The sequence below is a fragment of the Streptomyces sp. WMMB303 genome (assembly GCF_029351045.1).
In the GTDB taxonomy this organism is placed as follows: Bacteria; Actinomycetota; Actinomycetes; order Streptomycetales; family Streptomycetaceae; genus Streptomyces.
Genome location: NZ_JARKIN010000001.1, coordinates 2840172 through 2895877 on the forward strand (window position 1 = coordinate 2840172; position 55706 = coordinate 2895877).

At 70.9% G+C, this 55706-nt stretch carries 55 protein-coding genes, 1 tRNA gene and 2 pseudogenes (2 of these 58 cut by a window edge); 26 read left to right on the forward strand and 32 right to left on the reverse strand.

Annotation, left to right across the window (positions count from 1 at the left end; genetic code table 11):
- The 3 genes from moaC to galU all read right to left on the reverse strand — a co-directional run.
- Positions 1-69, reverse strand: the 5' end (the start) of a protein-coding gene (gene moaC, locus P2424_RS12605; protein WP_276475848.1) for a cyclic pyranopterin monophosphate synthase MoaC. The gene continues 447 nt to the left of window position 1, outside the view; 69 of the gene's 516 nt are visible here — the first part of the coding sequence; its start codon is at positions 67-69; the stop codon falls past the left edge of the window.
- A gap of 77 nt (positions 70-146) precedes the next feature.
- Positions 147-1490: a gephyrin-like molybdotransferase Glp gene (gene glp / locus P2424_RS12610; protein ID WP_276475849.1), complete on the reverse strand. Its 1344-nt coding sequence runs from the start codon at positions 1488-1490 to the stop codon at positions 147-149.
- Positions 1491-1492: 2 nt separating this feature from the next.
- Positions 1493-2395, reverse strand: a complete 903-nt coding sequence (gene galU / locus P2424_RS12615; protein ID WP_276475850.1) for a UTP--glucose-1-phosphate uridylyltransferase GalU — start codon at positions 2393-2395, stop codon at positions 1493-1495.
- A 106-nt stretch (positions 2396-2501) separates the two neighbouring features.
- Between galU and P2424_RS12620 the strand changes: the two genes are divergently transcribed.
- Positions 2502-3116: a 5-formyltetrahydrofolate cyclo-ligase gene (locus P2424_RS12620; RefSeq protein WP_276475851.1), complete on the forward strand. Its 615-nt coding sequence runs from the start codon at positions 2502-2504 to the stop codon at positions 3114-3116.
- Positions 3117-3276: 160 nt separating this feature from the next.
- On the opposite strand, the gene P2424_RS12625 is transcribed toward P2424_RS12620, so the two are convergent.
- The gene (locus P2424_RS12625; RefSeq protein ID WP_276475852.1) at positions 3277-6105 is read right to left on the reverse strand and encodes a penicillin acylase family protein; all 2829 of its coding nucleotides are present in this window, start codon (positions 6103-6105) and stop codon (positions 3277-3279) included.
- A 337-nt stretch (positions 6106-6442) separates the two neighbouring features.
- Between P2424_RS12625 and P2424_RS12630 the strand changes: the two genes are divergently transcribed.
- The 6 genes from P2424_RS12630 to mscL all read left to right on the forward strand — a co-directional run bounded on the left by P2424_RS12630 (position 6443) and on the right by mscL (position 12750).
- Positions 6443-7993, forward strand: coding sequence for a potassium/proton antiporter (locus P2424_RS12630; RefSeq protein ID WP_276475853.1), 1551 nt, complete (start codon positions 6443-6445; stop codon positions 7991-7993).
- 581 nt (positions 7994-8574) lie between these two features.
- Entirely contained in the window at positions 8575-9846 is a 1272-nt protein-coding gene (locus P2424_RS12635; RefSeq protein ID WP_276478948.1) for an MFS transporter, read from the forward strand.
- A gap of 67 nt (positions 9847-9913) precedes the next feature.
- Positions 9914-10279, forward strand: a complete 366-nt coding sequence (locus P2424_RS12640; RefSeq protein ID WP_276475854.1) for an FmdB family zinc ribbon protein — start codon at positions 9914-9916, stop codon at positions 10277-10279.
- Positions 10280-10436: 157 nt separating this feature from the next.
- On the forward strand, positions 10437-11273 hold the full coding sequence (locus P2424_RS12645) for an S-methyl-5'-thioadenosine phosphorylase (RefSeq protein WP_276475855.1): 837 nt from the start codon (positions 10437-10439) through the stop codon (positions 11271-11273).
- A 589-nt stretch (positions 11274-11862) separates the two neighbouring features.
- Entirely contained in the window at positions 11863-12006 is a 144-nt protein-coding gene (locus tag P2424_RS12650) for a hypothetical protein (protein WP_276475856.1), read from the forward strand.
- A 171-nt stretch (positions 12007-12177) separates the two neighbouring features.
- Positions 12178-12750 (forward strand): large conductance mechanosensitive channel protein MscL, encoded by a 573-nt coding sequence (gene mscL / locus P2424_RS12655; protein WP_276475857.1) that lies wholly within the window; start codon positions 12178-12180, stop codon positions 12748-12750.
- Positions 12751-12916: 166 nt separating this feature from the next.
- Here mscL and P2424_RS12660 read toward each other — a convergent pair whose 3' ends face one another.
- Positions 12917-13111 (reverse strand): hypothetical protein, encoded by a 195-nt coding sequence (locus tag P2424_RS12660; RefSeq protein WP_276475858.1) that lies wholly within the window; start codon positions 13109-13111, stop codon positions 12917-12919.
- Between the two features lie 47 nt (positions 13112-13158).
- Between P2424_RS12660 and P2424_RS12665 the strand changes: the two genes are divergently transcribed.
- Positions 13159-14310 carry a P1 family peptidase gene (locus tag P2424_RS12665; protein ID WP_276475859.1) on the forward strand — a complete coding sequence of 384 codons (1152 nt, stop codon included), beginning with the start codon at positions 13159-13161 and terminating at the stop codon, positions 14308-14310.
- Positions 14311-14471: 161 nt separating this feature from the next.
- On the opposite strand, the gene P2424_RS12670 is transcribed toward P2424_RS12665, so the two are convergent.
- The 6 genes from P2424_RS12670 to P2424_RS12695 form a co-directional block, all read right to left on the reverse strand.
- A complete protein-coding gene (locus P2424_RS12670) occupies positions 14472-16616 on the reverse strand; it encodes a fructose-specific PTS transporter subunit EIIC (protein ID WP_276475860.1) in 2145 nt (714 codons plus the stop codon).
- Positions 16613-17581: a 1-phosphofructokinase gene (gene pfkB / locus P2424_RS12675; RefSeq protein ID WP_276475861.1), complete on the reverse strand. Its 969-nt coding sequence runs from the start codon at positions 17579-17581 to the stop codon at positions 16613-16615. The genes P2424_RS12670 and pfkB overlap by 4 nt, the downstream gene beginning before the upstream one ends.
- 45 nt (positions 17582-17626) lie before the next feature.
- Positions 17627-18388, reverse strand: a complete 762-nt coding sequence (locus P2424_RS12680) for a DeoR/GlpR family DNA-binding transcription regulator (protein WP_276475862.1) — start codon at positions 18386-18388, stop codon at positions 17627-17629.
- A 290-nt stretch (positions 18389-18678) separates the two neighbouring features.
- The gene (locus P2424_RS12685; protein ID WP_019359557.1) at positions 18679-19695 is read right to left on the reverse strand and encodes a sigma-70 family RNA polymerase sigma factor; all 1017 of its coding nucleotides are present in this window, start codon (positions 19693-19695) and stop codon (positions 18679-18681) included.
- 563 nt (positions 19696-20258) lie between these two features.
- Complete coding sequence (locus P2424_RS12690) at positions 20259-21815, reverse strand: MFS transporter (protein ID WP_276475863.1); 1557 nt, start codon at positions 21813-21815, stop codon at positions 20259-20261.
- A gap of 236 nt (positions 21816-22051) precedes the next feature.
- On the reverse strand, positions 22052-22717 hold the full coding sequence (locus tag P2424_RS12695; RefSeq protein ID WP_276475864.1) for a TetR/AcrR family transcriptional regulator: 666 nt from the start codon (positions 22715-22717) through the stop codon (positions 22052-22054).
- Between the two features lie 534 nt (positions 22718-23251).
- Between P2424_RS12695 and wrbA the strand changes: the two genes are divergently transcribed.
- From wrbA to P2424_RS12710, 3 genes are all read left to right on the forward strand, one after another.
- Positions 23252-23878: an NAD(P)H:quinone oxidoreductase gene (wrbA, locus tag P2424_RS12700; RefSeq protein ID WP_276475865.1), complete on the forward strand. Its 627-nt coding sequence runs from the start codon at positions 23252-23254 to the stop codon at positions 23876-23878.
- 171 nt (positions 23879-24049) lie between these two features.
- The gene (locus P2424_RS12705) at positions 24050-25921 is read left to right on the forward strand and encodes a glycoside hydrolase family 3 protein (RefSeq protein ID WP_276475866.1); all 1872 of its coding nucleotides are present in this window, start codon (positions 24050-24052) and stop codon (positions 25919-25921) included.
- Positions 25922-26004: 83 nt separating this feature from the next.
- Positions 26005-26077: transfer RNA gene (locus P2424_RS12710), tRNA-Arg, on the forward strand.
- Between the two features lie 670 nt (positions 26078-26747).
- Here the strand turns inward: P2424_RS12710 and P2424_RS12715 are convergent.
- Positions 26748-27365 carry a hypothetical protein gene (locus P2424_RS12715; protein WP_276475867.1) on the reverse strand — a complete coding sequence of 206 codons (618 nt, stop codon included), beginning with the start codon at positions 27363-27365 and terminating at the stop codon, positions 26748-26750.
- A 362-nt stretch (positions 27366-27727) separates the two neighbouring features.
- Between P2424_RS12715 and P2424_RS12720 the strand changes: the two genes are divergently transcribed.
- Positions 27728-27949: a hypothetical protein gene (locus P2424_RS12720; RefSeq protein WP_276475868.1), complete on the forward strand. Its 222-nt coding sequence runs from the start codon at positions 27728-27730 to the stop codon at positions 27947-27949.
- 314 nt (positions 27950-28263) lie between these two features.
- A complete protein-coding gene (locus P2424_RS30985; RefSeq protein ID WP_346660126.1) occupies positions 28264-28638 on the forward strand; it encodes a restriction endonuclease in 375 nt (124 codons plus the stop codon).
- A gap of 661 nt (positions 28639-29299) precedes the next feature.
- Here the strand turns inward: P2424_RS30985 and P2424_RS12730 are convergent.
- The 3 genes from P2424_RS12730 to P2424_RS12740 all read right to left on the reverse strand — a co-directional run bounded on the left by P2424_RS12730 (position 29300) and on the right by P2424_RS12740 (position 30814).
- On the reverse strand, positions 29300-29443 hold the full coding sequence (locus tag P2424_RS12730) for a hypothetical protein (RefSeq protein WP_276475870.1): 144 nt from the start codon (positions 29441-29443) through the stop codon (positions 29300-29302).
- Between the two features lie 224 nt (positions 29444-29667).
- A complete protein-coding gene (locus P2424_RS12735) occupies positions 29668-30099 on the reverse strand; it encodes an arsenate reductase ArsC (RefSeq protein WP_276475871.1) in 432 nt (143 codons plus the stop codon).
- A gap of 79 nt (positions 30100-30178) precedes the next feature.
- Entirely contained in the window at positions 30179-30814 is a 636-nt protein-coding gene (locus P2424_RS12740) for an arsenate reductase ArsC (RefSeq protein WP_276475872.1), read from the reverse strand.
- A gap of 107 nt (positions 30815-30921) precedes the next feature.
- On the opposite strand from P2424_RS12740, the gene P2424_RS12745 reads away from it, so the two are divergent.
- The 3 genes from P2424_RS12745 to P2424_RS12755 are packed head-to-tail and all read left to right on the forward strand — an operon-like array spanning position 30922 to position 33391.
- Complete coding sequence (locus P2424_RS12745) at positions 30922-31236, forward strand: metalloregulator ArsR/SmtB family transcription factor (RefSeq protein ID WP_276475873.1); 315 nt, start codon at positions 30922-30924, stop codon at positions 31234-31236.
- Positions 31233-32333: an ACR3 family arsenite efflux transporter gene (arsB, locus tag P2424_RS12750; RefSeq protein WP_276475874.1), complete on the forward strand. Its 1101-nt coding sequence runs from the start codon at positions 31233-31235 to the stop codon at positions 32331-32333. Before P2424_RS12745 ends, arsB begins: the two co-directional genes overlap by 4 nt.
- The gene (locus tag P2424_RS12755) at positions 32330-33391 is read left to right on the forward strand and encodes an ArsO family NAD(P)H-dependent flavin-containing monooxygenase (protein ID WP_276475875.1); all 1062 of its coding nucleotides are present in this window, start codon (positions 32330-32332) and stop codon (positions 33389-33391) included. Before arsB ends, P2424_RS12755 begins: the two co-directional genes overlap by 4 nt.
- 12 nt (positions 33392-33403) lie before the next feature.
- On the opposite strand, the gene P2424_RS12760 is transcribed toward P2424_RS12755, so the two are convergent.
- The 4 genes from P2424_RS12760 to P2424_RS12775 form a co-directional block, all read right to left on the reverse strand.
- The gene (locus tag P2424_RS12760; RefSeq protein WP_276475876.1) at positions 33404-34144 is read right to left on the reverse strand and encodes a TIGR02391 family protein; all 741 of its coding nucleotides are present in this window, start codon (positions 34142-34144) and stop codon (positions 33404-33406) included.
- A 54-nt stretch (positions 34145-34198) separates the two neighbouring features.
- Positions 34199-34711 (reverse strand): GNAT family N-acetyltransferase, encoded by a 513-nt coding sequence (locus P2424_RS12765; protein WP_276475877.1) that lies wholly within the window; start codon positions 34709-34711, stop codon positions 34199-34201.
- Positions 34712-34713: 2 nt separating this feature from the next.
- Positions 34714-35070: a metalloregulator ArsR/SmtB family transcription factor gene (locus P2424_RS12770; protein ID WP_099883163.1), complete on the reverse strand. Its 357-nt coding sequence runs from the start codon at positions 35068-35070 to the stop codon at positions 34714-34716.
- Between the two features lie 99 nt (positions 35071-35169).
- The gene (locus P2424_RS12775) at positions 35170-36246 is read right to left on the reverse strand and encodes an NAD(P)/FAD-dependent oxidoreductase (protein ID WP_276475878.1); all 1077 of its coding nucleotides are present in this window, start codon (positions 36244-36246) and stop codon (positions 35170-35172) included.
- A 103-nt stretch (positions 36247-36349) separates the two neighbouring features.
- Here P2424_RS12775 and P2424_RS12780 point away from each other — a divergent pair, with 103 nt between their 5' ends.
- From P2424_RS12780 to P2424_RS12790, 3 genes and pseudogenes are all read left to right on the forward strand, one after another.
- The gene (locus tag P2424_RS12780; RefSeq protein WP_276475879.1) at positions 36350-36526 is read left to right on the forward strand and encodes a hypothetical protein; all 177 of its coding nucleotides are present in this window, start codon (positions 36350-36352) and stop codon (positions 36524-36526) included.
- A 59-nt stretch (positions 36527-36585) separates the two neighbouring features.
- Positions 36586-37980: an NAD(P)-binding domain-containing protein gene (locus P2424_RS12785; protein WP_276475880.1), complete on the forward strand. Its 1395-nt coding sequence runs from the start codon at positions 36586-36588 to the stop codon at positions 37978-37980.
- Positions 37977-38220: pseudogene (locus P2424_RS12790) on the forward strand (MFS transporter); the annotation flags it as partial. The gene P2424_RS12785 and the pseudogene P2424_RS12790, both read left to right, overlap by 4 nt.
- Before the next feature lie 345 nt (positions 38221-38565).
- On the opposite strand, the pseudogene P2424_RS12795 reads toward P2424_RS12790, so the two are convergent.
- From P2424_RS12795 to P2424_RS12815, 5 genes and pseudogenes are all read right to left on the reverse strand, one after another.
- Positions 38566-38900: pseudogene (locus tag P2424_RS12795) on the reverse strand (tyrosine-type recombinase/integrase); the annotation flags it as partial.
- Positions 38901-39611: 711 nt separating this feature from the next.
- Positions 39612-40727: a MerR family transcriptional regulator gene (locus P2424_RS12800; RefSeq protein WP_276475881.1), complete on the reverse strand. Its 1116-nt coding sequence runs from the start codon at positions 40725-40727 to the stop codon at positions 39612-39614.
- Between the two features lie 291 nt (positions 40728-41018).
- Positions 41019-41279, reverse strand: a complete 261-nt coding sequence (locus tag P2424_RS12805) for a hypothetical protein (protein ID WP_276475882.1) — start codon at positions 41277-41279, stop codon at positions 41019-41021.
- The gene (locus P2424_RS12810) at positions 41264-41521 is read right to left on the reverse strand and encodes a hypothetical protein (RefSeq protein WP_276475883.1); all 258 of its coding nucleotides are present in this window, start codon (positions 41519-41521) and stop codon (positions 41264-41266) included. Before P2424_RS12810 ends, P2424_RS12805 begins: the two co-directional genes overlap by 16 nt.
- A gap of 71 nt (positions 41522-41592) precedes the next feature.
- Positions 41593-42039: a DUF1772 domain-containing protein gene (locus P2424_RS12815; RefSeq protein ID WP_276475884.1), complete on the reverse strand. Its 447-nt coding sequence runs from the start codon at positions 42037-42039 to the stop codon at positions 41593-41595.
- A gap of 89 nt (positions 42040-42128) precedes the next feature.
- Between P2424_RS12815 and P2424_RS12820 the strand changes: the two genes are divergently transcribed.
- A complete protein-coding gene (locus P2424_RS12820) occupies positions 42129-42707 on the forward strand; it encodes a TetR/AcrR family transcriptional regulator (protein WP_276475885.1) in 579 nt (192 codons plus the stop codon).
- 131 nt (positions 42708-42838) lie between these two features.
- Here the strand turns inward: P2424_RS12820 and P2424_RS12825 are convergent, their stop codons facing one another.
- Entirely contained in the window at positions 42839-43474 is a 636-nt protein-coding gene (locus P2424_RS12825) for a type III effector protein (protein ID WP_276475886.1), read from the reverse strand.
- A gap of 127 nt (positions 43475-43601) precedes the next feature.
- Between P2424_RS12825 and P2424_RS12830 the strand changes: the two genes are divergently transcribed.
- Positions 43602-44033, forward strand: coding sequence for an Hsp20/alpha crystallin family protein (locus P2424_RS12830; RefSeq protein ID WP_276475887.1), 432 nt, complete (start codon positions 43602-43604; stop codon positions 44031-44033).
- 417 nt (positions 44034-44450) lie between these two features.
- Here P2424_RS12830 and P2424_RS12835 read toward each other — a convergent pair whose 3' ends face one another.
- From P2424_RS12835 to P2424_RS12845, 3 genes are read right to left on the reverse strand one after another with little or no spacing between them, the layout of a single operon-like run.
- Positions 44451-45137 carry a response regulator transcription factor gene (locus P2424_RS12835; protein ID WP_276475888.1) on the reverse strand — a complete coding sequence of 229 codons (687 nt, stop codon included), beginning with the start codon at positions 45135-45137 and terminating at the stop codon, positions 44451-44453.
- Positions 45134-46294, reverse strand: a complete 1161-nt coding sequence (locus P2424_RS12840; RefSeq protein ID WP_276475889.1) for a sensor histidine kinase — start codon at positions 46292-46294, stop codon at positions 45134-45136. The genes P2424_RS12835 and P2424_RS12840 overlap by 4 nt, the downstream gene beginning before the upstream one ends.
- Before the next feature lie 27 nt (positions 46295-46321).
- On the reverse strand, positions 46322-47098 hold the full coding sequence (locus P2424_RS12845; RefSeq protein ID WP_276475890.1) for a hypothetical protein: 777 nt from the start codon (positions 47096-47098) through the stop codon (positions 46322-46324).
- A 292-nt stretch (positions 47099-47390) separates the two neighbouring features.
- On the opposite strand from P2424_RS12845, the gene P2424_RS12850 reads away from it, so the two are divergent.
- Complete coding sequence (locus P2424_RS12850; RefSeq protein WP_276475891.1) at positions 47391-48188, forward strand: hypothetical protein; 798 nt, start codon at positions 47391-47393, stop codon at positions 48186-48188.
- A 133-nt stretch (positions 48189-48321) separates the two neighbouring features.
- Here the strand turns inward: P2424_RS12850 and P2424_RS12855 are convergent, their stop codons facing one another.
- Both P2424_RS12855 and P2424_RS12860 read right to left on the reverse strand, forming a co-directional pair.
- Complete coding sequence (locus P2424_RS12855; RefSeq protein ID WP_276475892.1) at positions 48322-48762, reverse strand: hypothetical protein; 441 nt, start codon at positions 48760-48762, stop codon at positions 48322-48324.
- 228 nt (positions 48763-48990) lie between these two features.
- Positions 48991-50244: a helix-turn-helix transcriptional regulator gene (locus tag P2424_RS12860; protein WP_276475893.1), complete on the reverse strand. Its 1254-nt coding sequence runs from the start codon at positions 50242-50244 to the stop codon at positions 48991-48993.
- 221 nt (positions 50245-50465) lie between these two features.
- Here P2424_RS12860 and P2424_RS12865 point away from each other — a divergent pair, with 221 nt between their 5' ends.
- Both P2424_RS12865 and P2424_RS12870 read left to right on the forward strand, forming a co-directional pair.
- Entirely contained in the window at positions 50466-51092 is a 627-nt protein-coding gene (locus P2424_RS12865) for a flavoprotein (protein ID WP_276475894.1), read from the forward strand.
- A 219-nt stretch (positions 51093-51311) separates the two neighbouring features.
- Complete coding sequence (locus P2424_RS12870) at positions 51312-51716, forward strand: VOC family protein (protein WP_276475895.1); 405 nt, start codon at positions 51312-51314, stop codon at positions 51714-51716.
- A gap of 132 nt (positions 51717-51848) precedes the next feature.
- Here P2424_RS12870 and P2424_RS12875 read toward each other — a convergent pair whose 3' ends face one another.
- Positions 51849-52700, reverse strand: coding sequence for an NAD(P)H-binding protein (locus tag P2424_RS12875; RefSeq protein WP_276475896.1), 852 nt, complete (start codon positions 52698-52700; stop codon positions 51849-51851).
- A gap of 192 nt (positions 52701-52892) precedes the next feature.
- Between P2424_RS12875 and P2424_RS12880 the strand changes: the two genes are divergently transcribed.
- Complete coding sequence (locus P2424_RS12880) at positions 52893-53585, forward strand: TetR family transcriptional regulator (protein ID WP_276475897.1); 693 nt, start codon at positions 52893-52895, stop codon at positions 53583-53585.
- Positions 53586-53721: 136 nt separating this feature from the next.
- A complete protein-coding gene (locus P2424_RS12885; RefSeq protein ID WP_276475898.1) occupies positions 53722-54105 on the forward strand; it encodes a VOC family protein in 384 nt (127 codons plus the stop codon).
- 75 nt (positions 54106-54180) lie between these two features.
- Here the strand turns inward: P2424_RS12885 and P2424_RS12890 are convergent, their stop codons facing one another.
- Positions 54181-55706: the 3' portion of an MFS transporter gene (locus tag P2424_RS12890; RefSeq protein ID WP_276475899.1), read on the reverse strand. Its footprint extends 562 nt past the window's final position; only the last 1526 of its 2088 coding nucleotides appear in the window; the start codon falls outside the window, past its right edge; it ends in the stop codon at positions 54181-54183.

Sequence of the window (55706 nt, forward strand, 5' to 3'; positions counted from 1 at the left end):
GGACACGTCGACCATCCGCGCGGCCCCGGACGCGTCGACGTGGGTGAGGTGCTGCTGAGGGCTGGTCATGGTTCTCCCGGTCCTGTGCTGTGCCCGGACACGGTACCGGCAGCGGCCGGTGCGCGGTCTGCCGCGTCATGCCGTGGTCAGTCCAGGGGAACGACGGTCACTTCGTCACCGGGGGCGACCCGGGAGGTCTGCTCCGGGATGTCGATCAACGCGTTGGCGTGTGCGAGGGCGGCGATCAGGTGGGAGCCGGACCCTCCGACCGCGCGGACCGTGCCCGCCCCGTCCTGGTCGGCGGGCGGGGTGAGGTCGCCGCGGAGGAACTGCCGCTTCCCCTCCGGTGAGGTCAGCGCGGTGTCCCCGGCCAGCCGGGCGCGCGTGGTGCGGCGCCGGACGGGCTTCTGGCCCATCAGGTGTCGCAGCGCCGGACGGACGAACAACTCGAAGGAGACATAGGCGCTCACCGGGTTGCCGGGCAGGGTGAGGATGGGCGTGCGGTCGGGCCCGATCAGACCGAACCCCTGGGGCTTGCCCGGTTGCATCGCCAGCCTGCGGAACTCCACCGTGTCGCGGGCCGGATCGTCGGCGCCGTCCTCTTCCGCGCCGCCGCGGAAGGCGTCCACCCTGGAGAGCGCCTCCTTGACGACGTCGTACGCGCCGACGCTCACCCCGCCGCTGGTGACGACGAGGTCGGCCCGGATGAGCTGGTCCTCGATGGTGGCGCGCAGCGTCTCGGCGTCGTCGGCCACCGCACCGACCCGGTAGGGGATGGCGCCGGCCGCGCGTGCGGCGGCGGTCAGCACGAAGCTGTTGGCGTCGTGGATCTGCCCGGGGCCCAACGGTTCACCCGGTGCGACGAGTTCGCTGCCGGTGGAGAGGACGACCACCCGGGGGCGCGGGCGCACCACCACCGAGCCGCGCCCGACGGCCGCCAGCAGACCCACCTGCGCGGGCCCGAGGACGGTGCCGGCCCTGAGTGCGACCGTACCCGCCTCGACATCGCTGCCCTTGGCCCGTACATGCTGACGAGCGGCGACCGGACGGTGCACGCGTACCTGGCCCGAGGCGCCCTCCGGCGCGGCGCTGTGCGCGGTCATGGCGTCCGCGGGGCCGCCGCCCGTGCCGCCGTCGGTCCACTCGACCGGGACGACGGCCTCCGCGCCGGGCGGCAGCGGCGCACCGGTCATGATGCGGGCCGCCTCCCCGGAGACGACGACGGGCAGTCCGGAGCTCCCGGCGGCGATGTCGCCGACCACGCTGAGCACTGCGGGGAACTCCTCGCTGGCGCCCCGGACATCGGCGGTCCGTACGGCGTAGCCGTCCATGGAGCTGTTGTCGAACGGCGGAAGCGCGGCGGGGACGACGACGTCGTCGACCAGGACGCAGCCCTGCGCGTCGAGCAGGTTCAGCTCGATGGGGTCCAGCGGGCGGACGCTGCGGAGGATGTCCTCCAGGTGCTCCTCGACCGACCAGGTCTTGCTCACGACTACATCTCCTCGGTGACGTATCCACGCAACCACTCCCGGAACTCCGGGCCCAGGTCCTCACGTTCGCACGCAAGCCTGACAATGGCACGCAGGTAGTCCGCCCTGTCCCCGGTGTCGTAGCGGCGCCCGCCGAAGACGACGCCGTGCACCGGGCCACCCACGGACTCGTCGCTGGAGAGGGTCTGCAGCGCGTCGGTGAGTTGGATCTCGCCGCCTCTGCCCGGCTCGGTCTTGCCGAGCACCTCGAAGACGGCCGGGTCCAGCACATAGCGGCCGATGATGGCCAGGTTGCTGGGCGCCTCCTGCACCGCGGGCTTCTCCACCAGGTCCGAGACCCGCACCACGTCCGGATCGGAGGTGGCGGCGGCCGCCGCGGCACCGTACAGGTGGATGCTGCCGGGGTCGACCTCCATGAGCGCCACGACGCTGCCGCCGCGCTCCTCCTGCACCTCGATCATGCGGGCGAGCAGGGGGTCGCGCGGGTCGATCAGGTCGTCGCCGAGCAGGACGGCGAAGGGCTGGTCCCCCACGTGCGGGGCGGCGCACAGAATGGCGTGTCCCAGACCGCGCGGGTCACCCTGGCGGACGTAGTGCATGGTGGCCAGGTCGCTGGACTCCTGCACCCGGGCGAGCTTCCCGTCGTCGCCCTTGTCCCGCAGGACCTGTTCCAGTTCGTAATTCCGGTCGAAGTGGTCCTCCAGGGGGCGCTTGTTGCGCCCGGTGACCATGAGCACGTCCGAGAGACCGGCCGTGACGGCCTCCTCGACCACATACTGGATCGCGGGCTTGTCGACGACCGGCAGCATCTCCTTGGGTGTGGCCTTTGTCGCAGGCAGGAAGCGCGTGCCCAGGCCGGCGGCGGGGATGACTGCCTTGGTGATCCGGGAGCGGGGATGAGTCATGTCCCGCACCATAACCGGTCACTTGATGGGAAAGATAAGCGTCCACGGCGTTTATCGCGTTTGTTGGGTTTATTGCGTTTCACGCACGGAAGGGAAAGGACGCTCCATGGGCGAGCCGGAGACTGTCGGCGACGGTAGTAAGCACGCGTTGCGCCGGGCTGTCCTGCGGGTGAGGAGGACCTTGCCCCCCGGTGACCTGGATGCGGCCGCGCATGCACTGGCCCGGCACGTTCTGGAGCTGCCCGGCCTCTCCACTGCCGCGACCGTCGCCGCGTACGTGTCGGTGGGCAGCGAGCCGGGGACCGGTCCGCTGCTGGAGGCACTGCGCGAGCGCGGTGTGCGCGTACTGCTGCCGGTGCTGCGGGAGGACGACGACCTCGACTGGGCGGTCCACGAGGGACCCGGGACGCTCGTTGCGGCCGGGCGCGGCCTGCGGGAGCCCTCCGGACCGCGGCTCGGCCCCGAAGCGGTCGCCCAGGCCGACGCGGTCCTGCTGCCGGGGCTGGCCGTGGACCGGGGCGGTCTGCGGCTGGGACGGGGTGCGGGATGCTACGACAGGGTGCTTGCCCGCCTGGCGGCCCGCGGCGCGCAGCCGGTGTGTGCGGTACTGCTCTACGACGGCGAGGTGGTCGACCGTATCGACGGCGAGGAGCACGACCGGCGGGTGACGACAGCAGTGACCCCGAGCGGCGTGCACCGCTTCGGGACTGCGGAAGACTGAACCGGGCGGCCGCGCGGTCAGCGACCGCTCCGGGTGGGCCGGGCGGGTCGAGCGGACCCCGCGCCGTCGGACCACGGCGCAGCGCCGTGCGCTCTGAACCGACTTGCCGCGCCGACCGTGCTGCGGTGGCCCGGCGCGCCGGGCCACCGCTGCGCGCACGTCAGGGCGTGAGCGCCATCTGGTCCTCGGTCGCCTTGTCGACCGCCTTCTCGCTGGAGGGCCAGTTGAGGAACTCGCCCTTGGCCCACTTGTCGGTCTGGTCTGTGTAGTGCGCGTTGTAGGCGTGCCCGGACGCGCCGGTGAGGTTGATCCACCGCGAGTTGTCCAGGTCGCCCATGTCGACGACCATCCGCATCGACGGCACCCAGATCACGTCGTACCCGCCGGCCGCGTTCCAGCCGGTGGCGTTGACGGCCGCCTCACCGCCGCCCAGGTCCCAGGGGCCGCGGTTGAGAAGCCACTGCATGAATCCGGGGCCGCTGGTGCCGATCGTCTGGTTCTTGAGCATCAGCCGGTGCAGCCTGCCCCAGCTCCAGGTGTCGATGTCCTTGCCGAGCTTGGAGGTGAGCTCCCATCGCGCGTCCTTCATGGCATGCGCCAGCAGGTCGTCGCGGTCCTTGTCGCCCTTGCGCGTGGAGGTGTCGCGGGTCTTCCACCACTCGCTGTCCGGCTGCTTGAGCAGTTTGCGCACGACCTCGAACCAGCGGTCCCCGCCGTCGGGCTGCGCGGAGTCCGCGGAGCGCTGCCCGCACTCGCGCACCAGCCGCTGGTTGCCGCTCAGGTCGTCGACCGGGCCGGAGTCGTCGGAGGGCGCGACGTACAGGCAGTCGCCCTTGACGCGCAGCGCCTTGGGGAGCTTGTCGCCGAAGGCCAGCTTGAGGAGGTTGCGCCACACCGCGTTGAAGTAGGCGGCGGGCGCCGAATCGGAGTCCTGGGTGTAGTCCCAGCCCTCCAGCAGCTTCTGCGCGTTCCGCACGTACTTGTCCCGGACCTCGATCTTCAGCAGGTAGGGCACCAGCAGCTTGGCGATTTCGCTGCTGTTGTCCATCTGCATCGTCTCCATGTCGTCCATGGAGATCTTCCCGCCGTCCTTGATCTTCGACTGGATGAGGTCGTCGATCCGCTGGCTGCGCGCTCCGTAGCCCCAGTCGTCGGTGAGCAGGTAGGGGTACTTCTCACGGTCCACGACGGCCTGGTTGGCGGTCACGATGTAGCCGCGCTCGGGGTTGTACTCCCACGGCAGGGCGCGCTGGGGGATGTACCCCTTCCAGCGGTAGCGGGGATCCCAGCCGGGCGCCGGGTAGCGTCCGTCGCCCTTGCCGCGCACGGGGATGCTGCCGGGGGCCTGGTATCCGATGTTGCCCTTGGTGTCGGCGTAGATGAGGTTCTGCGAGGGGACGGCGAACTCGCGGGCCGCCGCGCGGAAGTCGGAGAAGTCGGCGGCCCGGTTGAGCTTGAAGACCGCGTCCATGGTCTTGGAGGGCTCCAGTGCGGTCCACCGGAGGGAGATCGCGTAGCCGTCGCCGCGGTCGGGCGCCGCATTGTCGACGGGGGTCGTGTCGCCGACCTTGCGCAGCTCCTTGTTGCGGTCCGAGACGATCGGACCGTTGTTCGTCTCGCGGACGGTGATGGTCCGGTCCTTGCCGCCGGCGACCTTGATGGTCTCCTCACGGGTGCGGTACGGGACCTCCTTGCCGTCGTAGAGGTACTTCCCGTCGCGGACCTTCTCCAGGTAGAGGTCGGTCACGTCGGCGCCGAGATTGGTCATGCCCCAGGAGATGTGCTGATTGTGGCCTATGACGACACCGGGCATGCCGGAGAAGGTGAAGCCGGAGACGTCGTAGGGGCAGGACTTGTCCACCGAGCGGCAGTGCAGGCCCATCTGGTACCAGACGGAGGGCAGTTGCGGCGCCAGGTGCGGGTCGTTGGCCAGCAGCGGCTTGCCGGTGGTCGTGTACTTGCCGGACACCACCCAGGAGTTGGACCCGATGCCGCTGCCGTTCGGCCCGAGCAGCCCGGGGATCTCGTCCAGCTTGTCGGCCACGGCACCCATCTGCGTCGTGGCACCCTCAGCCGCCTCACCGGCTCCCTGGGCGCCGCCTGCACCCCCGGATGCTCCGGGAGTCCCGGTGCCGCCCCCCGTGCCCGCAGCGGGCTGCTCAGTGCCTCCGGTGCCGGTTCCGGAGCCGGTGCCCGACCCGTTGCCGGTGCCGGCGCCCGAACCGGCTTCATCGCCCTCGGCCTTCGGGTCGAACTTCTTGGTGGCGGGGTCGACCGAGCCCTGGCCCACGATCGGCTTGTTCCGCTCGATGGGGTACTCCGGGTACAGGTCCTCGATCTGGTCCTTGTCCAGGCGGCTGGTCATCAGTGCCCGGTCGACCTCGTCCGACATGTTGCCCCGCAGGTCCCAGGCCATCGCCTTGAGCCAGGCGACCGAGTCGACCGGGCTCCAGTCGGCGGGCTGGTAGTCCTCGCCCGCCAGGTCCAGCGCCGCGTACTCCACGGAGAGCGCCGAGCCCTTGTGGTCCTTGAGGTAGGCGTTGACCCCGGCGGAGTACGCCTTGAGGTAGTCCCTGGTCTCCTCGGGGAGTTGCTTGTACTCCTTCTCGGCCACCCGGCGCCAGCCCAGAGTGCGCAGGAAGGCGTCCGTCTCCACCTGGCCGTCGCCGAACATCTCCGAGAGCCGCCCGGAGGTCATGTGGCGGCGTACGTCCATCTCCCAGAAGCGGTCCTGAGCCTGGACGTAGCCCTGCGCCAGGAAGAGGTCCTTCGCGTTGTCCGCGTAGATCTGCGGGATGCCGCTGCCGTCCCGTTTGACGCTCACCGGTGCGGCCAGGCCCTTGAGTTTGAGCGAACCGGTGGTCTGCGGGAAGGAGTCCCGGACGGTGCTGATGCCCCAGTAGGCGCCGCCGCCGACGCCTGCCACCAGCAGCAGCACGACGACGATCACGATGAGGCGGGCGCGTCGCGAGGTCTTCTTGGCGGGCATCGCTGTCCTTAGCGGGGCAGGGTGGACCGTTACGGGGGACCGGACGGGCCCGGTCCATACGGAGCAACCATAGGCCGACCGTCGGCGCGCCCGGACAGCGAGTCACCCTCAGCCGATTCTCACCGGGGCATATTCAAGTAATGGTAAATTGTTAGCTACCCAAACGAACTAGCCGCTGCCGGACAACGGTCCTGGAGCAGCGGTCCCGCCATGGTCGAGGCGTTAAGAACACGTCAGGAAAGCGTCAGGAGGCCGTCAGAACCATCACGCGCACCCGCTCGTCCACTCAAGGAACCCCGCCCCGGCGCCGATTCCCCGCGCCCAGAGCACCCGACTCGTGCACTCAAGGAGAGAGCCCCGGCCAGAGAGGACCCGTGCCCTGACCGTCCACAGCCTCAACCAGCTCCTGCTCTTCAGCGCCCTCGTCCTGCTCATCGCCGTCGTCGCGGTCCGGCTCTCCTCCCGCAGCGGGCTGCCCAGCCTGCTGGTCTACCTGGGGATAGGCATCGCCATAGGGCAGGACGGCATCGGCTTCGGATTCTCCGACGTCGCACTGACCCAAACCCTGGGATACGCCGCCCTCGTGGTGATCCTCGCCGAGGGCGGGCTCGGTACGAAGTGGCGCGACATCCGGCCCGCCGTGCCCGCGGCCGCCGTGCTCTCGACATTCGGCGTGGCCGTCAGCGTGACCGTCACCGCCCTGGCCGCGCACTACCTGGTCGGCCTCGACTGGCAGGCGTCACTCCTGATGGGCGCCGTCGTCTCCTCCACCGACGCCGCCGCGGTCTTCTCCGTACTGCGCAGAGTCCCGCTGCCCAAGCGGCTCACCGGCATCCTGGAAGCCGAGTCCGGATTCAACGACGCCCCCGTCGTGCTGCTCGTCGTCACCTTCTCCTCGCTCGGTTCCGAGCACCACGCCTGGTACTTCCTGCTGGGACAGATCTTCCTCGAGCTCGCCATCGGGCTGGTGGTGGGGCTGCTCGTCGGCAAGCTCGGGGAACTCGGCATGCGGCACGTGGCACTGCCGGCCTCCGGCCTCTACCCCATCGCTGTGCTGGCCCTGTGCTTCCTGGCATACGCGGGCGGCGCCATGGCCCACGGATCCGGCTTCCTGGCCGTCTACGTGGCCGCGCTGATCCTGGGCAACGGCAAACTGCCGCACCGGCCCGCCGTGCGAGGGTTCGCCGACGGGGTGGCCTGGATGGCGCAGATCGGCCTCTTCGTCCTGCTCGGGCTGCTGGTGACCCCGCACCAGCTGTGGAAGGACTTCTGGCCCGCCGTACTGATCGGGCTGGCCCTGACCCTGGTCGCCCGGCCGCTGTCCGTCTTCCTGTGCCTGGACCGCTTCCGCCTGCCCTGGCAGGACAAGGCACTGCTCACCTGGGCCGGGCTGCGGGGGGCCGTGCCCATCGTGCTGGCGACCATCCCGATGGTCGCCGAGGTCAAGGGCAGCCAGCGCATCTTCAACATCGTCTTCGTCCTCGTGGTCGTCTTCACCGTCCTCCAAGGGCCCACCCTGCCCTGGCTGGCGCGGAAACTGCGGCTCGACGAGCAGGACGAGCCCGCCGACCTCGACATCGAGTCCGCCCCCCTGGAGCGGCTGCGCGGACATCTGCTGTCCGTGGCCATCCCGGCGTCCTCCCGGATGCACGGTGTGGAGGTCACCGAACTGCGGCTGCCGCCGGGCGCCGCCGTCACCCTGGTGGTGCGGGACGGTGAGAGCTTCGTCCCCCTGCCCTCCACGGTGCTGCGGCACGGCGACGAACTCCTGGTCGTCACGACCGACCGGGTCCGGGACGCGGCCGAACGGAGGCTGCTGTCGGTCAGCCGCGGCGGCAAGCTCGCCGGATGGCTGGGCTCCGGAGGGAGCACAGCGGTGCGACGGTGACAGCCCTGCCGGGCCCGACCCGTTCGCGGCCGCGCCCCCCGCGGGCGGTGCGGCGGTGCCGGTCCCCGGAACGGGCGGCGGCGGTGCACCGCTGCGGGCCGGCCACCGCCGCCGCCCGTGCCCCCGTGCGGTTGATCGCGCTGTCCGGTCCCGGGTCGACGGCCCCGGTGCGGCGTAGGTCACCTGGCCCTGGCCGGGGGCGGCCTGCACCGTGTGCCGCGGGCGGGACGGCCTGCTTCGAGTGGTCGAGCGCGACCGGAGGCTGTGCCGCGTGGTACGGAAAGCCGCCGCCGACCGCTATCCTCAGGACGGTAAAGATTCACCCCGACTCTGTCTGATGCAGAGCTGGCGCGACCGCTCGGCGGCCACGGTCCGGAAGCCCACCCTTGCACCGGACCGGGTATCTACCCCGGTCCTGCGCGAGAGGACAGCTCTCGGCGCGTCACCCTGAGCGCGCTACCAGGCGGCAGAAAGGCCCGGCCGTGGAATCCCCGGCCACCGAGACCGACACCGCACGGACCGACGAGAACACCGGGAACCGGCACTCCGAGCGCTCCTCCCGGCGCCCCGGATACGGGCAACTGCTGCGGACCGAGGGAGCCTGGTCCTTTCTGCTGCCGGGCTTCCTGGCCCGCCAGCCCTACGCGATGCTGACCATCAGCATCGTCCTGCTCGTCCAGCACACCACCGGATCCTTCGGCCGGGCGGGCGCGGTGTCGGCGACCGCCGGCATCGCCATGGCCGTACTGGCGCCGCAGAGCGGCAGGCTCGCCGACAGGTTCGGGCAGGGCGCGGTCCTGGCCCCGCAGGCGTTCCTGCACGTCCTCACCGTCGGGGCGCTGATCGCCGCCGCCCTCCTGGACGCACCCCTGTGGGCACTGTTCGTGGCAGCCGTACCGGCCGGTGCGACCGCACCGCAGATCAGCCCGATGGTGCGCGCCCGCTGGGCGGCGCGGCTGCAGGACTCCCCGCTGATGACGACAGCCGCCGCCTTCGAGTCGGTGACGGACGAGTTCACCTTCGTGGTCGGCCCGGTGCTGGCCACCGCGCTGTGCACCGGGGTGCACCCGGCCGCGGGGCTCGCCGCCGAGGCGGCCGTCTCGCTGGTGGGCGGACTGGTCTTCGCCGCGCAGCGCCGTACGCAGCCGGTCCCGTCGGCTGCCGGGCGCCCCGCCGGGCAGAGCGCGGGCACCGCCCGCGGACGGGGCGCGGACGGCCGGCCGTCCGCACTGGCGGCGCCGGGCGCGCGGGTGCTCGTCGCGGCGCTGCTGGGCATCGGCATGGTCTTCGGGGGGATGCAGGTCTCGCTCACCGCGTTCACCGAGTCGATCGGGCAGCCGGGCGCCAACGGGCTGATGTACGGCGTGTTCGCCGCGGGCAACATGCTGGCCGCCGTCGCGGTGGGCGCCGTCCGGTGGAAGCGCGGGCCGCAGACCCGGCTGCTGACCGCCTACCCGGCGCTGGTGACGGCCGCGGCGCTGGTGGCGCTGACCGCGCAGCTCGCCCCCTGGGCCGTCGCACTGGGCGCCCTGGGGACGCTGACCGGGCTGTGTGTGGCGCCGTGCATGATCACCTGCTTCACCCTGATCGAGTCGCTCGTCCCGGCGGGTGCCCGCACGGAGGCGCTCACCTGGTTGACCGGGGCGGTCGCGCTGGGCCAGGCGACGGGCTCGACGGTGGCGGGCCAGCTCGCGGACCAGGCGGGGGCCGGGGCCGGGTTCCTCACCCCGCTGGTCGGCACCGGGCTCGCGCTGCTGGTGCTGCTGACCTTCCGCAAGGCGCTGCGCCCCGCCCACGACGGACGGGTCGCGGCACGTGGGCTGGGTCACCGAACGGCCGTCGCGGTGGACTGACGCGCGGGAATGCTGCACTATGGAGCGTTGTTAGCACTCAACAAGTAAGAGTGCCAGGAGGAAGAACGTGCCGACCTATCAGTACCAGTGCACCGAGTGCGGCGAGGGCCTCGAGGTGGTGCAGAAGTTCACGGACGACTCGCTGACCGAATGCCCCGGCTGCCAGGGCCACCTCAAGAAGGTCTACTCGGCGGTCGGCATCGTCTTCAAGGGCTCCGGCTTCTATCGCAACGACAGCCGCAGCTCCTCGTCGAGCAGCAGTTCGGCCTCCGGCAGCTCCTCCTCGGACTCGACCGCGAAGAGCGGCGAGACCAAGAGCTCCTCGTCCACTTCGGACTCCTCGTCCTCCGGCTCCTCCTCGTCCTCCTCGGAGACGAAGTCCTCCGGGAAGAGCGAGAGCAAGAGCAGCAGCAAGGCAGCCACTTCGGCCTGAGCCGCCGCTTCGGACCGGCCGCCGGCGCGGCCGGATCCGCCGGCTCCGCCGACCGCGCCGGGCCCGTACCGGACGGCACGCGCCTCCCGCGCTCCGCCCCTCTGCCCGGCGTCCGGCCCCCTGCCCCGCACCCGGCGTGCGCCCTTAGGGTGACCGCATGAGCGAACAGGCAGAGATCGGCATCATCGGCGGCTCCGGCTTCTACTCCTTCCTCGACGAGGTGACCGAGGTCACCGTCGAGACGCCCTACGGGCCGCCGAGCGATTCACTCTTCCTGGGAGAGACCGGCGGCCGCCGGGTGGCCTTCCTCCCGCGCCACGGCCGCGGCCACCATCTGCCCCCGAACCGGATCAACTACCGCGCCAACCTCTGGGCGCTGCGCTCGGTGGGCGTACGCCAGATCATCGCGCCCTGCGCGGTGGGCGGCCTGCAGCCGGAGTTCGGCCCCGGCACCCTCGTGGTCCCGGACCAGTTGGTGGACCGCACCAAGTCCCGGCAGCAGACCTTCTTCGACGGCCAGGAACTCCCCGACGGCAGCGTTCCCCGGGTCGTCCACGTCGCTTTCGCCGACCCCTACTGCGAGGCGGGCCGCCAGGCCGGGTTGCGGGCGGCCCGCGCCCGCAACTGGCAGGCGGTGGACGGAGGCACGCTGTGCGTGGTCGAGGGGCCGCGCTTCTCCACCCGCGCCGAGTCCCGGTGGCACGCGGCCCAGGGCTGGTCCGTCGTGGGGATGACCGGGCATCCGGAGGCGATCCTGGCCCGCGAGCTGGAGCTGTGCTACTCCTCGCTGGCCCTGGTCACAGACCTGGACGCAGGTGCAGAGGCCGGGGACGGCGTCTCGCACGAGGAGGTGCTGCAGGTCTTCGCCGAGAACATCGACCGGCTGCGCACGGTGCTTTTCGACGCGGTGAGCGAACTGCCCGCCGCCGACGAGCGCAAGTGCGAGTGCGGCTCGGCGTTGGGCGGGATGGACCCCGGCATCACGCTCCCCTGACCGGCTTCGTCCCCCTCCCGGGGGACGGAATTGTCCACAACTGCTCGGTCATCCACAGTTCTCCCGGCCCGTCAGCGGGATTCCGGCCCAGCGTCCACGGTGGTCACCGAAGGCCGTGAACAGGCGGCTCTTCTCCCCGTGCTGGCTGGTGGTGAGCGTCGTGCCCGGATCCCGGAAGCCCCTTCCGGAGGATCTCCCCCTTCGTACCTGCCTGCGCGCACCGGTACCCGACTTCCCACCCGTCCGGGCCGGACGCGGCGCTCGCCTGCCCCGCCCCGGCAGGCGGGGGCGACGCCGGTTTCTCCCGGCCGCACTGGCCGCCGGCGCAGCGGCTCTCGCCCTCACCGCGACGGGCAGCGGTCCGCCGGCGCAGGACGGGAGCGGTTCCCCGGGCTCCGGCCCGGCAGCGAACCGGCGGAGCGCCGAGCGGACGGACGCAGGCGAGCAGAGGCGGGAAGCCCCCGTCTCGGCCCCTGTACGGATCGCCGACGCGGCGACAGTCCGGCTGCTGAGTCCCGGTGACCGGATCGATGTGCTCGCGAGCACATCCAAGAGCGCTTCCGCCCGCGTCGTGGCCACACACGTCCGAGTGGCTCAGGTGCCCGAGTACCGGGAGACTGTCGCGGGCGAGGGAGCCGAGGGCGCGCTGATCGTCGTCGTCGTTCCCCGGCGGACAGCGGCGGCGCTCGCGGGCGCCGCGGCGACCTCCCGGTTGGCGGTGACCCTGTGCTGAGCCGTCCGCCGTCCCCGCTGCTACGGAGGCTCCGGCTCCGGTCGTGCATGAACCCGCGGGTGCGAGGGCAGGCGAGCAGCCGGTCCCGTCCGCGGGCGCTGCCGGTCCCGTGCGCCCTCGGACTCCCGCTCGCAGTCAGTATCGGTCTCTGGTTCTGGAAGAGGAAGTCCGTTGAGCAACGACGCACCCGCACCCGAGAAGAAGGGCGTCCTGACCGGCTTCAGGGAGTTCCTGATGCGCGGCAACGTGGTCGAACTGGCCGTTGCCGTGGTCATCGGAGCGGCCTTCAGCAAGATCGTCGACGCCGTCGTCAACGGCTTCCTCAACCCCCTGGTCGGCGCCATCGGAACCAAGGACCTGGACAAGTACCGCTCCTGCCTGAAGGGCCCCTGCGAGGTCAGCCCGACGGGCGAGGTGACCGCGGGCATCCCGATCCACTGGGGCCCGGTGCTCAGCGCAACGCTGACCTTCCTGATCACGGCGGCGGTCGTCTACTTCCTCATGATCCTGCCGATGAACAGGTTCAACGAGCGCCGGGCGGCCAAGGCCGCCCCGGAGGAGACCGCTCCGGCGGAGGCGGTCAGGACCGAGGTCGAGCTGCTCACCGAGATCCGCGATGCCCTGCTCGCCCAGCGCGCGGGGGGCAGCGACTCCCCGGAGAGCCCTGCGTCCACCGGCGCGGTCACCGCTTCGGCCGGCCCGGTGGGACCGCAGCGCGACGGCGACGCCGACACCCGGAAGTAGCGCCGGAGGCCGCGCAAACGACGCCGCGCCGCTGGATGGACAGCGGGACGCCCTGTCGTCCGCAGGACGGCCGCTGTCCGGAGGGTGGCGGCTGCCCGGCGCGGGAGCGCGGTGTTCCACGAGCCGCGATGACGCGTCGGCGCCCCTGGGGGGTGGCGGAGCGGACTCAGAGGTGGTGGGGCGGCTTCTCGTCCAGGAAGCGCGCGAGGTCGCCGCTGGCTCCTGCGGGCCCGCCGCCCTCGCCCCAACCGCGGTCGGTGTCGTCGGCGGACGGGCGGGTCAGCGGGTCGTCGAAGACCAGCGAGGCCGCCGCTTCACGCGGGGTGCCGGGCCGGTCGGAGGGCTGCGGGTCGACGCTCATGGCTCAAGCGTACGGCCGTCGCACGTGGCTGCTGGTATGGATGCCCCATGGACACTCACGGCGGCCAGGAGCCGCGCCCCGCGCAGGAGCAGCCGAACCGCACCCGGGACGCGCTGACCGACGTGCCCGGCTTGCGCGTGGGCCACGCCCAGCGCTCCGGAGGTGGCTGGCTCACCGGGACGACCGTGGTGCTGGCCCCGCACGAGGGCGCCGTCGCGGGAGTCGACTGCCGGGGCGGGGCCCCGGGGACCCGCGAGACGGACGCACTGGACCCGCGGAACCTGGTGGAGCGCATCCACGCCGTCGTCCTCAGCGGCGGCAGTGCGTTCGGCCTGGACGCCGCCACGGGTGTGATGAGCTGGCTGGAGGAGCAGGGCCGGGGTGTGCGGGTGGGAGCCGACCCCTCGCAGGTCGTGCCGGTGGTCCCGGCGGCGGTCATCTTCGACTTGGGGCGCGGGGGCCGCTGGACAGCCCGGCCGGATGCGGAGCTGGGCCGCGAGGCGGTGGAAGCGGCCGCGGCGACACCGCAGGGCGCACCGGTGACGGAGGGCAGTGTCGGTGCCGGGACGGGGGCCGTCGTCGGCGGCCTCAAGGGCGGCACCGGCACGGCGAGCACCCGGCTGGCCTCCGGAGCGGTGGTCGGCGCGCTGGTGGTGCTGAACGCGGCGGGGTCGGCGACGGACCCGGCCACGGGCGTGCTCTACGGCGAACTGGCCGACGGTCTGCCGCACATCCCCTCCGAGGACGAGCACACCGAGGCCGAGCTGCTGCGCTCCGAGGCGAAGGAGGAGACCGAGCGACGCGTCGCGGGGACACTGCGGCCCGCCCTGAACACCACGCTCGTGGTACTGGGTACGGACACGGCGCTCACCCGCGCTCAGGCACAGCGGCTGGCCGGAAGTGCCCACGACGGCCTGGCCAGAGCGGTGCGCCCGGTACACCTCATGCACGACGGCGACACGGTCTTCGCCCTTGCCACCGGGGCACGCGAGCTGGGGACCGGCGAGTTCAACGAGGTGCTGGCGGCGGGTGCCGACGTGGTGGTCCGGGCCGTGGTCAAGGCGGTGCGGGCAGCGGAAGGGGTCGATGGGCCGGGCGGTGTCTTTCCGTCCTACAGCGATCTCTACGGTCCCGCGCTCTCCGGAGCGGACGGGGCCGCATCCCCCGCGGAGGACGAGGAGCGCGACACCGGACGCTGACAGGGCTCGCGCGGTCCCGGGCAGCCGGGACGCGCCGCCTGCGGCGGACGGCAGTACCGGCCGGTCCGGCCCGCCGGGCGGCGGGCCGGGAACCTGTTCCGGGGTGGGAGGGGCCCGAGCGGCCGTCGGACGGGGCGGACGGGCCGCTGGGCCGGCTCCGGTCAGACGCCTGCCGGAACCCGCGGCTCCGTGCTGTCCTGGGCCGGGCTGTTCCCTACCTCCGGGGTCTGCTTGCGCGCGCCCTTGAGGAGGAGCGTCGCCCCGGCCGTGACCAGGGTTCCGGCCGCGATGGCGACGAGGTAGAGCAGCGGGGAGCCGATCAGCGGCACGACGAAGATGCCGCCGTGCGGCGCCCGCAACGTACTCCCGAAGCCCATGGAGAGGGCCCCGGTGACGGCTCCGCCCGCCATGGAGGCCGGAATCACCCGCAGCGGGTCGGCGGCCGCGAACGGAATCGCCCCCTCGCTGATGAAGGAAGCACCGAGCACCCAGGCGGCCTTGCCGTTCTCCCGCTCGGTCCTGGTGAAGAGGCTGCCGCGGACGGTCGTGGCGAGGGCCATGCCCAGGGGCGGCACCATTCCGGCTGCCATGGCGGCGGCCATCACCATCAGGCTGCCGTTGCCGGGGTCGGCGCTGGCGATACCGCCGGTGGCGAAGGTGTAGGCGACCTTGTTGACGGGCCCGCCCAGGTCGAAGCACATCATCAGGCCGATGAGCAGGCCGAGCAGGACGGCGTTGGTGCCGGTCAGGCCGCCGAGCCAGTCGGTCATGGCCTGCTGCGCGGTGGCGATGGGCTTGCCGACCACCAGGAACATCAGGGCGCCGACGACCGCCGAGGAGAGCAGCGGGATGACGACGACGGGCATGATGCCGCGCAGCACGGCCGGGACACCGACCCGCTGGACGGCCATCACGAGGGCACCCGCGAGCAGCCCCGCCACCAGGCCGCCCAGGAAGCCCGCCTCGATCTGGACCGCGACGGCACCACCCACGAAGCCGGGTACGAGACCGGGCCGGTCGGCCATGCCGTAGGCGATGTAGCCGGCGAGGACGGGGACGAGGAAGCCGAAGGCGAGTCCGCCGATCTGGTTGAGCAGGGCTGCCCAGCTGTGGACCTCGGTCCATACGAAGTGGTCGGCGACGGACTTGGCCCCGGCGATCTCGTAGCCGCCGAGCGCGAAGGAGAGGGCGATCAGCAGCCCGCCGGCGGCGACGAACGGGACCATGTAGCTGACACCGGTCATCAGCCAGGTCCGCAGCCGGGTGCCGAATCCGTCACCCTGCGCGGCCCCTGCGTCCATGGGCGCGGAGGCGGTGGGCCGGGTTGTGTGCTCACCCCGTTCGGCCTTGTCGCGGGCTTCCTGGAGCAGTTCGGCGGGGCGGTTGATGGCCGCCTTGACCCCGACGTCGACGGTGGGCTTGCCCGCGAAGCGTTCCCGCTCCCGTACTTCGACATCGTGCGCGAAGATCACGGCGTCCGCCGCGGCGATCACCTCCGGGTCGACCCGCTGGAATCCGGCCGACCCCTGCGTCTCGACGGTGAGCTCGGTGGCGGCCGCGTCCTCCTCCGCCGCCCGCTCCAGCGACTCGGCGGCCATGTAGGTGTGGGCGATACCGGTGGGGCAAGAGGTGACGGCGACGATCCGGAAGGGCTCGGACGGCACGGCTCCGGATCCGCTGGTCCCGGTCGCCCCGGGCTCCTGCGACTGCTTCGACAACTCGGGGCGCTCCGGCCCGGGGTGCGTCGGCTCCGCGCTCTGCGGCTCCGCCGGCTGCGGCTGCCGCTCCTGCCCGCTCGGCGCCGCAGCGCGATCGGGCTCCGACGGCTCCTGGGACTGCTCGTGTGCCGCGCGGGTGCCCGGTGCGGAATCGCCGCGTATCAGCGCCGATGCCTGCTCCGGGTCCGCTGCGGAGCGGAGGGCGGCGGCGAACTCGGGGTCTGCCAGCCGACGGGCGAGCGAGGACAGGATGGTCAGATGCTCGCTGTCCGCCCCGTCGGGCGCCGCGATCAGGAAGACGAGGTCGGCGGGGCCGTCCGGAGCGCCGAAGTCGATCGGTTGCGTCGGACGGCCGAAGGCGAGCGTGGGCTCGCTGACGTGGGTGCTGCGGCAGTGGGGGATGCCGATACCCCCGTCCAGACCCGTCGGCATCTGCGCCTCGCGGGCCTCGACATCGGCGAGGAAGCCGTCGAGGTCGGTGACGCGGCCCAGCGACACCATCCGCTCCGCGAGCGAGCGGGCGGCATCGGACTTGGTGGCGGCGGACAGGTCGAGATCGACGAGTTCCGCGGTGATCAATTGGCTCATCGGACGGCTCCGTTGACGTCGGGGAGAAGGGGGAGGTCCAGGGGGACGTCGGTGGTCACGGTGACCGCTTCCGGACGGATGTCGTCCGGCCCGGGCATCTGGCTGCCGGGAAGCTGTACGGCAGCAGCGCCGTGCGCCACGGCCGAGACCAGCGCTCGGGCACGGGCGCCGCCGGCTGTCAGGAAGCCCGCCAGCGAGGCGTCGCCCGCGCCCACATCGCTGCGGACGGTGGTGACGGGAGCGGTCCCGAAATAGGTGCCCGTGCTGTCCACGAGGAGTTGTCCGGTGGCGCCGAGGCTGGCCAGGACCGCTCCCGCGCCCGCCGCCCGTACCTCGTCGGCTGCCTTGACGGCGTCCGCGACGGTGACGAGGGTGCGGCCGACGACCTCGGCGAGTTCCTCGGCGTTGGGCTTGACCACGTCGGGGCGCGCGGAGAGGGCCGCCGCCAGCGCGGGCCCTGAGGTGTCGAGCGCGACTTGGACACCGTTCTCGCGGGCCCGGCTGACGACGGCCGCGTACCACTCGGGGGAGAGGCCGCGGGGAAGGCTGCCACTGCACACCAGCCAGCGGGCGCGGCTGCGGGCGGCCTCGGCCGCCAACGTGTCCAGGAGCGCCTGGGACTCGGCGGCTCCGATGTCGGGCCCGGCGGCGTTGACTTTGGTCAGTGTGCCGTCCGGTTCGGCCAGGGCGACATTGACCCGGGTGGAGCCGGACACCGGCACCCCGGCCACGGCGACGCCGAGCCCGCCGAGAAGTTGGGCGAGGAGCGCGCCCTCGGGACCGCCGAGCGGCAGTACGGCCACAGTGGGATGTCCTGCCGCGGCCACCGCCCGGGAGACGTTGACGCCCTTGCCGCCCGGATCGACGCGGTCGGACCCGGCGCGCAGTACGGCGCCGCGGCCGAGCCCGGAGATCTCGTAGGTGCGGTCCAGGCTGGGGTTGGGAGTGATGGTGAGGACGGTCATGGGGGTCCAGAGGTCGGTGCGGTGTGCCGGTGCGGAAGGGAGGGCTCAGACCCGTTGGACCCGGTTGCCCTGGTCTTCGACGGCCCGTGTCTCGTCGGGGCTCAGGCCGGTGTCGGTGATGAGGAGGTCGACCTGCGAGAGGTCGCCGAAGCGGGCGAAGTACTCCTCGCCCGCCTTGGTGGAGTCGGCCAGGAGCACCACATGCCGGGCGGCCGCCATCATCGTGCGCTTGACGGCTGCTTCGGCCAGATCGGGGGTGGTGAGGCCGGCCTCGACGGAGAACCCGTTGGTGGCGAGGAAGAGGACATCTGCCTTGATCTCGCCGTAGGTCCGCAGGGCCCACGCGTCGACAGCGGCCCGGGTGCGGTGCCGCACCCTCCCGCCGACGATGTGGAGCTCGATCCCCGCGTGGTCGGCCAGGCGGGCCGCGGTGGGCAGGGCGTGGGTGAGGACGGTCAGCGAGACGTCGGCGGGCATGTCCGAGGCGAGCCGGGCCGTGGTGCTGCCTGCGTCGAGTATCACGCTGCCGTTCCTGGGCAGGTGCGCGAGGGCGGCCTGCGCGATGCGTCCCTTCTCCTCGGTGGCCGCCGACTCGCGAGCGGCCAGGTCGGGCTCGAAGTCGATGCGGCCTGCGGGGATGGCCCCGCCGTGGACGCGTCGTACGAGTCCGGCACGGTCCAGGGCCTTGAGGTCACGGCGCACTGTCTCGGCGGTGACGTCGAACTCGGCGGCCAGGGACAGCACGTCCACCCGCCCCTGTTCTTCGGCGGTACGGAGGATGGCCTGCTGGCGCTCCGGTGCGTACATGTGGGTTCAGGTCCATTCCATGCCCGATCGTGTGACTTCTCCGCGAGACTACGACCGGGAAACCAGAAAGTAAACACACTCGGGCATGCTCTCGGGCACGAACAGACCCAGGAATGGTGGAGGCGGCGGGAGGGCGGGGCGGGGGCCGGGGGAGAGGAAAGGAGACAGACGCCAGAGGTGGGCAGAGGGGCCAAGGCCGGACAGCAAAGAGCCCCGGTGCTCGGGGGAGGGCACCGGGGCTCGTCCTGGGGGGCGACGACGGAGGTGGGCCGGAGAGTCGGTCTGAGGGGCTACGCCGCCTCGTCGAAGCCCGTGTCATGGGCCATCTTCTTCAGTTCCAGGAGGGCATGCTTCTCGATCTGGCGAATGCGCTCGCGCGTGAGGCCATGCTGCTTGCCGACCTCGGTCAGGGTGCGCTCGCGGCCGTCGACCATGCCGTAACGGGCCTTGATGATGGAGGCCGTCCGGTCGTCGAGCCTGCCGATCAGGTCGTCCAGTTCCTCCCGGCGCAGCACGGTCAGTACGGACTGCTCGGGGGAGGCGGCCGAGGTGTCCTCCAGCAGGTCGCCGAACTGGGTCTCGCCCTCGTCGTCGACGGACATGTTCAGGCTGACGGGGTCGCGCGCCCAGTCGAGCACGTCGGTGACGCGCTCGGGCGTCGAGTTGAGTTCAGCGGCCACCTCCGCCGGCTCCGGGTCGCGGCCGTGTTCGCGGTTGAACTCGCGCTGGACCCGGCGGATGCGCCCCAGTTCCTCCACGAGGTGGACGGGGAGCCGAATCGTACGGGACTGGTCGGCGATGGAGCGGGTGATGGCCTGGCGGATCCACCATGTCGCGTAGGTGGAGAACTTGAAGCCCTTGGTGTAGTCGAACTTCTCCACCGCGCGCACGAGTCCGGCGTTGCCCTCCTGGATCAGGTCCAGCAGAGGCAGGCCACTGCGCGGGTAGCGGCGGGCCACAGCCACCACGAGGCGCAGGTTGGAACGGATGAAGACGTCCTTGGCCCGTTCGCCCTCGGCGACGATGGCCTCCAGGTCTTCACGGCTCGAGGTGGCACTGGCCGAGTCGCTGGAGACCGGCTTCTCGAGTCCGTCCAGAATGCGCTGGGCGTAGACACCCGCCTCTATCGCGAGGGACAGATCGACTTCCTTGGCGGCGTCCAGCAGCGGGGTGCGAGCGATCTCGTCGAGATACATGCCGACCAGGTCGCGGTCCGCGACTTCGCTGCCAGCGGTGCGAACACTGCTTGCCGTGTCGGAGACACCGGTCGTGTTCTCCTGACGACGGGCGACGGCACGGGTTGCCATGCGTGCTCCCTTGCGAGTGATCTGAAACTTTGGCCTGGTGGCTGACTTCGGACACTTCACGGGTGCCCGCCTTGCGTAGATGTCAACGGCTGGAATCCGGACTAAATTCCCAACCTGCGCAACATTTTTCGGATCATGCAGTAAACTGCGCCGCTACCCGTGCGGACAGCACGGTGACTGAGCGCACTCAGGCGCTGGTCGGAGCGGTATGGAGCTGCTCCTGACGGTCTCCCGAACCCGTTCCGCGGCTACCTGAAGGGCGTCGTCGTCGACGCCCTTCACCCGTGTAGACGGCTGATGTTCCGTGTTGGTTGCGTGCCCCTGCCCGCTGCCACCCACGGCACACCTGCGGCATCCGGGCGACGGCCTCCGCGGGTCCGCCCCGGACGGCAGCCGGCGATACGAGCGGTCGCTCAGGGGCTCTGCCGCCCGGGGCAGCCCGGACAGCCGCCGGGCCCCCGGGGAGGAGCGGCCGGAACACGAGAGCGGCCCCCGTGTCCCATCGGAGACACGGGGGCCGTGGTAGCCCAGTGGCCGGCACCGTGACCGGCGGGGGGCTTTCGTCAGTGCATGGCCGCCAGCACCGGCTCCGGCTCGTCGCCCGGACGGTCACTGCCTGCCTCGCCGTCGAGCGTCTTTCCGGGGGCCGGGTTGCCTCCGCCCCGCGCGTTCACGAAGACCGTGACGATCGTGGCGGAGACGAGAAGGATGCCCACCGCCCACCAGATCGCCGAGGTGTAGCCGTGCACCATGGCCTCCAGCTTGAGCATCTGCTGGGCGGGCTTGGTGGTGGCCTCGGCGACGTGCGCGGTGACGTACGAGGTGGTGGCGCTCGCCGCGATGGTGTTCAGCAGCGCCGTACCGATGGCGCCGCCCACCTGCTGCGAGGTGTTGACCATCGCGGAGGCGACACCGGCGTCGCTCGGCCGTACACCGTGCGTGGCCAGCGACATCGCGGGCATGAACGCCGTACCGAGACCGAGGCCCAGCAGCACCTCGGCCGGGAGGATCAGTGCCGGGTAGGAGCTGTCGACCTCCAGCTGGGTCAGCAGGAGCATGCCCACCGCCGCGGTCAGGAAGCCCGGTGCCATCAGCAGGCGGGCCGGTACGCGGGTCATCAGCCGCGCCCCGATCTGGGTGGAGCCGGTGATCATGCCGGCCACCATCGGCAGGAAGGCCACACCGGTGCGCACCGGGGAGTAGTCCTTGACCACCTGCAGGTAGTACGTCAGGAACAGGAAGAGGCCGAACATGGCGATGACCGCCAGGCCGAGCGACAGGTAGACCCCGCCACGGTTGCGGTCGGTGACCACGCGCAGCGGCAGCAGCGGCGCCCGGAGCCGCGACTCGACCAGCGCGAACGCGGCCAGCAGCACGACGGCGGCGATGAACATGCCGATGGTGCCGCCCTCGCTCCAGCCGTCCGTCTCCGCACGGGTGAATCCGTACACGAGCGAGACGAGGCCGAGCGTGGAGAGGACCACGCCGGGGATGTCGAGTGCGGACCGGTTCCGGGTCCCGGACGGCTCATGGATGACGCTGATCGCGCCGAGGGCGGCGATGGCCGCGAACGGGACGTTGACGTAGAAGGTCCAGCGCCAGTCCAGGTACTCGGTCAGTACACCGCCGAGGATCAGCCCGATCGCGCCGCCGCCACCGGCGATGGCGCCGTAGATGCCGAACGCCTTGGCGCGCTCCTTGCCGTCGGTGAACATCACCGCCAGCAGAGACAGCGCAGCCGGTGCCAGCAGTGCGCCGAACGCGCCCTGCAGAGCACGCGCCGACAGCATCATGGCCTCTCCGGTCGCGGCTCCGCCGAGGGCGGACGCGAGCGCGAAGCCGATGAGTCCGGTCACGAAGGCGCGTTTGCGGCCCCACATGTCGGCGATTCGGCCGCCGAAGAGCAGCAGTCCGCCGAAGGCGAGGGCGTAGGCGGTGATGACCCACTGCCGGTTCGCGTCGGATATGCCCAGGTCGACCTGGGCGGAGGGAAGCGCGATGTTCACGATGGTCGCGTCGAGGACGACCATGAGCTGCGCGATGGCGATGAAGGCCAGCGCCTTCCATCGCCGGGGGTCGAGCCCGGCCTGCGCATCGGCCGGAGATGGCGTTTGTGGCATGGATGTGCCTACCTCACGGTGCGGAGTACGAAAAATGGGACGTCGGGGAGAGGCTGCTGAACTGAGCTCTCAGCTGGGCTCTCGTCTGGTGCGGGAGATGCGCCGCGGGGAGGTACGAGCCCCCCGCGCTCGTACCTCCCCAGGTGTCGGGAGTACGGGGAGTGCTGGAGGTGTGGACTCGCCAGAGGAGGAAGAGTGAGCGGTGCGGCAACCGCTCGGCGCTGCGGCTACGGAGTTCAGTGGTCCTGTCGCAGTTCCTCCAGAGTCGCGGCGTGGCCGGGTAGTCGGGACTTGGCGGGGGCGCGCAGCCCGTCGAGGAAGAGCTGCACATGGCGTTCGACGAAGCGTTCGATGCGCTGGCAGCCGACGCCCGGCAGCGGCCGGGAGAGCTGGCTGAGCGCGACCATCACGTCGCCGACGTCGATGTCGGTGCGCACCTCGCCCGCCTGCTGGGCCCGCCGGATGAGCTCCTGGGTCAGTTGTTCGACCCGGGTGCGAGCAGCCAGTGACTGCGGCTCCGTGGGGTCGAAGCGGCCCGAGAGCATGGGGCAGAGCGCACCGATGCGCTCTTCCACCGCGGCGAAGACGAAGCGACGCAGCGCCTCGAAGGAATCCTCCTCCTCGGCGAGCGCCTTTTCCGCCCGTACCGCGATCCGCTCGGTCACGGCATGCATGACGCCGTGCACGAGCGAGTCCCGGTCGGGGAAGTGCCGGTAGAGGGTCGCATTTCCGACCCCGGCAGTGCGAGCGATTTCATCGAGGGAGGCGTCCGCCCCGTGGACGACGAATGCCTCACGGGCCGCGGTGAGGATGCGCTCGCGGTTGCGCGCCGCGTCGGCTCGGCCCTTGGGAGCCGCGCAGGCGACAGTGACGTGCTCGGTGGCATCGGTGGCGCTGCCCATCTGTGACTCCTTCGCTCCCTCGGGGGCTGCTACGTCTGGTCTCGGTTGCTACTGGACATGGGATCGCGTGCGGTTGTGGATTTCGGTCGGCGTGTTGCCGCCGATGAGTGTGACGTGCGGGCGTGGTGCTGTGCGTCGTACCAGGGTCGGCATGACAGCAGTGCTTTGGTGGCACTGGAGATGGTGCTGCGGTCCTCCATCCGGGGACCTGGTCCCCGTTTTGCGGAGACGGCTATGTAAACGGGGACGCGCTCCCCGGTTATTTCCCTGACTCCTGTGACTCACCTCACTCATGCAACAACCACCACAGCCACCCCGCCCAACCGGGTACCCGGCACCGACTCGACTCCGGACCAGCCCAGTCCGAGCCCGACCCCGGTCCCGAACCACGGCAGCACCGGAGGACGAAGCCGCACGGCAGAACGGACAGCACAAAGGACGCAGTGAGACAAAGAGCCGCACAAGCGAAGTAACGGAACCGGTTCCCGCACAAGAGGCGCCGGAGAAGACGCCCTCACGAAAGAACGGAGCGCCATGTCCAAGTCCACCCCGGTCAAGGTCGCGGTCATCTACTACTCCGCGACCGGCACCATCGCCTCCCTCGCCAAGGAGATCGCCGGCGCGGCGCAGTCGGCGGGCGCGGAGGTCCGGCTGCGCCGCGTCCAGGAACTGGCGCCGCAGTCGGCCATCGACTCGAACCCCGCCTGGGCCGCCAACGCCCGCGACACCGCGGACATCCCCGAGGCCACCCCGGACGACATCGACTGGGCGGACGCGGCGATCCTCGGCACCCCCACCCGCTACGGGAACGTCACCTCGCAACTCAAGCAGTACCTCGACACCCTGGGCCCGCTGTGGGCCGAGGGACGGCTGGCCGACAAGGTCTACAGCGGCTTCACCTCGTCCTCGACCCTGCACGGCGGGCAGGAGAGCACGCTGCTCGCCCTCTACAACTCGGCCCACCACTTCGGCGGCATCATCGTCCCGCCGGGCTACACCGACCCCTCGAAGTTCGAGGACGGCAACCCTTACGGCACCTCGCACGTCGACGCGCAGGGCCAGAAGCCGGTCGACGGCACCGCACTGAAGGCGGCCCGCGTGCAGGCCGAGCGCGTGGTCCGGACCACGCGGGCGCTCAAGGCGGGGCTCGCGGAGGAGTAGGCCGGGCGCCGGACGACCGACCGGGCCGGATGCCACTGGACTGGACCCAAGAAGTCCCGCGCGGCGTCTGGCCCGGGACGCCGCCGCGCTGGGACGATGCTGCTGCATCCAGCGGTGACCTGCACATGACCACGTGCTCCACCCACACATGCACAGGTGAGGAGCGTTCCGATGCAACAGCCCACCTCTCGCAGACACCTCCTCGCCACCGCGGCCGGCACCGCCGCCGCGCTCGGCGCCACGACGTCGCCGGCTTCGGCCGCGGCGCGCGCAGCCGGCAGCGGAGAGCTCGCCGGCACCATGTCCGGCGCTCGGCCCGGCCGGTCGGCCCATGCCTCCTCGGCCGCCGTCCGCGCTCGCGCGGCGGCTCTGCTGCGCCGGATGAGCCTCGACGAGAAGATCGGCCAGCTCTTCGTCATCGAGGTCTACGGCGCGACCGCGGAAACGGAACACGACGGGAACCGCGAGCTGTACGGCGTGCCGACGCCCGCGGAAGTGGTCCGGAAGTACCGCCCCGGGGGCGTCATCTACTTCGACGCGCGCCGCGGGCCCGACAACGTCCAGGAACCGCGTCAGATCGCCCGCCTCTCCAACGGACTCCAGAGCGCCGCCAGGCGGGCCGGTGCACGCGTACCGCTGCTCATCTCCATCGACCAGGAGGGCGGCAGCGTCGTCTACCGGATGCTGGAGCCCGCCACCCAGCTCCCCGGCAACATGGCGCTGGCCGCTACCCGCTCCACCCGCGCCGTCCAGGACAGCGCCGACATCATCGGCACCGAACTGGCCGCCGTCGGCATCAACCAGAACTACGCACCGGTCGCCGACGTCAACATCAACCCCGCGAACCCCGTGATCGGCGTCCGCTCGTTCGGTTCGGACACCGCACTGTGCGCGGACTTCGTGGCCACGGCCGTACGCGGCTACCACCGAGGCGGCGTCGCCAGTGCGGCGAAACACTTCCCCGGACACGGCGACACGGATGTCGACAGTCACACCGGGCTGCCGGAGATCAAGCACACCCGGTCCGAACTGGACCGGATCGACCTGCCGCCGTTCCGCGCCGCCATCCGGCGCGGCGTCGACACGATCATGACAGCCCATATCGTCGTCCCGTCCCTGGATCCCTCCAGAGCGCCCGCGACGATGTCGCACCGGATCGTGACCGGGCTGCTCCGGGAGGAACTCGGCTTCACCGGCCTGATCGCGACGGACGCCCTGGACATGCGCGGCGCCACCGCGGACTTCCCGCCCGATGTCGCACCCGTGCGCGCCCTCCGGGCGGGCTGCGATCAGCTCGTGCTGGCCCCGAAGCTGGACACCGCGTTCGGAGCCGTACGAGAGGCCGTGCGCTCCGGCGCCGTCCCCCAGGAGCGACTGGACGACTCGGTACAGCGGATCCTCGAGCACAAACTGCGGCGCAAGCTGTTCCCCGCGCCGTACGTGAACGAACGGCGCGCGGCCCGCACCGTCGGCAGCCGGCGGCACCGCTCCCGGGCCCGGCAGATCACCGAGCGGACGATCACGCTGGTACGGAACGAGAACGGCGCTCTCCCTCTCCCCCGCACCCTCGGCACCATCCTCGTCACCGGGTGGGGCACCGCACCCCTCGCCGCCCTCGCCCAGGCCCTCGACGCCCAGCGCGGCCGCCGGACGACCACCATCGAGACCGGCACCCGACCGGACACCGCCAAGATCGCGGAGGTGACCGAGGCGGCCCGTACGCACGACGCCACGGTCGTCCTCGCCAACGCCGCCGCGGCAGGCAGCGAGGAAGGTGTCGCCCAGGCCCGACTGATCGACTCCCTCACCGCCACAGGCCGCCGCGTGATCGTGGCGGGCGTCCGCCTCCCGTACGACCTCCGCCGCTTTCCCGACGTCCCCGCCTACCTGGCCACCTACAGCTACGGCACCCCCTCCATGACCGCCCTCGCCCGCACCCTCTCCGGCGAAGTGGCCCCCCGCGGCACGCTCCCCGTCCCCATCCCGGCCCTCGACGACCCGAACCGTGACCTGTATCCCTTCGGCCACGGCCTGCACTACTGACAGCACCACCACAGACACAACGACGTTGCCGACGCCGCTCCCCCATCCGCTAGGCTAGGCGCGCGGATCTCCCGGATCCGCGCGCCTCCGTAGCTCAGGGGATAGAGCACCGCTCTCCTAAAGCGGGTGTCGCAGGTTCGAATCCTGCCGGGGGCACAGCGAAGCAGCAGGTCAGAGGCCCTGTCGCCCGAGAGGGCGGCAGGGCCTCCGGCTTGCCGTACACATGTGGCACACCCCGACTGTGCCCTCCCTCTTGGGAGCCGTGCCCGATGCCCAAGAAGGACGAGTTGTCCGAGCGCCGGTACCGCACTCTCGTTGGTCGCCTTGAGGGCCTGATGGGAGCCGGGCTGAGCCCGAGTACGAGGGCTACTACGGACAACTGATCCTCAGCGGGGATGACCGCGCGGAGCTGGGCGAGCTGGATGACATTCGACGCGTGGCACGCGAGGCCGGCCGACGCCTCCGGGGAGGGGAGCCGACCACGAAGGTTGTAGGCGACCGGCTCTTCGTGGTCGACGAACGGGACGTCCCCGAGAAGATCTACGAGCGGGCAAGCCGAGACACCGCCGACCGCATGGACGAGCGCCGCCAGCCAGTGCCCGGGCCCGTCGACGAGGGCAGGTCAAGATGTCACCCGATCGTGCATCAGACCCATGGGCGGCTGCTCGTCCATGTTGCCCAGCGTGGCACCGCCAGAGAAGCCGACACCACCCCTCTTGCAAGTCGAAGCATGCGATCCCGGCTTCCCTGGCATGCTGGACAACGCTGCCGGTGCAGCCCGGCTCACGCCCACCTGACGGGCAGAACCGGCCCTGTCGGCAAGTTCTCACACACAGATCACGCCGCCACCTTGATCATTAACGATGGCTTGCCACTCCAGCATGGGGCAGTCCGCCACCAGTAGTGTCTCCAGGCCGTCCGCCCCGCCGGCCGAGACGACCCGGGCAAAGGCTTCCTCCTGGACCGGGAAGTTGCCCTGCAGCGCGTCGCAATGACCGCAGCCATTGCTCAGTCTGCGTTCGCGTGCGGTCTTGCTGTATCGGCTCTTGACCGTGGCGGCCAGGTCCGACCGACCGTGCTCCTGGAGCAGTCGCTGGGCCAAGATCATGGTCTGTTCGTTTTCGGTTGTGTGCAGTCCGACGTAGCCGCGAGCCGGCTGCTGAGGATAGAGCCCCACCAGGCAGATTGTGGGGTGTCCGCACTTCCAGCACTCCCGCGTCATGCCCAGCACTCGCAGGGCGAGTGCGTTCTTGCAGCCTGATGGCGGTGCGGTCGGCGGCTCGATCTCCTCGGGATCGAAGTCGTCCGACTGCGCCAGCTCATCGAGACGGTGGCATTCCTCGCACTGCACCTGCCACCCGGTCTCCGCCTTGAGGAGAAAACCACCGCCCGCAAACACCCATACCGAGCACGTCGCACAACCGCCCGCAAACCGGTTCTTCATGCCACCCCCTGCCACTCTCGCCCCACCCAGCTCTAAGTGCTGCCGGGCCCACCAGTCACCGTATCCACGGGTCTCGCGCGGTGACGCGGAAGAAGAGCCGCTCATTGAACACGTCATGTGCAGCTCCAGCCCGGAGATCGATTCCGCCGACGGGTCTCGCGGGCGGCAAGGACGTATGTTTCGGCTGAAGTCCCTCGGTTGCTGAAGGGGCCGCATCGTTCACCAGCCCCTCCGCCGGGGAGGCTGGCGCCGTGGCTAGCCGGATGTGTTTGCTTCACGTGATCCATCACTGACTGTCTGTCAGTGCCACGTGCTGTCATACGACATGCGGAATCCGGTGCGTTGAAGCGAGGGGGAGACTTATGACCGTGCAGGTCAGGGCGCACGTACGAGGTGGCGCCCCAGTACGGGCACACACCCGATCCCATCCGGGCTCGGCGGGCCAACTCGCCGTGCTGGGCCTCATCGCCATCCTGGTGTGGGGCGCTACGGAAGGCGGCATCAAGGTCAAGGGTGAGATGGAACCGCCGCCACCGCACCGGCCCGTCTCCAACGGCCCAGCCCAGCCCGGAGGAGCGCGGTGAGTCGGCGGCCCGTACGCCGCAGCAGGAGGCGTCGGCCCTCCCGACGGCAGAGGAGGCAGAACGAGCAGGCGGCATTCCTGGTAGCCGCCGTTATCGGTCTGCTGTGCGTGGTCGTCATTGTGCAGTGGCTACTGGAGCACTGGTGGGTCCTGCTAATCGCGGCCTTGGCCGCCGCTGGCGGAGGCGGCTTGTGGCTGCAGCAGGTCCGGCAGCGAGCGGCGTGGGAACGGGTACGCATGCAGGCGCTGCGGATACGAATAGCCGAGATCGATGCGCTGGATCACCGAGCGTTCGAGTTCGCGGTGCGCGACTTGATGCGGCGGGACGGCTGCGAAGCGGAGCGGCTCGGTGGCGCCGGAGATGACGCGTGCGACGTGCGGGCGGTCGACCCAGCGGGGCGCGTCTGGGCGATTCAGTGCAAGCACAGACGCGATGGAGAGCGTGGCGCCGCCGTAGGGACCGGGGTGCTTCAACAGGTCAACGGCACCGCTCGGCAGGTTCACAAGGCCGATATAGCCGTCGTCCTCACCAACGGACGCTTCTCCTCCAAGGCCATCCCATGGGGCAAGCAGCACGACATCCAACTGGTTGACCGCCGCCTCCTCGGCGAGTGGGCGGCTGGCTCCCGACCGCTGTGGGAACTCCTGGGACGCATCCCTCCTCCACATCGACCGACCGCACTGTCCTGACCGCACGAAAGGCGAAGGCCGGAGATCCACGGGCTCAACCGGGTTTTGGTCGTGGCTGTCCGTCCCACGCTCACGGCCCAACAGGCCGACCCTGGCAGGGAAGACGCCAATACTCAGTTCGCTGCGCGGCCGAGCCGACCTCGACCTACACATGCTCCTCGAACGACGACATGGTGGAGGCGTACGCCCCGCTCTTCGAACCGGGCATGACCAGGTGTGCCAGGACCGAAGGTGCGGCTGCGCCGTCTGTTGTTGATGCCCTGGGTGGACGATCAGCAGGACGGATTTCGTACACATGAGGACCGGAAGCCCTGCGAACACGTGACAACTACGGAGAGGAGTTTTTCCAGGCCAGGCTAGTGCGAGCCACGTTCCCGCAGGTCATCGCCTTGATCAGGGAAAACTCCTAAAGCGGGTGTCGCAGGTTCGAATCCTGCCGGGGGCACCATGCTGCGACGCGCTGATTGTGCAGGTCAGGGCGCCGCAGCTGGAAGCGCTGGTACTTCTGAGGCTCAAGTGGGTTATGGCATGCCAGACGGCCCGTCCGTAGCGCATTCACCAAAACTCCAGCTCAGGGGCGTGTCGCAACATCAGGTCAGGACCCACTCGTGGTCGCAGGCTCGAACCCTTCCTGGGCACACCTAAAAGGGAATCGTGTGCGTCAGCCATTCCAAGGGGTCTCAGTGTTCTCCTGCTCGCGTCGTTGCTCGACGATCCACAACAAGACATCACGCATCACCTCAGCCTGATGACGCGCGAGTACCTCGTCCTCCTCACCTTCCACAACCTCGATCTCCCAGGTCACGTTGAGCCGTTTGCATTGGCCTCGTTCCGTGCTCACGGCGCGCCCTCACTCTCCAGCGTTGGCAGGGGTACTCGTCCGCGGCCGCATCGCGGCCCGCACCGGCAACCCTCTGGCCGAAGCAAGATCGACCGGGGCCGGGCCGCGCCCCTTTCGATCAGGTTGCCGACCCGCGTCCACGGCTGACGCGATGGTAGTGCGGTGAACGGACGACCTGCGTGTCCCACTCACACGGTAGCCGTGGGGCCTGCCGCGTCGATCTCGGCGATGAGTGCCTCGATGCGGGTTTTGATCTCGTCGCGGATGGGGCGTACGGATTCCACGCCCTTGCCCGCGGGGTCTTTCAGTGCCCAGTCGAGGTACTTCTTGCCGGGGAAGACGGGGCAGGCATCGCCGCAGCCCATGGTGATGACGTAGTCGGACGCCTGGACGGCCTCGGAGGTGAGCACCTTCGGCTTCTGGTCGGAGATGTCGATGCCGACCTCCCTCATTGCCTCGATCGCCGCAGGGTTGACCTGGTCGCCGGGGATCGAGCCCGCGGAGCGGACCTCGACGCGGTCGCCCGCGAGGTGGGTGAGGAATCCGGCAGCCATCTGCGAGCGTCCGGCGTTGTGGACGCAGACGAACAGCACGGACGCGGCGGGGGTGGAGGAGGACATCGGTTCATCCTTCGAGGGTTGGTTCAGCAGCTTCGCGGTTCGGTTCAGCAGGTGATGCGGGTGCGGGCGAGGGGAAGAGTCATGTGCGCGGGAGGGAGGCGAGCAGCTCGGTGATGTGGGTGTCGATCTGGTCGCGGATCGTTCTCACGGCATTGATCGGCGCGCCCTCGGGGTCGGCGACGGGCCAGTCGAGGTACCGGCGGCCGGGTACCACGGGGCAGGCGTCGCCGCAGCCCATGGTCACCACGATGTCGGCGGCCTGGATCACCTCGTCGGTCAGTGGTTTGGGGTACGCGTCGTGGAGCGCGACACCTGCCTCGACCAGTACCTGGGCCACCTCCGGCTCCACCTCGGCGGCCGGATCGGTCCCTGCGGAGGAGACGATGACACGCCCGCCCGCGCGGAGTCCCAGCAGGGCTGCGGCCATCTGGGAGCGGCCCGCGTTGTGGCTGCACACGAACAGCACCCGGGGCACCCCGGAGCCCGGGGCAGCGTGGGCGCGGGCGAGCGCGTCCAGGCGCTCGGCGGTCAGCCGCTCGGCGAGCACGACCAGGTGGGTGGGCACCTGCGCGGTTCGGGCCAGGCGCTGGTAGGAGTCGGCGAGCAGGTGCTGCACAGTCTCCGGTGAGAAGTGCCCGGCATGCCGGGTGGCCAGACGGGCCGCACCGGTCGCCAGGCGCTGGTCGGGCAGAGCAGGGGATGGGGATGCGGTCATGGGAACCCTCCATGGGCTTTCGGAGCTGCGGGCGGACGCCGACCGTCCCGGGTGGCGGCCAGGGGCCGGGCTGGCATCAGCTTCGAATGATGTGACAGTATCAGCTCATGCTGACGTCAGTCGACACTGACCTGATCCGGGTGCTGGCCGACCCGCTCAGGATGAAGATCGTGAACCTGCTCGCCTGCGAGACCTTGTGCACCACGCACCTGGTCGAGGAGACCGGCGCGCGCCAGACCAACCTGTCCAACCATCTGCGGGTACTGCGCGAGTCCGGCGTGGTGGAGACCGAGCCGTGTGGCCGGTTCACCTACTACCGCCTGCGGCCTGACCCCATCGCCACTTTGGCCGGGCAGTTCACCGAGCTGGCCGAGACCGCCCGTGCCACCGCCGCCGCCGACATCAAGAGGGCCTGCCCATGAGCACCACCGAAGAGACCACCAGCCCACCCGCAGACCACGCCCCCGCCGCAGTCGGGGGTGTCGTCGGCAAACTCTCCATCCTCGACCGCTTTCTGGCCGTGTGGATCCTGGCCGCCATGGCCATCGGTCTGGGCCTGGGCCGGGCGATTCCAGGGTTGAATGACGCCCTGTCCAAGGTCGAGGTCGGCGGCATCTCGCTGCCGATCGCCATCGGCCTGCTGATCATGATGTACCCGGTCCTGGCCAAGGTCCGCTATGACAAGCTGGATGCGGTCACGGGCGACAAGAAGCTGATGATCTCTTCCCTGGCCATCAACTGGGTCCTCGGTCCGGCTGTGATGTTCGCCCTCGCGTGGCTGTTCCTGCCCGACCTGCCGGAGTACCGCACCGGCCTGATCATCGTTGGCCTGGCCCGCTGCATCGCCATGGTGATCATCTGGAACGATCTGGCCTGCGGCGACCGGGAAGCCGCCGCCGTGCTCGTCGCCCTCAACTCCGTCTTCCAGGTCCTCGCCTTCGGCCTGCTCGGCTGGTTCTACCTCGACCTGCTGCCGCAGTGGCTGAACCTCGGCAACGGGCAGGGGCTGGACGTCTCCGTCTGGCACATCGCGCTGAACGTCGTCGTCTTCCTCGGCATCCCACTGCTGGCCGGATTCCTCACCCGCCGCCTCGGCGAGAAGAAGCTGGGCCGCGAACCCTACGAGCAGAAGTTCCTGCCGAAGATCGGACCGTGGGCGCTCTACGGGCTGCTCTTCACGATCGTGCTGCTCTTCGCCCTCCAGGGGAAGACGATCACCTCGCAGCCCCTGGACGTGGCCCGCATCGCGCTGCCGCTCCTGGTGTACTTCGCGCTGATGTGGTTCGGCACCTTCGCACTCGGCAAGGCGATCGGCCTGGCCTACGACCGCACCGCCACCCTGGCCTTCACCGCCGCCGGCAACAACTTCGAGCTGGCCATCGCCGTCGCCATCGCCACCTTCGGCGTCACCTCCGGCCAGGCCCTCTCCGGCGTCGTCGGCCCGCTCATCGAGGTCCCGGTGCTGGTGGCGCTGGTCTACGTATCCCTGGCCTGGCGCAGGAAGTTCGCCGCGCGGTGACGCGGCAGGCCGACGTGGTGGTGGTCGGCGGTGGTCAGGCAGGGCTTGCCGCGGGTTTCTACCTTCGCCGGGCCGGGCTGGACTTCGTCATCCTCGACGCCCAGCACCGGCCCGGCGGGGCCTGGCGCCACATGTGGGATTCCCTGCACCTGTTCTCACCCGCCGCGTACTCCTCCCTCCCCGGTCGCCCCATGCCGGTTCAGCCCGGCCACACCTACCCGGAGGCCGCGCACGCGGTGGATTACCTCGCCGCGTACGAGCAGCGCTACGAGATACCCGTACAGCGCCCCGTTCAGGTGCGTGAGGTCCGCTGCGAAGACGGTTTCTTGTGCGTCGAGGGAGACACCGTTACCTGGCAGGCGCGGGCGGTGATCTCCGCGACCGGCACCTGGTGGCGCCCCTTCGTCCCGGCCGTGCCAGGCCAGGACGTCTTCGCCGGACGGCAACTGCACACGGTCGACTATCGGGCGCCCAAGGAGTTCGCGGGCCAGCACGTGATCGTGGTGGGCGGCGGAAATTCTGGAGCGCAGATCGCCGCCGACCTCGCCGGGGTCGACGACGTCGGGCTGACCTGGGTCACCCGTCGCCCGCCGCGCTATCTGCCGGACGACATCGACGGCCGTGCCCTCTTCGACGCCGCCACGGCCCGCCGCCGCGCTCTGGAGGCTGGGCGACCGGACACCGGCGGGGTCGCCTCGCTAGGCGACATCGTCGCGGTGTCCCCGGTTCGCGCCGCCCGGGACGCCGGGCGGCTCATCCATCGGGCGATGTTCGACCATCTCACCGAGCACGGCTTCTCCTGGGCCGACGGCACTACGGCAGAAGCGGACACAGTCATCTGGTGCACCGGCTTCCGCCCCGCCCTGTCCCACCTCGCCCCGCTTGGACTGCGCAGCCCGCGCGGGCGGATCGCTACCGACGGCACCCGAGCCACCGACGAGCCGCGTCTGCATCTGCTCGGCTACGGCGACTGGACCGGCCCTGCCTCCGCCACCCTCATCGGAGTCGGCCGCCCGGCGCGGGAGGCAGTCAGTCAGATCAGCGACCTACTGCGCTGAGGGAGGCCGGTATCAGCGGGAGACCTGTGCTTGTTCCACCCAGCGAGCCAGCACGCTGAAGGCCGCCAGCTGCTCCAGCGCCTCATGCTCGGGCAGTTCCGGGAGGCCGTCTTCGTGGCTGTTGGGGTTGCGGATACCGGCGTAGCAACCCTCAGCGAAGGCCGCGGCGCCACGGTGGACGCTTTGGAACGTGTCGCTACCGTCGTCGGCCATCAGACGCAAGCGCGGTTGCCCGGGTTTGGGCGCGTCCTTGGTAAACACGTTCCGGAACAGAGCGGTCTCGCTTACATCTCTGCGGCCGACCTTGTTCTGCGTCTCGGCGTTGACCTTCCGGGCGGCGGCGGTGACCGCCTCCCGGAAGTGGCCGCTTCGCCACAGTGCCCGCGCCCCCTCCCATGCCCAGGGGTGCATCGTGCCCGCGCTGAGCGTTGGCGCGTCATCGCCCAGGCGCTCGCTGATCTCGACGTCCCGCTGGAGGGCTGCGTCCGCGCGCTGGGCGGCCTCCCGGTGCTGGCACCACCGGTTGACGCTCTTGTTCCGCTCGGAAGGGACACTCGTCCGCCAACCGGGCAGAACCCGGTCGAGGATCTTCTCCACGACATGGGCGCTGGCGACGATGTCCGACTGCTGGCCACGGTTGGACAGTCGACTGCTGTAGACGGCCGTACCGGGAGGGTCCGGGGGCCGGTAGAGCTCGGTCAGGAGAAGGAACTGAGCCAGCTCCTGACGCGCCCAGGCTATGTCGATGCTCATCAGCCCATCATCCACGCCCCAACCGACAGCCGACCCGGCTCTGTACGGCGCGGGTCAGACGATCGTCGGGCTGCGCCGCTCGATGAGGACGACATCGCGCCAGCGGCCGTGGTGGCGGCCGATGCGCTCCCGGGTGCCGAGGACGCAGAACCCGGCGCGCTGGTGGACAGCGAGACTGGCGGTGTTCTCCGGGAAGACGCCCGACTGGATGGTCCAGATCCCGGCCGCCTCCGTGGAGTCGATCAGTGCTTTGAGCAGCGCGGAGGCGATGCCCCGGCTGCGGGCGGCGGGGTGGACGTAGACGGAGTGCTCGACCACGCCGGCGTAGGCGCAGCGGTCGGAGACCTTGGTGGCCGCGATCCAGCCGAGCACAGCTCCGTCAGCGTCGAGGGCGGCGAAGCGGTGGTCGGGCAGCTTGGCCGCGTCGAAGGCGTCCCAGGTGGGGGCGGTGGTCTCGAAGGTGGCGTTGCCCTCGTCGATGCCCGCCTGGTAGATCGCCAATACCTCGTCGGCGTGCCGGCGGGTCAGCGGGAGGACGCGCGTGCTCGACGGGTGGTGGCGGCTCATTGTCAGGCAGCCGCCGGGGCGGTCGTCAGGATCTGTCCCATCGCGGCGAGCACGGAGGGGGCGACGCTGTAGTAGACCCAGGTGCCGCGCCGCTCGGAGAGCAGCAGCCCGGCTTCCTTCAGCTTCTTCAGGTGGTGGGAGACGGTCGGCTGGGAGACGCCGACGTCGGAGATGTCGCATACGCACGCCTCACCACCCGCGTGGGAGGCGACCGCGGAGAACAGCCGCAGTCGCACCGGGTCGCTGAGCGCCTTGAACATCCGCGCGGCGGTCTCGGCTTCCTCCGCGGTCATGGGGCGCTCGGTCAGCGGCGGGCAGCACGGCACCACCTCAGCCAGCGGAAGGCTCGTCTTGGACATAGCTCTATTTTGACACGGGTCGAAATAGTAAGCCAGGGGTGCGGATCGCCACTGCTTTCCAGGTACTGGTGCCGCACCCCCGAACTCACGCAACCGTCGCTACAGGCCGACAGCGGCGGGGGCCTTGCGGACGTGGGCAACGAGCGGCCGGATCACGTGCTCTGCGTCCCGGGCCACGCCCCGCAGCGTGTTCGAAGCAAAGGAGCGCTGGAACTCCAGGCCGAGATAGACCAGCCCTGGGTGCGTCAGGGACAGGCCGTCACTGTGCAGCGGCATTCCCCTCTCATCCAGGGCGCCAAGGGGGCGCAGATAGGGCAGGTCGGGCAGGTACCCGGTGGCAAGCAGAACCGCATCAGTGCGCTCGCGTTCCCCGTCGGCCCAGACGACGTGTTCGCCCTCCAGGGCTGCGAACATCTCCCGCCGCTTGAGCAGGCCCTCCTCCAGGGCGCGGCGGTAGTCGCCGGTGTCCATGACGAGCGTGCCGGGGACGGCCTGGGCAAGCCAGGCGGGCGGCAACTGGTCGAAGCCGCTGGCGGTCGTCCAGTGGTGGATGTCCTTGCCGTCCCTGATCTGCGGCAGGAACCGGATCGGGGCGCGGGTGGCGAGCGTGACCTCGGCGATCTGGGCGAGCTCGTAGCCGACCTGGACGGCCGAGTTGCCACCGCCGACCACGACCACACGCTTGCCCGCATACGGCTTGGGCTCGCGGTAGTCGGCTACATGCAGCAACTCACCAGAGAAGCTTCCCTGGCCCGGAAGCTCGGGACGGTGCGGATTGCCGAACGAGCCGCTGGCCGCCACTACGCCGGCAGCGCGCAGTACATCGCCCTGCTCGGTGCGCACCAGGAAGCCCCCGGCACCGCTCGCCGTGACGCTCTCCACGCGTGTGCCGAGCCGGATCTCCGCATCCAGACCGGCGGCCAGCCCCGTCAGGTAGTCGGTCACCTCGTCCCGGTGCGGGGAGTGATCTCCCTCCCCGGGGAACGGCGTGCCGGGTATCCCGCTGAAGCGGGCAGGCGAGAAGAGTGTGAGGCTGTCGTAGTACCGGGGCCAGGATCCGGCTGCCCGGTCGGATGCCTCCAGTACGAGAGGGCTGAGCCCCTCCGCGGTCAGCACCTGTGCTGCGACCAGCCCGGACTGGCCTCCGCCGATCACCGCAACGTCTACGTGCTCCATGAACGAACCCCCTGTTTCGATGTACGTCTATGTTGACGCACATCGAATCAGGTGTCATGCTGGCAGCGCAAGCCATAGACGCACATCGAAACAGGAGCCCGACATGTCCGCCGCACTGCGCACCGTCGTGACCGCCTACCGGGCTCGCAGGTGTGCCCGCCACTTGGCCGGAGTGGAGTTCTGCGACAGCTGCACGCAGGTGTGCGATGCCGCCTGCCGCGCCGAGGCCCGGCGCCGGAGCGCTCAGGCAGCTGTGCTGGCTCCGCTTCCCCTCCGCTGACCTGCCAGCCGCCCGTCCCGCACCGCTTCCCCCGCCTACACCCAGGAGGAAATCCCGTCATGGAGACTCAGCAGCTTCCCGTCGTGGTGATCGGAGCCGGTCCGGTCGGCCTGGCCGCCGCCGCGCACCTGATGCAGCAGGACATCGAGCCGCTCGTCCTGGAGACCGGCCCGGTCGCCGGGGCGGCCGTACGGGAGTGGTCCCACGTCAAGCTGTTCTCTCCCTGGGGCGAGGTGACCGACCCTGCGGCCGAGAAGCTGCTGGCTCCTACCGGCTGGGTCAAGCCGGACGCGGCCACGTACCCCTCGGGTGGCGACTGGGCGGAGCAGTACCTCCAGCCGCTCGCCGAGGCTCTCGGGGAGTGGGTCCGCTTCGGCGCCACGGTCACCGGTGTCTCCCGCGTCGGGCGCGACCGCGTCGTGGACGCCGACCGCGAGGCACAGCCCTACGTCGTCCACTTCCAGTACGCCGACGGACGTGAGGAGCGCGTCACCGCCCGTGCGGTGATCGACGCCTCCGGCACCTGGAGCGCTCCCAGCCCCGCGGGCGGCAGCGGTCTGCCCGCTCTCGGCGAGAAGACGGCGGCCGACCGCATCACTTACCGCGTTCCCAACCTCAAGGACCCTGCCGTACGGGCTCGTTACGCGGGCAAGCGCACCGCCGTCATCGGCTCGGGCGCCTCCGCCTTCACCGCCCTCGCCTACCTGGCCGACCTCGCCAAGACGGACGAAGGGGCCGGTACGAAGGCGGTGTGGATCCTGCGCCGGGGCATCTCCGGCTCCACCTTCGGCGGCGGCGAAGCCGACGAACTCCCCGCCCGAGGCGCCCTCGGCCTCGCAGCCAAGGCCGCTGTGGACGGCGGTTATGCCGACGCGGTCACCGGGTTCCGCACCGACGCGATCGAGCAGGACACCGACGGTCGCCTGGTGTTGGTCTCCGAAAACGGGCGGCGTCTTGAGCCGGTGGACGAGGTGATCGTGCTCACCGGCTTCCGCCCGGACCTGTCCTTCCTCTCCGAGCTCCGCCTCGGCCTGGACGAGCGCCTCCAGGCACCGGTCGCACTCGCCCCGCTGATCGACCCCAACGTGCACTCCTGTGGCACCGTCTACCCGCACGGCCACCGTGAGCTGTCCCACCCGGAACAGGGCATCTATCTGGTCGGCATGAAGTCCTACGGCCGCGCGCCGACGTTCCTCGCGATGACCGGTTACGAGCAGGTCCGCTCCGTGGCCGCCGCCATCGCCGGGGACATCGAGTCCGCCGACCGGGTCGAACTGACCCTGCCGGAAACCGGCGTATGCAGCGGGGCCGGCCTCTCGGAAATCCCCGAATCCGATCAGACCGCCGAGGGTGGGTGCTGCGCTCCGGCACCCGAGTTGGTCCGGCTCGGCGCCCCGGCTCCGTCACCGGCAGCCGTTGCGGAAGTACCGTCAGGCGGATGCTGCGGTTCGTGACCGACGCAGGAACCCGTGGGGCCACGACCGGAGCCGGGGAGCGGCCGCGGCCCCACGCCGCCCTGCCTGACACAGATCACCAGCTGGGGCATCGCCTCCTACGCCTTCCCGGTACTGAACCCGCAGATCACCACGGAGACAGGCTGGCCGGCCGGCGCCACCACGGCAGCCTTCTCCCTCGCCCTGATCGTCTCCGCGCTCACGGGGATACGCGTCGGACGCATACTCGACCACCACGGACAGGTGCACCGTGATGACCTCCGGTCCGACCGCAGGCAGGGAGCCTCGTTCGGAAGGAGGAGATCCTCATGCCGACTCCAGAGGCCGGGAGCCATATTCGGGGCCGCGAGGCAGGCAATAGAGGCATCCGGCCTGTTGCTGGGCGAACAACCCAGATTGAGGCCCGGCGTCACGCGGTCCCATAGGTTGCCTCAATCACGGCAATTGCACCGCCCCCGCGTAGGTCCACGCGTTTCCCATCTACGTCGTGCCCCGCCGGGGGCACCAGCGAAAAGGCCCCGGACCGATCATGGTCCGGGGCCTTTGGCATCCACATCTGACATCAACGGCGACGTTCAGCCACGGTCAGGACTCCGTGCCGGGGCGCCTCTCGAGCAGCCGGTCCATGTGACTGATGGCCTCCCGCTGGGTGTCCTGCACCACGTGCGTATAGACGTCCATGGTGATGCTGATCTGACTGTGCCCCAGGATCTCCCTCACGACGCGGGGAGCCACCCCGGCAGCGACGAGCAGCGTGACGCAGCCGTGCCGGGCCGGGCATCCTGGACTGCGTCTACTGGCGGACGTACAGGACGCGGTTCTCCGGGGCCACGTCCGACCAGCGGAGCCGCCACGGTCTCGCCCCGCCGCAGCCCCACGGTGGCGGCCAGGACGACCGCCGCCTGGAGCGGATCCGTCCGGTGGGTGGCCAGGCCCTTCAGCATCGCGGTGGGGACAGTTGCCATGCTGGGCACCGAACGGCAGCCGCCGCACTCCGAACGTGCAGTGCAAGCAGCGGAGACAGCGCCTGGCGGGTGGCGCAGCGCCGCCCCACCGCAGGTCAGCGGAACAACCGCCCCAAGACACCCAAGCTTCCCAAGCTGAGGCTCACCGCCGGCTTGACCTCGACACGAATTGATCGTGCGGGCCACGGGAGCCGTCGCGTGTGGCCCGCCCTATGGTGCGCCGGAGCACACCCGTTGCCACTGCACGCGCCTTCCATGGCAGGCGGTCCGCGCTGGAACCTTGGCCCTTGCCGGAGCAGTCGGGTCGGGACAAGGGGGCGAGCGTTCGTGGCACGGACACAGTCCAAGTGCGGTGCACTGACGACCAAGGGCACACGCTGTCAGCGATTGGCCTTGATCGGTGCCTCGCGCTGCGAGATCCATTGCGGCTCCTGGTCGAGGGAAGCCGCGGGGTGGCGGAAGACGAAGCCGAGAAGCGGCAAGGGCCGCAAGCGCGGCAAGAGGTGAGGGCGGCACTCTGATCCTCAGCGGCGGGGGCCTTGCAGGGCCGGGCAGCCGGCCGGCATGCGCCGCACAGCATGCGAGGCGGGTCGCGGCCTCGGATGGAGGCCTGGCGCACCGCTCGTGGGCGACCGGCTGCTGGGTGCCGTTCTCGGGTGCGAGTGGTCAGGCCACGAGCAGGCGCAGGCCCAGCTCTGCCGCGTCGAGGGAGATGAGGTCCCGGTTGCGTTCGGTCCAGCGGCCCGAGGAGAGGTCGTCGCGGAGGCTGTCCACGGCCCGCTGCTCCGCCCGCGGTCCGACTCGGGTCCATACCGATACCGCGCGGCGCACCTGTTCGTCCAGATACGCCTCGGGGCGGCGCCAGTGGGCCTCGAAGAAGCCGTCAGCGCAGTCCCACGGGATGAGCACCGGTTCGGCGCGGCCCCCGATCGCGCGGGTCATGTCGGCCAGTGAGGGCCAGTCGGCGAGAAGGCCGGCGAACTCGGGCAGGTAGTCGCGGGTGAGCCAGAACCGCTGAAGCCAGCCGGTCGAGCTGGCGTCGTATGTGAACACCACGACACGTCGGGCCACTCGCCGCATCTCGCCCAGCCCGGCGACCGGGTCCGGCCAGTGGTGAACGGTGCTGACGGCCATTGCGGCGTCGAAGGACTGGTCGGCGAACGGCAGGCGTTCCGCGCCGGCGGCCACGCACGGCGCCGCGTCCGCGGGGCGCTGCGCTCGCATCACCGCCGACGGTTCCACCGCGATGACGTCGCGGTCGGGAGGTTCGTAGGAGCCGGTGCCGGCACCGACGTTCAGTACCGTACGGGCGTCCCCGAGCGCGTCCCAGATCCTTGCGGCGATCCGCTGCTCGGTGCGCCGGGTCGCCGGGTAGGCGGACCCGATGGACTCGTACAATTGTGCGCCGAAAACTCTCAGTTGATTTTCCGGAGTCGTCCGGATCCCCATCGCTCGTGCCTCCAGTTCCTCGTCGATGGCCGTCAACATGCCCGCCACGCGGTCGCGCTGTTCCTGGAGCAGGCCGCGCAGCCTGCGCAGGTGTGCGACGGCGTCGGTGGCAGGGTCATCCACCAGATCCGCGATCTCGCGCAGGCCGAAGCCCAGCCGCCGGTAGCCGAGCACCTCCCGCAGCCGCTCGATGTCGCTCGGCGAGTAGGCCCGGTACCCGGCTGCGGTCCGTGCGGACGGTGGCACGAGGCCGATCCGGTCGTAGTGATGCAGCGTGCGGACGCTCACGCCGGCCAGTTCGGCCACGCGGCCCACAGTGAGGTGTTCCCGCATGCCGCCGACGATGCGGCATGACGTCACGTGAGGGTCAAGCGGTCTACCGCAACCGACGACCGGCGACGCCGTGGTCAGCGTGCCGGGGAGGCGGTGCCGTCCCTCTCGTGGCCGCTGCGCAGGCGAACGGTCCGGCTGTCGGTCTTCGCCGGAAGCGTGGGCCGAACGCCCCGGCACCGCGGACACTCGGGCCGGGGCGGTTGCTGTATGCCCGGTGCGCACCGACGCTGTCGCGCTGCCCGCGGACGAGGGCCCGACGGGTGCGCCGCGGCGGCTTGTGCTTCGCCGGCGCTACTCGGTGCGCAGCGCCGTGGCCGTGCGTGCCCTGGCAGCCCAGCCGGCCGGGATCAGCGCGCCCAGCACAGCGATCGCGATCCCGCCCGACCCCAGCAGGGCCAGTTGCCACGGCTCGTACACGTCGATGACCGGTGCGGGCATGCTGGTGCCCGCGGCGCGTCCCATCAGGGGCATGACGAGGCCGTGCAGCGCGTACCCGGTCGGCACGCCGATCAGCCCGCCGAGTACCCCGATCACGGTCACCGAGGCCAGCACGGAGTCGGGGTTGCCGCGGTCTTCCCCGCGGGAGGAGGCGGAGGGGCTGCGAGGGTGTTCAGCCTGGTGGTCGTGACCGTGACCGCCGCGCGGCTCTCGGGGTCCTGTGAGGTGCCGACCGCGGTCAGCGACGAGGTCAGCCCCACCGCGAAGGTGGCCGCGACCGTGCCGAACGCCACCGCGAGCAGCATCGCGAGGCTTCGGACCGGGTGGGTGAAGGGGGTGGCGAGACCGTAGGTCACAGGTCGCGGAACGGCAGCAGCCGCATCATCCGGTGCCCGGCGGCTGGGGCCGGGACGGCGGGTCCGTGGGCTCAGGTGAGGGCGGTGACCAGCAGGGCGAAGGCGGCGATGATGTCGGCGAGGCGAACGTAGTGCCAGCGCCCCCAGCGGTTCAGCTGCTGCTTCCAGTCGGCGGGCCGGTTGTCGGGCGTCCAGGTCTTGTTCCGGTTGTTGATCGGAACGAGCAGCAGGATCGACATGGCCACGCTCAGGGCCAGTAGCGCGCCGGCGGTGACGACGAGGCCGGTGCCGTGGTGGTGCCACCCGGCGGCCGCCCAGACGGCGACGAGGACGAGCGAGCCGATGTACCAGACGGGCATCACGGCGCCGAGCAGTCGGCCCCCGTGGGCGTGGCCGAGTTGGCTGCTGTCCTCCGGGAGGGCGTTGAGGATCCGGTTCATGATGAAAGCGACGGAGAACTCCACCCCCACCATCAGTCCGACGATCACGGTGGTGACGACCTCGAGTGCGTTGACCATGATGAACCCCTGATATCTAGTGCTGCTAGCTGATGAATCAACGCTAGTCCTTCTATTGCTCGATTGTCTAGCGCTGCTAGGATCGAATCATGTCGGTACAGGAACGCAAGGAACGGGAGCGGGCGGAGCGCGAGCGCCTCATCGTGGCGACGGCCCGCGAACTCGCCGAGGACCAGGGCTGGGACGCGGTCACCACCCGCCGGCTCGCCGAGCGCATCGAGTACAGCCAGCCAGTCCTCTACAGCCACTTCCGCGGCAAGCGGGAAATCATCGGCGCCGTCGCCCTCCAGGGCTCCACCGAGATGGCCGCGGCGGTGCGAGCTGCGACCGCCGTCGCGGACGGCCCGCGCGCCCGGGTGTACGCGCTGGCCCGCGCCTATCTCGACTTCGCCGAACGCAACCCGGCGGTCTACGACGCCATCTTCCAGCTCGACGGCGGCCTCGCGTACGCGCGGGAGGACACCCCGGAACCCCTCAAGGACGCCTTCGCCGCGCTGCTGGAGTGCCTCGGCGAGGTCGCCGGAGACGGCGTCGCGCCGGGTCTGTTCACCGAGGTGTTCTGGGCGTCCCTGCACGGGGTGGCGACCCTGACGCGGTCCGGGCGGCTGCCTCCGGAGGACACCGAGTCGAGAGTGGCGCTGCTGGTGGACCGGCTCCCCGTGGACTGACACAGCAGCACGGCAGGCAGGCAGGCGGCGGGGCCCGCGGGCCCCGCCGCCTGCCTGCGGTCCTCTCGACGCTGCCGCGGAGTACCGGGCTCCCTACCCGGACGCACACCCGCCCCGGGCCGGGCAGGGGGTCAGGGAGGAGTGAGGGTGTCGAGTTGGGCGGCGAGGTCGGGGTGGGTGGCGGTCAGGTGGGGGCGGGCGGCGGCCAGGGGGGTGATGAGTTCCGTGGGGTCGTTGTGGGCGAGGGCCGCATGGAGTTCGTCGAGCGGGTGGCGGGCGGCTGCGGGCAGGTCGGTGAGGGCGGTGATCTGACCTGCGAGGCGACGCAGGCCGGCGGCGTTGTGGCGGGCCCACGCGGTGGTGCTGCGCTGGGCGGCGCGGGCCTGCCGGGTGGCGGTGATGCGCTGTTCGCCGGTGCTTCCGGCGGGGCCGGGGCGACCGCGCAGGTAGCGGCGTTCAGCGGCCTGGCGACTGGTCACACCGAGGGGTTGGGCGAGGTCGGCCCAGCTGGCGCCCGCGTCGCGGGCGGTTTCGATCAGGCCGGTCTCCCATCCGGCGAGCTGTTCGCGCACCTGCCGGAGCAGCAGCAGTGAGGCCAGGGCCTGCTCGGGGTCCGGCCCGGCGCCGGGGCTGGGGCCGTCAGGGGTCTCGTGCTGGGCGGTGTGCAGGGCGTCGTCTATGGCGTTGAGGGCCGCTGCGGCAGCGAGGAACGACGCCGGGCTGGGGGCGTCGGAGCTGGTTGCGGGCGGCTGGTCTGCTGTGGTCACGGGCCACCTCCCTCGGGAGTCATCTAGTCGTTGACATCCTGCTTGTCATCTACTGGATGACATGCTACAACAATGGCTGTGCGGCGCATTGGCAGCAACTGCCCGACCTTCTGGAGGTGTTTTCACGATGTTGATGCGCACTGACCCCTTCCGCGAGCTGGACCGGCTGGCACAGCACCTGGTGGGACCGGGGACCTGGTCCCGGCCGTCCCCGATGCCGATGGACGCCTACCGCGAGGGCGACGAGTACGTCGTGGCCTTCGACGTCCCCGGTGTCAGCGCGGACGCGATCGACATCGACGTCGAGCGCAACATGCTGACCGTCAAGGCCGAGCGCCGGCCCGTGGCGAAGCCCGACGACGTGCAGATGGAACTCTCGGAACGCCCGCTGGGCGTCTTCTCCCGGCAGATCACGCTCGCCGACACCCTCGACACCGAGCGCATCCAGGCCGACTACGACGCGGGCGTGCTCACCCTGCGCATCCCGATCGCCGAGCGCGCCAAGCCCCGCAAGATCTCCGTCGGCGTCGGATCCGGCCGCAAGGAGATCTCCGGCTGACACCGGCCGGACCGGTGCGGAGGACGGGCGACCTCCCCCAGTACCCCCGCCCTCCGCACCCCGTGAGCAGCCCGACAAGAAGAGGAACGGCGGCCGACGGCTCTGCGGCAGCCGTTCCTCGCCGCTGCGGGAGAGCGCGGCGCGCTGGGGCCGGGCGGGAAGCGGAGTCGGCGACCGCGTCGGCCTCGCTCCTCGGGGCGCGCTGGGTAAGCGACCTCCGCCCCGGCCCGCGTGCCGTCTGCCCGTTCGGCCGGCCACAGAGCATCGAGCCGCTTCCCCGATCGGCTCGTCCGCCGGACCGGGGCCCGGATCGAAGCCACCACCGAGGGACCGCGACCCGGCGCCGGCGCCGCCCTCCCCACAGCCGCCGACACCACCGGCACCGCCGAAAATCATGTGATGAGCAGGTACGGCACGTCACGCTCCCCACCGGCTGCTGCCCACGAGCCCGGTCTCGTAGGCGACGATCACGAGTTGGGCGCGGTCGCGGGCATGCAGTTTGGCGCGTAGGCGACCGATGTGGGTCTTGACCGTGGCCAGGCTCAGGTGGAGGTGTTCCGCGATCTCCGTGTTGGACAGGCCGCGGGCGATCAGGCCGAGCACCTCCAGTTCGCGACGGGTGATCGCGTCCAGCGAGTTGCCCGGTGGTCGCACCGGCTCGGGACGGCGGGCGAACTCCGCGATCAGGCGACGGGTGACCGAGGGGGCGAGCAGTGCCTCACCGGCGGCGACCACGCCGATGGCCGCGAGGACCTCGGTCGGCGGGGTGTCCTTCAGCAGAAAGCCCGCAGCTCCCGCGCGCAGGGCGGCGTACACGTATGCGTCGAGGTCGAAAGTGGTGAGGATGAGAACGCGGACGCCGGACAGGGAAGGATCGGAACAGAGCTGCCGGGTGGCCTCGATGCCGTCCAGTTCGGGCATGCGTACATCCATCAGCACGACATCCGGCCGCTCACGGCGGGCGAGCTCCACGGCCTCCGCTCCGTCGGCTGCCTCACCCACGGCGGTCATGCCGGGCGTGTGGTCGACGAGGACGCGAAAGCTGCCGCGCACCATCGCCTGGTCGTCCGCTATCAGTACCCGAAGCGGGAACTCGTCGGTCATGCGTGGTGCTTCCCTTCGGCGGGCAGCCGGACGGACACCGCGAAGCCGCCCTCGGGCCGGGGCCCCGCCTCGAAGCTGCCGCCGTACATCATCGCCCGCTCCCGCATCCCCAGGAGGCCGTGGCCACCGCGGAGTTCACGATCGGCCGACGGACGCCGGGACGGAGGCCCCTCGTCCGCTATGTCGATGCGGATATCGTGCGCATCGGCCTCGACCATGATGCGGCAGCGGGTCGGGGCAGCGTGCCGGACGGTGTTGGTGAGGGCCTCCTGAACGATGCGGTAAATGGTCAATCGCACGCTCCCGGCCAGATCCTGCGTACCGCGCAGTGTCATGTCGACGTCCACTCCGGCCCGACCCGCCTCCGCGGCGAGGGACGCGAGGCCATCGCGGTCCGGTATCGGGCCCAGCGGCGTACCTTCGGTGCGCAGCAGTCCGAGAGTGCGCCGCATCTCGGCCAGCGCGGAACGGCTCGCCTCCTCGACGGCCTTGAGCGCGGCACGCGTCTCCTGCGGGTCGGCTTCCGCCACGTGGCCTGCGACGCCCGCTCTGACCGCAATCATGCTGAGGCTGTGCGAGACGATGTCGTGCAGTTCACGGGCGATCCGCAGGCGCTCGTCGTCCAGCGCGCGTTCGGAGCGACGCCGCTCTTCCCGCTCCGCCTCTGCTCGGCGCCGACGCACGGTGTATCCCACGCTCCAGGCTCCGCCGATCACCACGAGCACCAGCCCGGCCACTCCTGCGGCACCACGCCAGTCCTCGGCGGGAGTGACCACCCCCTCGCCGAAGTAGACAGCGCCGCAGGCCACCGGCAGTGTCACCACGACCGCGGGCACGGAGCGCCGGGCCGGCTCGGCGGCCGCGACCGAGTAGGCCGCCAGGCCGGCAGCGATGAACGGCTCGCGCGGGATGTCGAGGAGCGTCGCCGTGACGAGGGCCGCGAGCACCGTCCCCAGGACACCGAGCGGTCGGCGACGGCGCACGGCGATCGGCAGGCCGACCGCGGCGGCGAGCAGACAGCCGAACCAGAACGGCCCGGTGAACGCGGGTTGGCCGTCGTCGCCGTTGAGCCCGGCGAAACCGATGTAGGCGGTGGTCAGGGCCAGAGCCGCGGCGAGGTCGAGGACGTGGAGATGCTGCTGCCCCCTGGGCGTCATGGCCCGACCATATCCAACAGTGCGCATTCAGCCTGCCTGTCCGAGCAGCACCATCAGGCAGAGCGTCACCATGACCAGAGTCACCCAGCGCAGCGCCGACGTCCGGCGGGGACGGGTACCTTCGCGCAGCAGCGCCAGGCCCGTCGGGAGCAGCCCGGCACACAGTCCGGCCAAGGCGACCAACGAGAGAGGGGTGGTCCCCTTGAGCACTCCGACGGGCAGTGCCGCCGTGAGGCCGAGTGCGGCAGCGCGGACCGGGCCGAGCACCCGGGTGCGCCAGGCTCCGAGGGCGAGGACGATCCATCCCGCGAGGATGGCGAGATTCAGCGCGGCGAAGACGTGGAAGGCACCGTAACCGGCGGACACCGCCTCGGTGGCTTCCTCGACTCCCTGGGAACGCACCAGTTGAAAGGCCAGATGGTCCACTCCGGCATGAAAGGCACGGGTGAACAGCCCGAACATGGCCAGCGCACCACCCCATAGCCCCCACCCGACGCTCCGGGCCCCGATCCGTGCGGCCAGCACCGCCACCGCGGGCCAGAGCAGCAGGTTGCCGGCCGCGAAGAGACCGTAAGCCGTGGCCATCAGGAGGGGGTGCCGTTCGTACGCGGCGAGCTGGTCAGGAAAGAAGAAGGGGAAGCGGGCCCGCAGCGACGCGCCGGCCAGCATCAGCAGCGGGCCGAGCACCATGGCCGCCCCTCCCACCCAACGTCCCGGGAAACCCGTGCCCTCCAAACGCTCCACAGGCAGCACGTCATGCAGTCGGGCACCGAGCGTCGCGGCCGAGGCACCCGTGGATCTCATCGGTTTCATCACCTCGCTGACGATGCCCTCGACCGCTCCTGCGGGGCGTCGGACTGAGAGGTGATCTGCGGAGTCAGACCTGGGTACGACCGTCCAGTGACCCCGCTGCCGTCACGCACCGGCATCATCCGCCGACGGTGCGACATCCCCGAACGTGGCGCATAACTGAACGATATACAGATGGATATACAGATGGTCTCGGTGTGCATCCCCGCGCCCGAGGCACTGGTCTCGTCCTGTGGAGCTCTGCGCCGCACATGAGCACAGAGCGTTGAGTACAGGGAGATGCACAGTGCGAGTCGCTATTCGTCGTACGGTCCTGACCGCTTCCGCGGTCTCCTTCGCGCTTCTGGCCACTGCCTGCGGTGGTGGCGAGAGCAGCGACGAGGACAAGAAGGCGAAGGGCGGGGCGTCCGAGAAGCCGCCGGCGAAGGCGCTGTCCGCCGACAAGCTGGAGAAGCTCGTGGTCACCAAGGATGATCTCAAGGACCACGAGGTCAAGAAGCCGGGCAAGGACGAGGCGTTCGAGCCGGGCTCCGTCTCCGTCGAGAAGGCCGAGTGCAAGCCCGTCGCGCAGGCGCTGTCGGCCCTGCCCGCGGGCGACCCGGCGGCGACCGCGCAGCGGCTCGTCGTCCACAAGACCAAGGCCGCCGAGAAGGGCATGCCCTCGGTGGAGGAGCTCGGCAAGATGACGGAGAAGGAGGCCGAGGAAGCGACGCTCGACTCGCTCGACATCACCAAGACGCTGACCTCCCTGTGGTCCTACGACGCCGACGGGGCCGAGCAGGCGCTCGCCACGCTGCGGAAGGCCGGCAAGAAGTGCGCCGGAGGCTTCACTATGACCGCCGACGGCGAGAAGCAGCAGGTCACCAAGGTCACCGAGGAGAAGGTCTCGGTCGGCGAGGACGCGGTCGCCTGGACGGTCGGCACCGAGCAGGACGGCTCCGCCGCCGACACCAAGGTCGTCGTCTTCCGGCAGGGCACCACGCTCGCCGGGTTCTCGTCCTTCAACATCGCATCGGTCAGCCGGGGCGAGGACTACAAGCAGCCGACTGCCGTCATCGACGCGCAGGAGGCGAAGCTCGGCTGATCCCGCGCCCGCTCCCGGACCTGATCGGGTACGCGAGGACGCCCGGGGCGGTGCGCGGGAACGCCCGGGGCGGTGTGCGGGGGGGGCGCACGGGGCGTCCACCGGCCGGAACGGCGGTCGGGACGCCGCGGTTTCAGCGCCGCTCTCGCGCAGGCGCGGCCTGCCGGGACGGGGTGGGACCGGGCCGGGGGCCGAGGGCCTGGGTGATGGTGGCGTGCAGGGCGGCGTGCAGGGCTGCCGTCGACGTCAGGGAACCGGCGGGGGTGCAGGGAACGGCCCAGTGCGGCCCGGGCGGCTGCAGGCGGCTGCTGGGCGGCACCGTCACCCAGCTCGCCTCGCCCAGTACCTGCACGGCGGCGAACTCGCAGAAGGACCACTCCTGGGCGCTCTCCGGCTCGACGAGCCAGTACAGCCTGCTGCCGTAGGGGTCGCGGATGACCGCACCGGAGGCGGAACCGAGCCGGGTCAGTACCCCCTCCCCCAGGTAGGCGGGGACGCGCACCGCGTCCCACCACTCCCCGGCGGGTAACAGCACGGCATCCAGGCCCTTCGGCAGTGGCCACCACACGGTCACGGCTTCTCCTGTGCGTCTTCAGCGGCTTCGGCCTCTTCGGCGCCACCCACGGCGTGGCGTTGGTCGTCCCCGCGCTGTCGGGCGCGTTCCACGTTCCTCACGCTCTTCGCATGTCTCTACGTGTGGGGACGCGCCCCACTTTGCCGACAGCGCAGACCGGAAAGTGTCACCAATGTGTGACACTCCCGTCGCACACCGTGGTCATGAACACGCCTGCTTGGCGGGCCGTCACAGGCAGAGCCACGCGGCCATGTTGTCCAGCGAATCGGGTGTACGACGGCGCTGGGCCACCAGGCCGTTGATGGTCTCGCGCGCTCCGGGGTGGTATCGGGTCTGCTCCGGCGCCAGCTTGCGCGCTGTCACCACGGACTCCAGTGCCGCGTCGCAGTGGCCCGTCTCCATCTCGGCACGCGCGCGGTCCACGTAGAAGTGTGCCCTGCGCGACATCGGCCAGCCGTGCGGAAGACGGACGTCGCGGGACTTCTCCAACGCCTTCCCGTAGCGCCGCAATTCGACCTGTGCGGACACCTCGTGCACAGCCACGTTCGCCGGCCCGAAACTCAGCCAGTGCACTCGTCCGGCCTCTCCGGTGCGCTCGGCGTAGGAGGCCGCCTCGCGCAGATGGCTCTCCACGGCGTCGCCGTCGTGTGCGCGAGCCGCGATGACGCCGGCCCCCAGGTGCAACTGACCGCGTACGACGAGGGTGTCGCGGGCCTCCGGGGCTGCGCTGCCCGCGCCGCCGACCCCGGAGAGGACTCTGTGCCCCGCCTCGATCAGCCGCAGGCCGATGGTGTGTTCGCCCTCGCGGAAGTAGGAGAGCGCCCGCATGTACTGGCGCACGGCGGCCAGCAGGGGGTCCGAGCCGCGCTCCGCGGCCCAGCCCAGCCGGTCGAGCGCGATGGTGGCCAGATCGTAGAAGCCGAGCTTGGTGGCGATGTCGTGCGCCGTGCGGTATGCGGAACCGAGCGTCTGCCACCGCACTGTGCTGCGCTCCCGGTGAGCCGCCGCGGTGGCCTCCGCGATGAACGGCGGCAGGGCGTGCGCCGCCTTGCTCAGCTGCGTGGCACGCACCATGCGGCACAGGTCGTCGGCCCGGGCGGCGAGTTCGGCCGACGGCAGCACCCCGGCGCGTTCGCTCTGCCCGCTCGCGCCCCGCAGTTCATGCGCGGGGGTGAGGTCGTCCACGTCGTGCAGGTCGTACAGGTCGAGCGCCTCGCGGATCGGACGGATGAGGGCTGCGAGGCGGTCCTGCTGGAGCTCGGTGACATAGGGCTGGCCCGTCAGCACCGTCACGTCGATGCGCAGCACCCGCGCCACCGCCGAGACCAGGTCGGGCGAGGCGTTCTTGCGGCCTTCCTCGACCTGCCGTAACAGGCTGTAGGAGTAGGGGAGCCGCGCGGCGAGCCCGCGCTGCGTCAGCCCGGCCAGCTTGCGCTGGTGGGCGATACGGACGCCCGCGTGTTCTTCCTGCTGCCCGCGCATCCGCGACTCCGTTCCTCGATGGCCCCGGAACCGTACGCACGGTGAGCGGCAGCGGTGGATTTCAGCCGCGATCACCACTCGATCGGGTGCAGTCGAGTTGCACGAGCGCGTCACAGTGTGACAGGCGCGCTGCGACGCACGGGCGTCGCAGGTGCCGTCGACGCCGGGGTAGTTGCGGGCTGCGCGGCCGCACGGCCGCAGGCTTCGTGGTGAAATGCGGCATGGCTTCACGCGTCCTGTATCTGCTCGGCTGCGCGGCGCCACCTGTGCTGCGGATCGCCGACGCCGTCCGCAGCGCCCAACGGACCGGCTGGGACGTGTGCCTGGGGCTCACCCCCACCGCGGCGCACTGGCTGGCGGAAGACCTCCCGGAGCTGGAGCGCCGGACGGGACATCCGGTGCGCTCCCGCTACAAGATGCCCGGTGGGGCCGACGTCTGGCCGCCCGCGACGGCCGCCGTGGTGGCACCCGCGACCTTCAACACGGTCAACCAGTGGGCTCTCGGACTCACGGACAAGTTCGTCGTCGGGTTCGCCGCCGAGGCGATCGGCAAGGGCATCCCTCTGGTGACGATGCCGTGCGTGAACGCGGCCTACGCCCGGCACCCGCAGTTCGCGCCCTCCCTCGAGATCCTGAGCCGCGCCGGAGTACGGGTGCTGTACGGGGCGGAGGGCTTCACCCCGAACGCGCCCGGCGAAGGCCGCCCCGACGCGTTTCCCTGGGAGTGCGCGCTGAGGTCCGCGGCCGAGGCGGTGGCGGCAGCCGCGTCCGGCCCCCGAGAAGAAGCGGCCCCGAGGGCGACGGGAGCGGTGCCTCCGGCGGAGAACGGCGGAGTGGACCGCTCCTGATCACACGGGGCCGCCCCGGCTCCCCACGCCTCGCCTTCCGCGCCGGCCCGGCGAGCTTCCGGCGACTCCGCGAAGAATCTTCTCCGGCTGCGATGAGTTCTGCCGTCGCGCGCCGTCCAACCTGTGTAGCGCCTTCCACCCGCCGCGGGAGGAGGGACGGAACCGAGAGGCGTCGCCGAGTGACGCCCGAGAGCGCGCAGCGCAGAGAAGAGGCACTCCATGTCCCGGAAGATCTTCGTCAACCTGCCGGTGAAGGACCTGGACCGCAGCGTCGAGTTCTTCACCGCGTGCGGCTTCTCCTTCAACCCGCAGTTCACGGACGAGAACGCCACCTGCATGGTGGTGAGCGACGACATCTTCGTGATGCTGCTGGTGGAGCCGTTCTTCATGTCCTTCTCGCAGCGGGAGATCCCCGACACCGCGCGGACCAGCGAGGTGCTGGTGGCCCTGTCGGCCGACAGCCGCGCGGAGGTCGACACGCTGGTGGATTCCGCTCTGGGGGCCGGGGCGGCGGCGCACGGCGAACCGATCGAGCAGGGCCCGATGTACGGGCGCTCCTTCACCGACCCGGACGGCCACATCTGGGAGGTCATGTGGATGGACCCGGCCGCCTTCCAGGGCTGACCGGTCGGCTCGCCGGTGTCCGTGCGGGCAGCGGCGAGCACGGGCGCCTCCCGCACTCCCCCGCCGCGGAGCGAAACCTGCCCCGCCTCCGCCCCGGGCGCGGCGCGCCCGGGGCGGAGGCGGTGGTGCGCTTCAGCGGAAGTCCTCCACATGGTCGCGGGCCCACTGCGCGAAGCTGCGTCCGGGGCTGCCGGTGAGCTGCTCGACGCCCGGTGACACCTCCGCGGGCACGTCGACCGAGTGCGCGGCGAGTTGGAGCAGGACGTCGGCGAACTCGCCCGGCGTGCCGGCGGCGACCATGTCCGCGCGTGCCTCCGCGTGCGGAATCTCCTCGAACCGCAGACTCCGCCCGGTCGCCTCCGCGAGGAGCCGGAGCTGATCCTCCTGGGTCAGCGACTCGGGGCCGGTCAGCACCGGGGTGGGGCCGTCGCCCGGCAACTCTCCGGTGAGCGCGAGGGCGGCGACAGCGGCGATGTCGTCCTCGTGGATGGGAGCCGCGTGCGCACCGGCGTAGGCGGCGCGCAGGACGCCGTCCCGTCGCAGGGAATCCGCCCACGCGAGCGTGTTGGTGGCGAACATGCCGGGCCGCAGGTGGGTCCACGCCATACCGGCGGCTGCCGCGGCCTCCTCCACCTGGGCCTCCATCGTCCGGTGGTGCGCGGCGATGGGGTTGTCCAGCTCCAGCGGCATGGCGGACGGCACGACCGAGGACGAGGAGAGGGTCACCACCCGCTGGACCCCGCGTTCGGCCGCCCGCCGCAGCAGTTCGCCGGTACCGTGCCAGAACGCCGCGGGGTTCAGGAAGAGGGCACTGACGCCGTCCAGTGCGGCGTCCAGGTCGTCGGCCCCGACCGGTACGGCGCCGTCGGGCAGCCGGGCGCGGTCCGGGGACCTCGTCAGACCGCGGACCTTGTGTCCTGCGGCGGTGAGGCGCTCGACGAGCGGTCGGCCGACGTTCCCGGTCGCTCCGGTCACCAGAATCATGCTGCTCCCCCTTGCTGTGACGGCTCGTACGGCGCTGCCGACACCTCGGCGGCCGTACGGCGTCGGCTTGTGGCGTGGGGCGCCTGCGGTGCCTGCCGCAGCGGGACGCCCCGCCCCGCATCATTCAACCAACTGGATGAAGACGTCAACCATATAGATGAACCGGATGGGACTGCCGCTACGCTGGTCCCTGTGAGCGACGAATCCGCACCCCCGCCCGGCTCCCGCAGCCCGCGCCGCGCGCCACGCGCCGAGGAGCGCAGACTCGACCCGGCACGCTCCTGCCGACGGCTGCTGGACGCGGCGATGGACGAGTTCGCCGCCAAGGGGTACGCCGGGGCCCGGGTCCAGGACATCGCCGACCGGGCCGGACTCAACAAGCAGTTGATCGCCTACCACTTCGGCGGCAAGGAAGGGCTGTGGAACGCCCTGAACCGGCGCTGGGCCCGGCGCGAGGAGACATTCAACCGCCCGGAGGTACCGCTGGACGAGGTGATGGCGCACTATCTGCACCAGGCCCTCGACGACCCCCGCGGCCCCAGGCTGTCCGCCTGGACGGGGCTGACGGGCGCGGAGCCGGAGGCCGAACGCGAGGACCTGACGGGCATGGAGCGCCGCAAGCAGGCGGGCGAGATCGCGGAGGAGCTGGATCCCGGCGCCGTCCTGCTGCTGATGATGGGCGCCGTCGCCACCCCCGCGGTGACCCCGCAGACGGTCCGCTCGGTACTCGGCATGGACCCGTCGTCGTCGGAGTTCCGGGAGTTCTACACCGAACAGCTGCGCCGGATCATCCGCCGGCTGGCCGAAGGCGGATGCCCGGACGGACCCGGGAACGAGAACGAGCGCGGGACGGGACACAGCGGAGCGGACGCGGACGCGGACTGAGCCTGCGGTCCTACGACCAAGGTCCGGGGCGGATCCCGGCATTCCGGCACCGGAACCGGAGTTGTACCGGGCAAGCGGCCTGTCGGGGCGCCGGACACCGGGCCTCGGCCCACACTCGATCCAGGAGGAACACCGGATGCCGGTCCAGCTCAACCACACGATCGTGTACGCCAGCGACAAGCAGCGGTCCGCGCAGTTCCTCGCCGGTCTGCTGGGCTTGGAGGTGCGGCCCCGGTTCGGCCCGTTCCTGCCGGTGGTCACCGCGAACGACGTGGCGCTCGACTTCGCCGACGCGGGGGAGAATCCGATCGCGCCGCAGCACTACGCCTTCCTCGTCTCCGAGGAGGAGTTCGACCTCGTCTTCGGCCGGATCGAGGAGGCCGGGCTCACCTACTACGCCGACCCGAGGCGCACCCGCCCCGGTGAGATCAACCGCAACGACGGGGGCCGCGGCCTCTACTGGCTCGACCCGGACGGACATGTCCTGGAGATCATCACCCGGCACTACGGCGGCGAATGACGGCCCGGGACGCCGCCTCCGCCGCCTCCGCCGACTTCCCGCACCGGTACACGCCTCGGTGCGGCTCAGTACAGCTCAGTCGTCGGAGTCACCGCCGTCCTCGTTCCCGGGGCACGGTGTACCGCGCGGCAGCTTGTAGGGGGCCGCGATCCGGTAGACCCCCGGGCGCGGCGCGTCCAGCACCGTCCAGGTGTCCAGGACGGGCTTGTCCCTCCCCTCCGGGGGCGGGCCGCCGAACGTGGGCTCGGCCTTGCGCAGACAGCCGTTGAGGTTCTCGCCGTCGTGGGAGGGCGGCGCCACCCGGTCGCCGTCCGCGTCGACGAGTCCGAGCCACGGGGAGTAGGGAACCCGCACGAGCACGCGCCCGCTCTCCCGCACGCGCACGGTCACGCTCTCCGCGTCGGCACGCTCCACCGACGCGGAGGCGTCGACCAGCGGCACCGGATCCTTGACCCGGAAGAGCCGCCAACTGTCGTCGGACCAGATCTCCTTCAGGTACGGCTGGCCCTCCCCCACCAGCTTGGCCTCGGCGACACCCCCGGCGATGTCGGGCGGGTCGGCGGGGAGGACGACGTAGTGCACGGCCCAGCGGCGCAGCCAGGCGTGGTAGCGCTCGGGGCTGAGGTCCTCCTCGTAGAAGAGCGGGTTGCGCTCCAGGTCCGCCTGCCGGTTCCAGCCGCGGGCCAGGTTGACGTACGGCGCGAGGGCCGACGCCTCCCGATGGCTGTTGACCGGCACGACCTCGACCCGTGCCCGGTCCGCGTCCGCCTTCCTGAGCTGGGTGAGCAACGGTTTCAGCTCGCGGGACCAGTCGGTGTCCGGCGTGGTGTGCAGCACGTCCCAGGTGGGCTTGCCGATCTGCCAGCCGAACGTCACCAGCAGCGCCAGCGCCATGGCCAGCCCGCGGCGGGACTTCCACGGCTGCCATCCGCGCCCCACCACGATCGGCACGGCCGCCAGCAGCGCCACGCCGCCGAACAGCAGTCCCAACCGTTCCACATTGGAGCCGACCTGCGAGGGGATCGCCCAGGTCAGCACGATGCCCAGGGTGTAGATGGCGCCCCCGACCCGCACCGCCGTCCACGTTCTGGGGACCAGCAGGACGACGGCGACGGCGCCCAGGACGGGGAAGATCAGCGACACGAACGGCATCGGCTGCACACCGGTGAACGGGAAGAGCAGCGCCGAGCAGGCCACGACCGCCGGGGGCGGGAGGGCGACCGCGAACATCGCGGCGGGCCGGCGGGCCAGCAGCAGCGAGGCCGCCACCACCTCCAGGAACAGTCCGGCGACCGGGCTGGCCGCCGTCGCCAGGGCGGCCAGCAGCACCGCGAGTGCCGCCCGCGTGTACCGTGCGAGCCGGCTCGCACGCCCGCCGCGCCAGCGTGCCGGCCAGGTCCACACAACCGCCACGGCCCCGAGCCCGAACAGCACACCGAGCGCGAAGGTGACCCGTCCCGAGGCGGCGTTGCACGCGAAGGCGAAGGCGCCCCACAGCGAGGGCACCAGCGGCCGGGGCACCGTGCGGGCGAGCAGCAGCGAGAGCAGGCCCGCCGACAGCACGCCGGAGACCATCAGCGTGGTGCGGACCCCGATGACGG

Coding starts and splice junctions, on each gene's coding strand:
- galU (WP_276475850.1), bottom strand. CDS start 2,395: ATGACTCATCCCCGCTCCCGGATCACCAAGGCAGTCATCCCCGCCGCC.
- P2424_RS12620 (WP_276475851.1), top strand. CDS start 2,502: ATGGGCGAGCCGGAGACTGTCGGCGACGGTAGTAAGCACGCGTTGCGC.
- P2424_RS12625 (WP_276475852.1), bottom strand. CDS start 6,105: ATGCCCGCCAAGAAGACCTCGCGACGCGCCCGCCTCATCGTGATCGTC.
- P2424_RS12645 (WP_276475855.1), top strand. CDS start 10,437: ATGAGCGAACAGGCAGAGATCGGCATCATCGGCGGCTCCGGCTTCTAC.
- P2424_RS12660 (WP_276475858.1), bottom strand. CDS start 13,111: ATGAGCGTCGACCCGCAGCCCTCCGACCGGCCCGGCACCCCGCGTGAA.
- P2424_RS12665 (WP_276475859.1), top strand. CDS start 13,159: ATGGACACTCACGGCGGCCAGGAGCCGCGCCCCGCGCAGGAGCAGCCG.
- P2424_RS12670 (WP_276475860.1), bottom strand. CDS start 16,616: ATGAGCCAATTGATCACCGCGGAACTCGTCGATCTCGACCTGTCCGCC.
- pfkB (WP_276475861.1), bottom strand. CDS start 17,581: ATGACCGTCCTCACCATCACTCCCAACCCCAGCCTGGACCGCACCTAC.
- P2424_RS12680 (WP_276475862.1), bottom strand. CDS start 18,388: ATGTACGCACCGGAGCGCCAGCAGGCCATCCTCCGTACCGCCGAAGAA.
- P2424_RS12685 (WP_019359557.1), bottom strand. CDS start 19,695: ATGGCAACCCGTGCCGTCGCCCGTCGTCAGGAGAACACGACCGGTGTC.
- P2424_RS12690 (WP_276475863.1), bottom strand. CDS start 21,815: ATGCCACAAACGCCATCTCCGGCCGATGCGCAGGCCGGGCTCGACCCC.
- P2424_RS12695 (WP_276475864.1), bottom strand. CDS start 22,717: ATGGGCAGCGCCACCGATGCCACCGAGCACGTCACTGTCGCCTGCGCG.
- wrbA (WP_276475865.1), top strand. CDS start 23,252: ATGTCCAAGTCCACCCCGGTCAAGGTCGCGGTCATCTACTACTCCGCG.
- P2424_RS12705 (WP_276475866.1), top strand. CDS start 24,050: ATGCAACAGCCCACCTCTCGCAGACACCTCCTCGCCACCGCGGCCGGC.
- P2424_RS12715 (WP_276475867.1), bottom strand. CDS start 27,365: ATGAAGAACCGGTTTGCGGGCGGTTGTGCGACGTGCTCGGTATGGGTG.
- P2424_RS12720 (WP_276475868.1), top strand. CDS start 27,728: ATGACCGTGCAGGTCAGGGCGCACGTACGAGGTGGCGCCCCAGTACGG.
- P2424_RS30985 (WP_346660126.1), top strand. CDS start 28,264: ATGCGGCGGGACGGCTGCGAAGCGGAGCGGCTCGGTGGCGCCGGAGAT.
- P2424_RS12735 (WP_276475871.1), bottom strand. CDS start 30,099: ATGTCCTCCTCCACCCCCGCCGCGTCCGTGCTGTTCGTCTGCGTCCAC.
- P2424_RS12740 (WP_276475872.1), bottom strand. CDS start 30,814: ATGACCGCATCCCCATCCCCTGCTCTGCCCGACCAGCGCCTGGCGACC.
- P2424_RS12745 (WP_276475873.1), top strand. CDS start 30,922: ATGCTGACGTCAGTCGACACTGACCTGATCCGGGTGCTGGCCGACCCG.
- arsB (WP_276475874.1), top strand. CDS start 31,233: ATGAGCACCACCGAAGAGACCACCAGCCCACCCGCAGACCACGCCCCC.
- P2424_RS12760 (WP_276475876.1), bottom strand. CDS start 34,144: ATGAGCATCGACATAGCCTGGGCGCGTCAGGAGCTGGCTCAGTTCCTT.
- P2424_RS12765 (WP_276475877.1), bottom strand. CDS start 34,711: ATGAGCCGCCACCACCCGTCGAGCACGCGCGTCCTCCCGCTGACCCGC.
- P2424_RS12770 (WP_099883163.1), bottom strand. CDS start 35,070: ATGTCCAAGACGAGCCTTCCGCTGGCTGAGGTGGTGCCGTGCTGCCCG.
- P2424_RS12775 (WP_276475878.1), bottom strand. CDS start 36,246: ATGGAGCACGTAGACGTTGCGGTGATCGGCGGAGGCCAGTCCGGGCTG.
- P2424_RS12780 (WP_276475879.1), top strand. CDS start 36,350: ATGTCCGCCGCACTGCGCACCGTCGTGACCGCCTACCGGGCTCGCAGG.
- P2424_RS12785 (WP_276475880.1), top strand. CDS start 36,586: ATGGAGACTCAGCAGCTTCCCGTCGTGGTGATCGGAGCCGGTCCGGTC.
- P2424_RS12800 (WP_276475881.1), bottom strand. CDS start 40,727: ATGCGGGAACACCTCACTGTGGGCCGCGTGGCCGAACTGGCCGGCGTG.
- P2424_RS12815 (WP_276475884.1), bottom strand. CDS start 42,039: ATGGTCAACGCACTCGAGGTCGTCACCACCGTGATCGTCGGACTGATG.
- P2424_RS12820 (WP_276475885.1), top strand. CDS start 42,129: ATGTCGGTACAGGAACGCAAGGAACGGGAGCGGGCGGAGCGCGAGCGC.
- P2424_RS12830 (WP_276475887.1), top strand. CDS start 43,602: ATGTTGATGCGCACTGACCCCTTCCGCGAGCTGGACCGGCTGGCACAG.
- P2424_RS12835 (WP_276475888.1), bottom strand. CDS start 45,137: ATGACCGACGAGTTCCCGCTTCGGGTACTGATAGCGGACGACCAGGCG.
- P2424_RS12840 (WP_276475889.1), bottom strand. CDS start 46,294: ATGACGCCCAGGGGGCAGCAGCATCTCCACGTCCTCGACCTCGCCGCG.
- P2424_RS12845 (WP_276475890.1), bottom strand. CDS start 47,098: ATGAGATCCACGGGTGCCTCGGCCGCGACGCTCGGTGCCCGACTGCAT.
- P2424_RS12860 (WP_276475893.1), bottom strand. CDS start 50,244: ATGCGCGGGCAGCAGGAAGAACACGCGGGCGTCCGTATCGCCCACCAG.
- P2424_RS12865 (WP_276475894.1), top strand. CDS start 50,466: ATGGCTTCACGCGTCCTGTATCTGCTCGGCTGCGCGGCGCCACCTGTG.
- P2424_RS12870 (WP_276475895.1), top strand. CDS start 51,312: ATGTCCCGGAAGATCTTCGTCAACCTGCCGGTGAAGGACCTGGACCGC.
- P2424_RS12875 (WP_276475896.1), bottom strand. CDS start 52,700: ATGATTCTGGTGACCGGAGCGACCGGGAACGTCGGCCGACCGCTCGTC.
- P2424_RS12885 (WP_276475898.1), top strand. CDS start 53,722: ATGCCGGTCCAGCTCAACCACACGATCGTGTACGCCAGCGACAAGCAG.